The organism is Pseudomonas fluorescens group sp., from assembly GCF_020093335.1.
GTDB lineage: Bacteria > Pseudomonadota > Gammaproteobacteria > Pseudomonadales > Pseudomonadaceae > Aquipseudomonas > Aquipseudomonas petroselini.
On record NZ_JAIOKW010000003.1, the window covers coordinates 173,014 to 230,329 of the forward strand.

Here is a 57,316-nt window from a genome sequence, read left to right on the forward strand (position 1 = left end):
TCGCCTGGCCACTGTCGATCAGGTACGCCACATACAGGCGGCGGTAGAAGCTGCTCTTGGTCTTGCTCACATCCATGGTCGGTCGCCTTGTGCGGTCAGGGTTTACCCTGCAGGTCGCGGTACGTGAGGTAGACCCGCAGGTCGAATTCCACCTGATGGTAGCCCGGCATCATGTACTCACAGAGTTTGTAGAACGCCTTGTTGTGGTCCGACTCCTTGAAGTGCGCCAGTTCGTGGACCACGATCATGCGCAGGAACTCGGGCGCGGCCTCCTTGAACAGCGCCGCAATGCGGATCTCTTTCTTGGATTTAAGATTGCCGCCCTGCACCCGCGAAATCGTAGTGTGCAGGCCGAGGGCGCGGTGGGTCAGGTCCAGGCGGTTATCAAACAGCACTTTGTCGATGGCCGGCGCGTTGCGCAGGTGCTCCTGCTTCAAGGCCAGGGCGTAGGCGTACAGGGCCTTGTCGCTCTGCACCGCGTGGCGCTCGGGGTAACGCTGTTCCAGGTAAGCGCCCAACTGATCCTTGGCGATCATCTGGCGCACTTGTTCTTGGAGGGCTGCGGGATAAGCCTGGAGGTATTTCAGCGCGGTCATGGGGCTCGGCAACAGGGTTCGGAGGGTCGCCAGTGTAACGAATTCAACGCACGCGGGCGCGTGACCAGTCCACCACGTCCTCGGCCACCATCGGCTGCGCCGCCCACGGGCCCTGGATGTACGCGCAACCATTGGCCTTGAGCCATTGGGCTTGCTCCGAGGTTTCCACACCTTCGGCGACCACGAGCACATCAAAATGCCCGCACAGCTCGATGATGCTGCGCGCCATCACCGCATCCCGTGCCGAGCCCGGCAGGCGGGCGATCAACTGCGGGTCGAGCTTGAGGGTGTCGAAGGCCAGGTCGCGCAGATGTGCCAGGGAACAGTTGCCCGAACCGAAGTCATCCAGGGCAATCCGCACACCGATCTGGCGCAATAACTTCAGCTGCTTGCCGGACTCTTCCAGGTTACTCGTCAGGCTGTCTTCGCTGATTTCCACCTCCAACTGGCGCCCCTGCAACCCATGGCGCTCAAACACCTGCTGCAGTTGGGCCGCCAGGTTGGGCATATTGAACTGATGGCTGCTCAAGCTCACGCTCAGGACCAGTTCCTGATCGAAGGTGGCTTGCCACGCCAGGCGCTGGGCGGCGACCTGTTGGTAAATCCAGCTACTCAGCTGGCTGATCAAGCGCGCCTCCTCCAGCAATGGCAAGAACAGCCCGGGCGGCACATCGCCAACACTCGGATGCTGCCAGCGCAACAGCGCCTCCACACCGCGCAAACGCCCGTCCGCCAGGGAAACCTGGGGCTGGTAGACCAAGGTGAAATCCTTGTTTTGAATCGCCGTGCGCACGCTGTCTTCCAGCATCAGGCGCGAACGGGCGCGGCCGTTCATTTCCTGGTCGTAATAGCGATATTGCTGGCGGCCCGCACGCTTGGCTTCGTACATGGCGATGTCAGCCGCGCGCAGCAGGCCGTTCAAGTCCGAGCCGCAATCCGGGAACGTGGCGATGCCGATGCTGACGCCGAGCATCACATCCAGGCCCTCCACCTGCTGGCAGATCGACACGCGTTCGATCAGTTTTTCCGCGATCTTCGCCGCTTGCTCGGGGAACTCCAGCTCTAAAAGCGCGGTGAATTCATCCCCGCCCATGCGCCCCAGAATGTCATAGGAGCGCAGGCAACCCTGTAACTGCTCCGAGACCCAGCGCAATACCCGGTCGCCGGCGTCATGGCCCAGGGAATCATTGACCCGCTTGAAGCCGTCAAGGTCCAGGTAGAGCAATACCAGCGATTGCTCTACCCGCTCGCTGCGCAGCAGGGTGTTCTCCACCGCCTGATAGAAACCACGCCGATTGAGCAGCCCGGTCAGCGGGTCAGTGACGGCCTGGAACTCCAGTTGTTGGTGCAGGTGGCGCACCTCGGACATGTCCAGCACCGTCACCACCATGGCCTTCTGTTCGGCGGGCAACGGTGCACAGGACAAGGCCACCGGCACCTGCTGGCCCCGGCCGGTGCGCAAGATCGCATCATGCAGGCGCCAGGTTTCGCCGTCGCGGTAACCGGCATACATCTGCGACTCCAGCCACGCGGGCACATGGGGTTTCTGCAGGAAGCTCAAGAACTCTTGCCCCTGCAGCTCATCCATCGTGGCATTGAGCAGGCGTGAAATCGCCGGGTTGGCGTACTCGATCACGCCCTCCTCACTCACCACCAGAATGCCTTCGGCGGCGTTGTCCAACACCGACGCATTAAAGGCGCGGGCAGACTCCAAATCATGACTCAGGCGCTGCAAGGCACGGCGATTGCGCTGGTGCTCCAGCAACGCCTGGACCTTGGGCTTGAGGATATGCGGGTCGAAGGGTTTGAACAGGTAATCGATGGCACCGCTGGCGTAGCCCTCCAGCACAGCGGCCGGGGATTGCGCATTGGCACTGAGGAAGATGATCGGCGTCATGCGGGTGCGCTGGTTGCCACGCATCAGGCGGGCCACCTCGAAGCCGTCCATGCCGGGCATTTTCACGTCCAATAACACCAGGTCGACGTCATGCTTGAGCAGTAACTCCAGGGCTTCCACACCGGAACCGGCGGTGACCACTTGCCAGTCTTCGCGCTGTAAAAGTGCACGCATGCTGACCAGGTTTTCCGGATAGTCATCGACTACCAGCAAAACCGATCCGCCATCGCCTAGGTGTGGAGCGCAATCCATGCTACGTCTCTTCCTTGAAGGAGCTGCTCCGGTCACTTCTGGTATAAAACCCGGACAAATACTGAGGCCTCACTCTAGCCTCGGTTCCGGAAAATCAGAAGTGACCGCGGTGCCATCATCGCGCCAAAGTTCAGGAAGCCGACTAACGGTCAGGGTCTGGAGGCCACGGCGCATGGGAAACATGGCTTTTTGGCATTCCTTTGGCGCCAATAATTTGCCAGGGATTAATTAACAAGCGCAGGACTACCGCCTATAAAGAACCTGTCTGGCCCAAGGGCCATAGCCTATACCCCTCTGTAAAAAGGCCTACGCCATGATTGATCTTTCCACCTGGAACCTGAGCATTCCGGTCGGCTCCCCGCCCGCCACCATCGAGACCCCAAAGCTGATGAGCGGCTTCAAGGACCAGTATTTCCAGGCCGAAGGCAGCAACGTGCAATTCTGGACCCCCGTCACCGGCACCCGCACCGAAAATGCCGTGTACCCGCGCAGCGAATTGCGCGAGACCTACGCCGATGGGCGCCTGCGCAACTGGACCTACCCGGATGCGGACAACTTCCTGCGCGCCACCCTGACCGTCAATCAGGTGCCCTCTACCGGCAAAATCGTGATTGGGCAGATTCATGCGTACGACAGCCAGAAGCCGCTGATCAAGCTGGAATACCAATTCAAGGAAAAAACCCAGACCGGCAATATCGTCGCCAAGGTGCGCATGCGCCCGGATGACGGCGAAGGGCGGGTGATCACCGTGGCGTCCAATGTGCCGCTGGAGAAGAGCTTCACCTACGTGATCAACCTCAATAAGGCGGGGTTGCTGAGTGTGTACGCCGCGGACGGTGAGTGGAATGAGCGCATTGGTGCGGCGTGGGGCGCCAAGCCGCTGTACTTCAAGGCGGGGGCGTATGTGCAGGACAACAGTGGGGACAGCAAGGAGGGCGCGCGGGTGACGTTTGCCAAGTTGGATATAGATCACGATTGACCCCTCCAGACTTATGAAAGAAGCCCCCGCAACCCGCCGGGGCCTCTTGGTTACATCACTTTACTCAACACACATCAACATGAACCCCATCGAAGAATCACCCGCAGGCTTGTTATCACCCACTTTGAGCGTCAATACATTAACGTAGTTAATTTTCGGTAAGCCACCCAACTTGGCATGACCATAAAAAACATGCTCATTTGAACTGACATCTGTTACCGAGACCGTACAAAAACGGGGTGCCTGTTTAAAGACGCCGGGAACAAATCTGACTTTGTATTCTGAGAAGTAATCAGGCTGCGCGGTCAACGTCACCTCCTTCAACCACCTAGACGATTGAGCGGTGACAGTGCCTTTCTCATCAATAGACGCAGTAAATATACGGCCCTGCGCATAGGCCGAAACAACTGAAAATGCTGCTACCAACACCATGACAACACCGGTAGTTTTAATAAAGCTCACGTTCAACCTCACCCTTAAATAGATTGCAACGCGCAATCAAAGGCCAACCTTAAACCATCTATATCCGATAAAGTCGCCTCTTCAATGGCACACAAACAAAGCAGAAAGTGACAACGGTGCACGTCATTTAAACTTACAAGCATCGAAGACTTTTCAAAGGATTCTTAACTTTTTTATTTGGCTGTATAGCGGATGACTGTGCGGTGATAAACGTACTCATTGAACACCGCCCTCGAACACCGTGGTTTCGATACCCTCAACGCCGCCTGCCCCAATCGCAGCCATAAAAAAGCCCGCATCGCTGCGGGCTTCTTTTAAACGTCCTAGGCTCAGTTCACCTTGGCGTTCAACTCACCTTTCAGGTAACGCTGGTACATCGCTTCCAACGAGATCGGCTTGATCTTCGAAGCGTTACCTGCAGTGCCGAACGCTTCGTAGCGTGCGATACACACATCGCGCATCGCGGTCACGGTAGCACCGAAGAATTTACGCGGATCGAACTCGCTCGGGTTGGTCGCCATCAAACGGCGCATCGCACCCGTGGACGCCAAACGCAGGTCGGTGTCGATGTTGACCTTGCGCACGCCGTACTTGATGCCTTCGACGATTTCTTCAACCGGTACGCCGTAGGTTTCTTTGATGTCGCCGCCGTACTGGTTGATGATCGCCAGCCACTCTTGCGGCACCGAGGAAGAACCGTGCATCACCAGGTGGGTGTTAGGGATGCGCTTGTGGATTTCCTTGATGCGGTCGATGGCCAGCACGTCGCCGGTAGGCGGCTTGGTGAACTTGTAGGCGCCGTGGCTGGTGCCGATGGCGATGGCCAGGGCGTCAACTTGGGTCTTCTTCACGAAGTCAGCGGCTTCTTCCGGGTCGGTCAGCATCTGGCTGTGATCCAGCACGCCTTCGGCGCCGATGCCGTCTTCTTCGCCAGCCATGCCGGTTTCCAGGGAACCCAGGCAGCCCAGCTCACCTTCAACCGATACGCCGCAGGCGTGAGCCATGGCCACGGTTTGTTGGGTGACGCGGACGTTGTATTCGTAGTCGGTCGGGGTCTTGCCGTCTTCGCCGAGGGAGCCGTCCATCATGACCGAGCTGAAGCCCAGTTGGATGGAGCGCTGGCACACGTCAGGGCTGGTGCCGTGGTCCTGGTGCATGCACACCGGGATGTGTGGGAATTCTTCGATCGCAGCAAGGATCAGGTGACGCAGGAAGGGCGCGCCGGCGTATTTGCGCGCACCGGCCGAAGCCTGGACGATCACGGGGGAGTCGGTCTTGTCAGCGGCTTCCATGATGGCGCGCATCTGCTCAAGGTTGTTGACGTTAAAGGCTGGGACGCCGTAGCCGAACTCGGCTGCGTGGTCCAGCATTTGACGCATGCTGATAAGTGCCATTGTGTTGTCTCTCCCGGTCGAGGGTCGTTAATCGTGCAAGCCTGCCGTAGCGGCGGCTGCTATTCAAGTTATTGCGGGTCAGGGTTTGCATGCCTGGCCTGCTGAATCGTTATTGCTGATGAGGCTGCCCCAAATTCCAGTCTGGAATCGAATCAATGTGGGAGGGGGCTTGCCCCCGATGGCTGCGGTTCACCCAACGAAGTCGGTGCCTGACACACCGCTATCGGGGGCAAGCCCCCTCCCACATTTGGATCTCATTAATTTCAAGACCCTGGTGTCTCTATTGGGCTTTACAGCCCCGCCCGATCAAATCATCGGTGGCGACCCAGTAAACCAGGCCTTCCTCACCTTTTGTGTGAAACGCCAGTTGATCGTTGGCATACAGCACACCCGAGGCGGCAACCTCCTGCTTGAGGCGATAAACCTGGTCGGAACCGCCGAGGCGTACATCCACCTCGCTACGAGCCTGGTTGGCAAAGCGCCAGTTGACCTCGGCCTTGCTGTCGCAGGTCCAGGTGGTCCATTTATCGGCAGGCTCTGCCTTGTTGAACATGTTCATGCTGCTGCAGCCGGCCAACAGGGCCAGGGCTGCCAGGGCGAAAACGCCTTTCATTGCCAATCCTCACAGGGCGACCAGGGGGCCGCCGCTGCTGTCGGTTAGTTGATCAGACCCGTCAAGGGCAACCCTGTTCCTGACCGTTGGGCGCGGAGTCGTATTTCTCCAGCCGTTCGTTGCCGATGCGCTTGTTGATCACCGGCATGGTCTCGGCTTGCCAGTCCGCCTGGTAGCAGCTTTTTTTCTGCTGCGCCGCAGGCTTTCCAGCTTCCGGCTCTGCGTTTGGCGTGCTGCCGCAGCCGGCCAACAGGCCCGCTGCGATCAACAATGCCAACGACTTGATCATGGGAATACTCCTTTTCCGGATCACGCGCCTTAACCTTTGGCCCGGGTTTCCAGCACTTCAACGGCCGGCAGGACTTTGCCTTCGACGAATTCAAGGAATGCGCCGCCACCGGTAGAAATGTAGGAGATCTGGTCAGCAACGCCATATTTATCGATGGCCGCGAGGGTGTCGCCGCCGCCGGCGATGGAGAATGCCGAGCTTTCGGCGATGGCCTTGGCCAGCACTTTGGTGCCGTTGCCGAACTGGTCGAACTCAAACACGCCGACCGGACCGTTCCACAGGATGGTCTGGGAAGCTTTCAGCAGTTCGGCGAAGTTGGCCGCGGTTTGCGGGCCGATATCCAGGATCATGTCGTCGTCAGCCACATCAGCGATCAGCTTGACGGTGGCTTCGGCGCTTTCGGCAAATTCCTTGGCGACGACCACGTCCACCGGCAGCGGCACGCTGACTTTGGCGGCGATGGCACGAGCGGTGTCGAGCAGGTCCGGCTCGTACAGGGACTTGCCGACCGGGTGACCGGCAGCGGCCAGGAAGGTGTTGGCAATGCCGCCGCCGACGATCAGCTGATTGCAGATCTGGCTGAGGCTGTTGAGCACGTCCAGCTTGGTGGACACCTTGGAGCCAGCGACGATGGCGGCCATCGGTTGCGCCGGAGCGCCCAGGGCCTTGCCCAGTGCATCCAGTTCAGCCGCCAGCAGCGGGCCAGCAGCGGCAACCTTGGCGAACTTGGCCACGCCGTGGGTCGAACCCTCGGCGCGGTGAGCAGTGCCGAACGCGTCCATCACAAACACGTCGCACAGCGCAGCGTATTGCTGGGCCAGCTCGTCGCTGTTCTTTTTCTCGCCTTTGTTGAAGCGCACGTTTTCGAACAGCACGATGTCGCCGGCCTTCACGTCAACGCCACCCAGGTAGTCAGCCACCAGCGGCACGTCGCGGCCCAGGGCTTTGCTGAGGTACTCGGCTACCGGCTTGAGGCTGTTTTCGGCGGAGAACTCACCCTCGGTCGGACGACCCAGGTGGGAGCAGACCATCACGGCCGCGCCTTTTTCCAGGGCCAGCTTGATGGTCGGCAGCGAGGCCAGGATTCGCGCATCGCTGGTGACAACACCGTCCTTGACTGGGACGTTGAGGTCTTCGCGAATCAGTACGCGCTTACCTTGCAGATCGAGGTCGGTCATCTTCAACACGGTCATGGGTGGCAGTTCCTGAATTACTGTTGAGGTTGTTTAGAGGCGATATGCAGATAATGTTCCGCAACGTCGAGCATTCGGTTGGCAAAACCCCATTCGTTGTCGAACCAGGCCAGGATGTTCACCAGCCTCGGGCCGGAAACGCGGGTCTGGCTGGCATCGACAATGGCCGAATGCGGGTCATGGTTGAAATCACAACTGGCGTGGGGCAACTCGGTGTAGGCCAGCAAGCCTTTGAGCGGCCCGCTGCTGGCGGCGTCGCGCAGGATCCGGTTGACCTCCGTCGCATCGGTGTCGCTGACGGTTTGCATGGTGATGTCCAGGCAGGACACGTTCACCGTCGGCACCCGTACGGCTTTGGCCTGGATTCGCCCGGCAAGTTCCGGCAACAGTCGCTCGATACCGCGTGCCAGCCCGGTGGACACCGGAATCACTGACTGGAACGCCGAGCGCGTGCGGCGCAGGTCTTCGTGATGGTAGGCGTCGATCACCGGCTGGTCGTTCATCGCCGAGTGAATCGTGGTGATCGACACGTAGTCCAGCCCGATCGCCTGATCCAACAGGCGCAACAATGGCACGCTGCAGTTGGTGGTACAGGAGGCGTTGGACACCAGCAGCTCGTTGCCGGTCAGGCAATCCTGGTTGATGCCGTAGACGATGGTGGCGTCGACATCCGCCTCGCTTGCCATCGGCTGGGAAAACAGCACACGCGGTGCGCCAGCGTCGAGGAAACGCTGGCCATCGGCACGGGTGTGATAAGCACCGGAGCATTCCAACACCAGGTCGACGCCCAGCGCCGCCCAGTCGATGCCCTCGGGGGTGGCACTGCGCAGGACTTTCACGCAGTCGCCATTGATATGCAGACAATCGCCCTCGACCCGCACTTCGCCGGGGAACCGGCCGTGTGTGGAGTCAAAGCGTGTCAGGTATTCGATGCTGGCCATGTCGGCCAAATCGTTGATCGCGACAATTTCAAACCCGGCAGCCGCCCCTCGCTCGAACAGAGCACGCAAGACGCAACGACCAATGCGGCCGTAGCCGTTGAGTGCAACTTTGTAAGGACGCGGTTGGGGCATGGGGTTCTCGATCAATGTTAGTTCGGTGTTGAATGTTCTGACGCCATCGCGGGCAAGCCCGCTCCCACATTAGACCGCGATCCAAATGTGGGAGCGGGCTTGCCCGCGATGGCACCAGTACAGACAACGCAGACTGACTTAGTCTTCCAGCAGCTCTTCAGCCTGACCCAGGATATTTTCCAGGGTGAAGCCGAACTCTTCGAACAACGCTGGCGCCGGCGCCGACTCACCGTAGGTGGTCATGCCGATCACGCGGCCTTCCAGGCCCACGTACTTGTACCAGTAGTCGGCATGCGCCGCTTCGATGGCGATACGCGCGCTGACCTGCAACGGCAGCACCGATTGCTTGTAGCCGGCGTCCTGGGCTTCGAACACGCTGGTGCATGGCATGGACACAACACGCACGTTGCGGCCTTGGGCGGTCAGCTTGTCGTAGGCCTGGACGGTCAGGCCCACTTCGGAACCGGTGGAGATCAGGATCAGCTCCGGCTCGCCGATGCAGTCCTTGAGCACGTAGCCGCCACGGCTGATGTCGGCGATCTGTGCGTCGGTACGCGCTTGGTGCTGCAGGTTCTGGCGCGAGAAGATCAGCGCCGAAGGGCCGTCCTTGCGTTCGATGGCGTGCTTCCAGGCCACGGCGGATTCGACCGCGTCGGCTGGGCGCCAGCAATCCAGGTTCGGCGTGGTACGCAGGCTGGTCAGTTGCTCGACCGGCTGGTGCGTCGGACCGTCTTCGCCGAGGCCGATGGAGTCGTGGGTGTACACGTGGATGACGCGCTTCTTCATCAGCGCGGCCATGCGTACGGCGTTGCGGGCGTATTCCATGAACATCAGGAAGGTCGCGCCGTAAGGCACCAGGCCACCGTGCAGGGACACGCCGTTCATGATGGCGCTCATGCCGAACTCGCGTACGCCGTAGTACATGTAGTTGCCGCTGGCGTCTTCAGCCGAAACACCTTTGCAGCCTTTCCACAGGGTCAGGTTGGAACCGGCCAGGTCGGCGGATCCGCCGAGGAACTCAGGCAGCAGCGGGCCAAAGGCGTTCAGGGTGTTCTGGCTGGCTTTACGACTGGCGATGGTCTCGCCCTTGGCCGCGACTTCGGCGATGTAGGCCGAGGCTTTTTCCGAGAAGTCGGCAGGCAGGTCACCGGCCAGGCGGCGTACCAGTTCGTTGGCAAGCTCCGGGAATTCGGCGGAGTAGGCCGCAAAACGCTGGTCCCACTCGGCTTCGGCAGCCAGGCCTTTTTCCTTGGCATCCCACTCGGCATAAATGTCGGCCGGGATTTCGAACGGGCCATGGTTCCACTTCAGTGCTTCACGGGTCAGGGCGATTTCCGCGTCACCCAGCGGGGCGCCGTGGCAGTCTTCTTTGCCCTGCTTGTTCGGCGAACCGAAACCGATGGTGGTCTTGCAGCAGATCAGGGTCGGCTGAGCGCTCTTGCGGGCGGTGTCGATGGCGATCTTGATTTCTTCCGGATCGTGGCCGTCGACGTTGCGGATCACCTGCCAGTTGTAGGCTTCGAAACGCTTAGGGGTGTCATCGGTGAACCAGCCTTCGACTTCGCCGTCGATGGAGATGCCGTTGTCATCGTAGAACGCGATCAGCTTGCCCAGGCCCAGGGTACCGGCCAGGGAAGCGACTTCGTGGGAAATGCCTTCCATCATGCAGCCATCACCCAGGAACACGTAGGTGTGGTGGTCGACGATGTCGTGGCCGGGGCGGTTGAACTGCGCGCCCAGGACTTTTTCCGCCAGCGCGAAGCCCACGGCATTGGCCAGGCCTTGGCCCAGGGGACCGGTGGTGGTCTCGACGCCTGGGGTGTAGCCGAATTCAGGGTGGCCGGGGGTGCGGCTGTGCAGCTGGCGGAAGCTCTTGAGGTCATCGATGGTGACGTCGTAGCCGGTCAGGTGCAGCAGCGAATAAATCAGCATCGAGCCGTGGCCGTTGGACAGCACGAAGCGGTCACGGTCGGCGAACGATGGGTTGCTCGGGTTGTGTTTCAGGTAGTCACGCCAAAGTACCTCGGCGATATCCGCCATGCCCATCGGGGCACCGGGATGGCCGCTGTTGGCTTTTTGCACGGCATCCATGCTGAGGGCACGAATGGCGTTGGCACGCTCACGACGGCTGGGCATCGCTGATCTCCTGGGGTTTGCTGAAAAGAAACGGAAAAAAGGACCGGCATTTTCCCTCAGCCACCGCCTGCGGGCAATGACAGATAGTCACTTGTGGGTGTTTTTCCTGTGCTTTGGGCGGCATTCGCTTGCAGAAACCGTTAACCGGTTCGTCTAAAGGTTATAGCGGCTGCTTATAACCGCCACTTATCGATCAATATCAAAACTTTTTGATATTGGCCTTGCGAGGACTCCCACCCGTCTCTAGACTGCTGGCCTTATGAACCTACCCATGCCCTCCCTGCGTCCTGACGACGGCGATGAACTGGCAGCCTTATGCAAGGCCGCTGGCGACCCGTTGCGTTTGAACGTATTGCGCGCACTGGCCAACGATTCCTTCGGCGTATTGGAACTGGCGCAGATCTTCGCCATCGGCCAATCCGGCATGAGTCATCACTTGAAGGTGCTGGCCCAGGCCGACCTGGTGGCTACCCGCCGCGAAGGCAATGCGATTTTCTACCGTCGCGCCCTGCCCCACACCGAGTTGCTTGGCGGCAAGCTGCACGCCGCGCTGCTCGAAGAGGTGGACAACCTGGGTCTGCCGGGCGATGTGCAGTCGCGCATCGGCCAAGTCCATGGGCAACGCGCCGCCGCGAGCCAGGACTTTTTCGCACGGGTCGCCGAGAAATTTCGCGCCCAACAGGACTTGATCGCCGGTTTGCCGCAATACCGCGACAGCGTACTGGCGCTGCTCGACAAGCTGAGCTTCAGTGAGGAGGCCACCGCGCTGGAGGTCGGCCCAGGCGACGGCGGTTTCTTACCGGACCTGGCGCGGCGCTTCCAGCAGGTCACCGCGCTGGACAACAGCCCGGCGATGCTCGAACTGGCGCGCCAGCTGTGCGAACGCGAAGCGCTGGGCAATGTCAGCCTGCAGCTGGCGGACGCATTGAATAGCACGGCGTTAAAGGCCGACTGCGTGGTGTTGAATATGGTCTTGCACCATTTCGCCGCCCCCGCCGACGCCCTCAAGCAAATGGCCGGGCTGCTGCACCCCGGCGGTAGCCTGCTGGTGACAGATTTATGCAGCCACAACCAGAATTGGGCCAGGGAGGCCTGCGGTGATCTCTGGTTGGGTTTTGAACAGGACGATCTGGCCCGTTGGGCCACCGCTGCGGGACTCGTTCCCGGGGAAAGCCTCTATGTAGGTTTACGTAATGGTTTCCAGATCCAGGTCCGCCATTTTCAGCGGCCGGCTGGCGACACTCACCATCGGTAAATATCAGGAAAACATCGAGATGAGCGAATACTCCCTTTTCACCTCCGAGTCCGTGTCTGAAGGGCATCCGGACAAAATCGCCGACCAGATTTCTGACGCGGTGCTGGACGCCATCATTGCTGAAGACAAGTTCGCCCGTGTGGCGTGCGAGACTCTGGTGAAAACCGGTGTAGCGATCATCGCTGGCGAAGTGACCACCACCGCCTGGGTCGACCTGGAGCAGATCGTCCGTGACGTGATTACCGACATCGGCTACACCAGCTCCGACGTCGGTTTCGACGGCGCGACCTGCGGCGTGATGAACATCATCGGCAAGCAGTCCCCAGACATCAACCAAGGCGTCGACCGTGCCAAGCCGGAAGACCAGGGCGCTGGCGACCAGGGCCTGATGTTCGGCTACGCCAGCAACGAAACCGACGTGCTGATGCCTGCACCGATCACCTTCTCGCACCAACTGGTGCAACGTCAGGCCGAAGCGCGTAAGTCCGGCCTGCTGCCGTGGTTGCGCCCGGACGCCAAGTCCCAGGTCACTTGCCGTTACGAAGGCGGCAAAGTCGTGGGTATCGACGCCGTTGTATTGTCGACCCAGCACAACCCGGACGTGTCCTACGCCGACCTGCGTGAAGGCGTGATGGAACTGATCGTCAAGCACGTGCTGCCGGCCGAGCTGCTGAGCAAGGACACCCAGTTCCACATCAACCCGACTGGCCAGTTCATCATCGGTGGCCCGGTAGGCGATTGCGGCCTGACCGGTCGCAAGATCATCGTCGACAGCTACGGTGGCATGGCCCGTCACGGCGGTGGCGCGTTCTCGGGTAAAGATCCTTCAAAGGTTGACCGTTCCGCCGCTTACGCCGGTCGTTACGTGGCCAAGAACATCGTCGCCGCCGGCCTGGCCGAGCGTTGCGAGATCCAGGTGTCCTACGCTATCGGTGTGGCCCAGCCTACGTCGATCTCGCTGAATACCTTCGGCACCGGCAAGATCAGCGATGACAAGATCGTCAAGCTGGTGCGTGAGATCTTCGACCTGCGCCCTTACGCGATCACCACCATGCTCGACCTGCTGCACCCGATGTACCAGGAAACCGCAGCCTACGGCCACTTCGGTCGTACCCCTGCGCAGAAGACGGTCGGCGACGACACCTTCACCACCTTCACCTGGGAAAAAACCGACCGCGCCAACGACCTGCGGATTGCCGCCGGCCTGTAATCGCTCTCGGTACACAAAAGCCCCGCCGGGTTCGCCCGGCGGGGCTTTTTATTGCGCCGTCATTTGCGCGATGGCCTTCACGTTTTTTGGATCCAAACCTTGCAGGCTCAATGATGGCCCTCTAGAATCCGCGCCCTCTCGGGCCCGTCACCTTATTTGGATATTGCCCTGCGCCAGCCCGGGACTCATCAGCGCGCAGGCAATCGAACATTGAGGTTTTCCATGCGCATCTCCACGCTCGCCCCTGCCGCCCTCCTGCTCAGCCTGTTTGCCCTGCCGGCAAACGCCGCCGACCTGAGCGCACTGAGTGGCGCCCTGAGCTCCCAACTGGGCGGCGGCAACTCCGGCGACTGCCAGAAGCAAGCCAACGACCTGCAAGCCAAGATCGATGCAGCCGAGGCCCAGAAGGACAGCTTGAAAGTGAAAGCCTTCAAAGCGGCGCAGGACCAGATCAACAAAGGTTGTAACAAACTCACTGAGGCCCAGGCCAAAGCCGACGCCAAGCAGCAAACCCAAGAGGCCAAGGCCGATAAGCCCGACGCGGTGAAAGCCCTGGGCGGCCTGTTCAAGTAAATAGAAACACCCCGTAAAGAGCCCCGCACTGCCGGGGCTTTTTTGTGGCCGCGTGGATCATTTAGGCTGGGCCCCCTTTCCGAGCAAGGATGCTCATGATGCACTTACTGTTTGCCCTTTTACTCAGCGCCCTACCCTGCTGGGTGTGGGCCCAAGCGTGCTCCGATGAAGCCCGAGCACACGTCAGTACCCTGGCCGAACAGATACGCCAATGGGATGACAGTTACCACCGGCTTGGCCAATCCCCGGTGAGCGACGAACTCTACGACCAGGCGCGCCAGCGCCTGGCTCAGTGGCATCAGTGCTTCCCCGCCCCCACCGCGACACCCAACACCCCACTGGCGAGTTCACGTGGCGCCCAGCCTCACCCCGTTGCGCATACAGGCCTGGAGAAACTGCTGGACGAACACGCAGTCGACGCCTGGCTGGGCACACGAAAGGATGTCTGGATTCAACCCAAGGTGGACGGAGTGGCGGTAACCCTGGTGTATCAACAGGGTCGCCTGCGCCAAGTCATCAGCCGAGGCGATGGTGTCATGGGCCACGACTGGTCTGCCTCCGCGCGCAAAATCCCCGGCATTGTCCAGCAGTTGCCCGACCCCATCGACCTGGTGCTGCAAGGCGAACTCTATTGGCGCCTCGACGACCATGTGCAATCGGCCAGCGGCGGGCTCAATGCCCGCAGCAAGGTGGCCGGGTTGATGAACCGCAAACACTTGGGCGACACCGATGCCGCCGGCATTGGCCTGTTCGTCTGGGCTTGGCCACAAGGGCCGGCAGCCTTTACCGAGCGCCTTTCCACACTGAAACGTTGGGGGTTCACTGACACCCAGCGCTTCAGCCAGCCCATCCGGAACATCAGCGAAGCCGCGCACTGGCGCGCCTATTGGTATGGCCATCCACTGCCGTTCGCCAGCGATGGGGTGGTGTTGCACCAGGCGCAGCACGCCCCTGCCGAGCGTTGGCAGGTCAGTACCCCCTACTGGGCGGCCGCCTGGAAGTACCCGACGACCAAGGCCCTGGCGCTGGTGCGCGACGTGCAATTCAAGATCGGCCGTACCGGGCGCATCACACCCATGCTGGAATTGGAACCGGTGCGCTTGGATGACCGGCAGATCAGCCGGGTGAGCGCCGGCTCATTGAAGCGCTGGCAATCGCTGGATATCCGCCCTGGCGACCACGTCTCCATCAGCCTGGCGGGCCAGGTGATCCCTCGGCTGGATGAGGTCATCCTGCGCAGCAGCACAAGGGCGGACTTGCCCGTGCCCAATCCGGGGAAATTCCATGCCTTGAGTTGCTGGCAACTGGACCCCGGTTGCGAGGAGCAGTTGCTGGCGCGCCTTTCCTGGCTGAGCGGCAACCAGGGCCTCGCCTTGCCACACATAGGCCGCGAAACCTGGAGCGTATTGATCCAGGCCGGTCTAATCGCAGGCTTTCTCGATTGGTTAACCCTGGATACGGCAGAGCTTGCTAACATTGATGGCTTCGGTGATCGCACCCGTGCGCGCGTGGTCGACAGCTTCCACAGCGCGCGGCAACGGCCCTTCGCACAATGGCTCAAGGCCTTGGGTGTACCGCCTGCGGCACGTAATAACCTGGAAGGCGACTGGCAGACGCTGGTCGCCAGAGACACCCAGGCCTGGCTGGCCATCGATGGCATCGGCCCGGGCCGCGCAGCGCAACTGAGCGCTTTTTTTCGCGACCCGCACGTACAGGCCTTGGCTGAAACATTACGCGTGGCGGGGATAGACGGTTTTTGAACCCGCTGTCCGCGCCATCAGATTGCGACTTTGGAGCCCCACATGAAATTTCTAGCCCCCTTTGCCTTGCTGACCGTCGCAAGCTTCATGGCCACGCCGCTGCTGGCCGCCGAAGAAGCCCCTCAGCTCACCGGCTGCGCGGCCAAGCGCCAAGCCATCAGCACCCAGATCGAACAAGCCAAGGTCCACGGCAACAGCGAACAACAAGCCGGCCTGGAAAAAGCCCTGAGCGAAGTCACTGCCAACTGCACCGACGCCTCCCTGAGGAAAGAGCGGGAAAACAAGGTGCTCGACGCCAAGCATGAAGTCAGCCGCCGTCAGGCCGACCTCGACAAGGCCATGAAAAAAGGCGACGCGGACAAGATCAACAAGCGTAAGGACAAACTCGCCGAGTCCCGCAAGGAACTGCAGGACGCCGTGGAAGAACTCGACCAGTAAAACCAGTCAGTGGTCCCGGAACTGTTTATGGCAGGCGCTGCAGGCATCTTCAACTTTCTGCACCGCAGGCCCCAGGTTGCTGGCCTTGTAAGGCTGCACTTGGCTGGCGGTCACCAATTCACCGGTGGCCGCTTCAAGGTTGCGGGCCAGTTGCTGGAATTGAGCCTGTTTCTGCCAGACATCGTCCTTGGCGCTGGTGTGATCCTCTTCACGCACGCTCGGAAAATGTTTCCATGGTTCATGGGACAACGCGTCCAGCTTGACCGCGCCGTCGGCGAATTTCGCGCCGTCGAACGGGATGCGTCCGCGCAGCATGCCGCCCAGGTCTTCGCCGGTCTTAAGCATCTGCTTGAAGATCGCCTTGCGCTGGCCCAGCGGCGAATTCGGATCAACGCCGCCACAGGCGGACAACGTCAGGCAGGCCAGCAGTACAACGGTCAGTCGTTTAAAAGTCATGGTGGCTTCGAGGTCACGGAAAACGGCGGCCAGTATCCTCGCCCCGCCCGCAAAGACCAATAGCCCTATTATTAATAAGGGTTGCCCAACAGCGCTGCTACGCGGGCAATCGCTTCAGGAAGTGTTTGTATGAATGTCAGCTTGAAACCCTGGAGCCGCCGCCTGGCGTGGGCTCTGCCGATGATCGCACTGCTGGCCGGCTGCGACGCGGGCAAAGAAACAGCCAAAGATGAAACTTCCAAACCCCACGCCGTCGCCACCTATGTGAGCGCACCGTGGGAAGCCTTACCGACGGTGTCCGACAGCGATCTGCTGGCCGGTTTTGAATCCTGGCGCAGCGCCTGCCAACGGCTCAAGGCCGACCCGGTGTGGGGCGCGACCTGTGCGGCAGCCGCCACAGTGCCGAGCAATGCCGTGGCGGTGCGCGGATTCCTCAAGGAGCGCCTGGATGTGTTCGGCCTGCGCTCGGCCGACAACACCCCGAACGGCTTGATCACCGGCTACTACGAACCGGTCTACCCCGGCAGCCTGACCAAGACCGCCAAGGCCAACGTGCCGGTGTACGGCGTGCCGGACGACCTGATCATCGTCAACCTGGAAAGCATCTACCCCGAGCTCAAGGGCAAGCGCCTGCGCGGTCGCCTGGAAGGTCGCGTGCTCAAGCCCTACGACGACGCCAGCGCCATCAACGGCCAGGGCTCCACGGCCAAGCCGATCGCCTGGCTGACGAACCCGATGGACCTGCAATTCCTGCAAATCCAGGGCTCGGGCCGCATTCAACTGGCCGGTGGGCGCCAACTGCGCGTCGGTTATGGCGACCAGAACGGCTACCCCTACCGCCCGATCGGTCGCTGGCTGGTGGAACAAGGCGAGCTGAAGAAGGAAGACGTGACCATGGGCGCCATCAGCGCTTGGGCCAAGGCGCATCCGCAGCGTATTCCGGAGCTGCTGGCGAGCAACCCAAGCTATGTGTTTTTCAGCGCACGGCCCGACAGCAATGAAGGCCCGCGCGGTTCCTTGAACGTACCGTTGACCGCCGGCTACAGCGTCGCGGTGGATCGCAAGGTGATTCCGTTGGGCAGTCTGCTGTGGCTTTCGACCACCAAGCCGGATGGTTCGCCCATCGCCCGCCCGGTAGCAGCACAGGACACCGGCGGTGCAATCACGGGTGAAGTGCGCGCGGACTTGTTCTGGGGCACTGGCGATGCGGCGGGTGAACTGGCGGGGAACATGAAGCAGCAGGGGCAAATCTGGATGTTGTGGCCCAAGGGCGCAGCATTGCCGCAAGTGCCGGATGCACCTGTCGGTAGCTGAAAAACGCTCCGCCACACTCGGTTTACCGTAGTGAGCGGGCTTGCTGTGGTGAGCAGGCTTACTGTGGTGAGCGGGCTTGCCCCGCGCTGGGCTGCGCAGCAGCCCCCATCAGCCTCACCCCATTTATTCAGGCACACCGAGGCGTATGGTTCCGGGGCGGCTTCGCCACCCAGCGCGGGGCAAGCCCGCTCACTACAAACACCGCCCCCACAGTGGCTCTGCTTCAGCCTTCAGATCGAGACGAAGAAGAAACTCGCAATCAGCGCCATACCCACGAACCACACCAGTGAGCGAGCGATCGCCCAGTCGGCCAGGTAGCAGATGATGTACAGCAGGCGACTGGTGATAAACAGCACAGCCAGCACATTGATGGTGACCAACTCAGCCGTACCGGCCAAGTGCGCGATAATCACTGCCGCCGCAAATGCCGGCGTCACTTCAAAGCTGTTGAGTTGAGCACTGTGGGCACGCTTGGCAACCCCTTCGAGGGTGTCCAGGAACGCGCGAGGGTCGTGGTTCTGCCGCGGCCCGAACTTGCCACCGCTGAACTTGGCCACGCCTGTGCACAGATAAGGCAGAAAAATTGCGATCAACACACACCAGAAGGCCACCGTCATCACTGATTCCTTTTTTAGTTTGCTTTTTAGTTTGAAGCAAAATTTAGAGTTTTAGCACTCAACATGAAACGCCGCACCCATCGCTATGAGCCGCCAGCCCCGCAAAAGGTTCTATCGGTGATTTGCCCCCAGCCCTGCAACATCGTGCAGAGGTTGCGGTCCATCCCCCATTAACGCTCTTCCACCCAACTTCCAAGGACCCCGGATGCTTGAACTTGTCGCCGCCTTCATTTGCCTCACCACCCTGCTCACCTATGTGAACTTCCGCTTCATCGGCCTGCCGCCCACCATCGGCGTGATGGTCACGGCCCTGCTGTTTTCGCTGATCCTGCAAGGCTTGAGTTTTCTCGGCTATCCAGGCCTGGAAGAGCGCATCCAGCAACTGATTGGCCAAATCGACTTCGGCGATCTGCTGATGAACTGGATGCTCTCATTCTTGCTGTTCGCCGGTGCCTTGCACGTAAACCTCAACGACCTGCGCAGCTACCGCTGGCCCATCGGCCTACTGGCGACCTTCGGCGTATTGATCGCGACCGTGGTGATCGGCAGCCTGGCGTATTACATCTTTGCCCTGTTCGGCTGGCACGTCAGCTTCCTCTACTGCCTGCTGTTCGGTGCGCTGATTTCCCCCACCGACCCGATCGCGGTATTGGGCGTGCTGCGTACCGCCAACGCCTCCAAGCCATTGAAGACCACCATTGTCGGTGAGTCGCTGTTCAACGATGGCACGGCCGTCGTGGTATTTACCGTTTTACTGGGCATTGCACAGTTAGGCGAAACGCCGACCGTGGGCGCCACCGCTATGCTGTTTGCCCATGAGGCGATTGGCGGCGTGGTGTTCGGTGGCCTGATCGGCTACCTGGTGTACCTGATGATCAAGAGCATCGAGCAGCACCAGATCGAGGTGATGCTGACCCTCGCCCTGGTCATCGGCGGCTCGGCGATGGCCACCGAACTGCACGTTTCGGCACCGATTGCGATGGTGGTCGCCGGGCTGATCATCGGCAACCTGGGGCGCAAACTGGCAATGAACGACATGACCCGGCGCTACCTGGACGGCTTCTGGGAATTGCTCGATGACATGCTCAATGCGCTGCTGTTCGCACTGATCGGCATGGAGCTGCTGCTGTTGCCGTTTAACTGGCTGCACGTGTTCGCCGCCAGCTTGCTGGCCGTGGCGATCCTGCTGTCGCGTCTGTTGACGGTTGCACCGGCCATCCTGCTGCTGCGGCGCTGGCGCACAGTGCCACGCGGGACCATCCGCATCCTGACGTGGGGTGGCCTGCGTGGCGGGGTGTCCGTGGCACTGGCATTGGCCCTGCCGCTGGGTCCGGAGCGCGACTTGCTGCTGAGAATCACCTACATCGTGGTGCTGTCGTCGATCCTGCTGCAGGGGTTGAGCATCGGCAAGCTGGTCAAGCGCGTGACCCGGGACGAGCCCCAGGCCGCGCCGGACGCTCACTGAGCCTTGTCGATCTGCTGCGGATGCCTCGGGTCCGCAGCTTTCTTGCCCGGCAGACTGCTTTCACTGCGAATCTGCGCATGGCTGATCAGCGCAAAGATAAAGCTGCCGCCAATGATATTGCCCGCCAGGGTCGGCCCGGCGAACACCAGCCAGAAATCCTTCCACGGCAACTCGCCAGCGAATACCAGGTACGACACCTCGGCGGAGCCGACAACGATATGGGTGAAGTCGCCCAGAGCCATCAGGTAGGTGATCAGAATAATGATCCACATCTTGGCGCTTTCCATGGAGGGGATCATCCATACCATGGTGGCGATCATCCAGCCGGAGACGATGCCCTTGGCAAACATCTGGCCGGCGTCGTTTTCCATGATCTTGCGGCCGATTTCCAGGAAGGCCAGGTCGGTCTTGGTGTCGAAGATCGGCAGGTGCAACATCACATAAGCCACCAGCAAGGTGCCGCACAGGTTGCCCACCAGCACCACTGTCCATAGCCGTAACAATCGCCCGGCATTGCCTAGCGTGGGTTTGCTCATCACCGGCAAAACAGCGGTCAGGGTGTTCTCGGTGAACAGTTGCTGGCGCGCCAGGATCACTGCCAGGAACCCTGCGCAGTAGCCGAAGCTGGCGATAACCTTAAAACTTTCGCCATCCGGCAGCCGAGAGTTGAGCAGCCCCATGGCCATCAGCGAAAGGCCCATGGTCAACCCGGCCGCCAATGCCGACCACCACAAGGCAGCAACACTGCGCTCCAGTTCCTGGTCACCCTGTGTACGGATGATTTCATGCAACACCGCCGCACGGGGTGGTTGGTTCTTGTCCACGTCCTGTTGCTCTTCCTGCGACAGGTTTGGGGTCTTGCCGTCTGCTTGAGTGGCCATGATGTTCCAGAGTCCTAGGGGTGCCTGTAGCTACGACACGCCGCCACAGTAGCTGTTCAGTGGCCACACAACTAAACCTGCACCTTCCAGGCCTTTGCCATCTCCACGGTGGTTGAGCGGCGCGCCTTGTCCCAGGGTTTGTTACGCGCTTTGTAGTGACCACTGATGGTGTCGAGTACCTGGTTGAATTCGCTGGGGGTAGTAGCCCGAGCCAGGTCCTGAGCCGCACGGTGCAACAGTTCAACGTTAGACTTGGGCTGGCCTGGCCGAAACAACGAGGGGTAGATCACTTCCCGTGTGAAGTTTTCAGCTTTCATCGAAATATCGCGCACTTTCATTTCGGTCACTGCACCGCCGATGACTTTGGACAGAGGCATTGCATCATTTTCGATCTGTTTGGCCGCCACTTGCAGCAATTGCTGAAAGTTGCGCTGACTTGCAACATTGAGGCTGCGCCCCAACCAGTCGATGTGCTCTGGCCGTCGGGCAAGGGCATCCAAGTTACGCAGGGCCGATGAAATGTTCGGTGTGAACACCAGCGAGCCCTGTGACTGATTGGCCTGGGTGATCGCACCATCCAGGTTTCGCAACGCCTGTTGCGCGTTTTTTCGAAACATCAGCACATCCGCGACCGCCGGGTCGCTTTGCAGCGTGGGTTGCACGCTGGCGAGCATTTCATCATCCATGGCCAGCACGGCTTCATTCAGTGATTGGAACGAATGATGCTCAAGTGCTTTGGTCCGTCGCTCCAAATGCGTCTCCACCGCTTGTCGCGCTTTCGTCTGCAGGAGTTGCTTCTGCTCATCCTGCATAGTGAAGTTGACCGTGCCATTGAGCAGATCCGTAAAGTCACCTTTTTCGGTCTTCAGGGGCAGTGTCACAATCTGATCGGCGAACGCTTCGAGCCTTTTATCCTGAAACGCTCCAGCGGCCGAATGCTCAACGCCCACGAGATGGTCGGCCAGACTGCTGAAAAAACTGCCACTGCGAGCGGATGCAGCAGAAGAGCTGGACTCAAATTTAACGATCAGCGATTCACGCTTGTTCAGCGGACTATCGGGACATGGCCGCGCCACAACACCTGGCGCCGGAGTGTTGAGCAGCAACCCACCATCCTTGAATGCGGTTTTTTCAGCTGATGCCTGGAAGGCATGACCTTGCTCCACCGGATTTTTGAACACCACCGGTAACGAACCCGAAATATGCGCGGCCCGGGCAATATCCATCGCTGGAGTCAGGCTGGCATTGAACATCACTAATTGCGGGCGGCCATCAAACATGCCGCTACCGGTGATACTGAGTTGCTTGATCGCAGGAATATACCGGCTCAACACGTCGAGATCACCAAACGTGGGTGCGCCACCCGCAGTCAGCTTGTCAGCAATGCTCATGACTTCGGTCGGCCTGGTTTCTCGAGGGCTTTGCGCGATATGACCAAGAATCGACGCGCGCGACTCGTTGCGGATCAGTTCCTCAAGGGGAAGGGCTTCAGTCTGCAGGCGCGGCGCCAAGGTCATCAACAAACGGGAAATAGTGCCGACACCACCGGGCAAACGCCCCGCACATTTGCCAAGTGTCGTACAGGCATCCTGCATCCAGGCCGTCACGGCGTCCTGGCTGTTCAGTAGGCTTGGTAAATCGATGCTGTCCGACAACCGGTCAAATGCCGCAGCGCCCATTCCGCTGGCAATCAACGCCGCCGAAATCGCACCGGCGGATGAGCCGGATATCGACTGAATACCGTTCAGCTTCCGGGCGTCCTCAAGCGCCTGCACCACCCCCGAAAAAGCGACGCCCTTGGCCCCTCCACCGCTCAACACCAGGCTCGTGACGGGCGGCGCCGATAAAATCACCTCCACCCGCCCCTTACTATCGCGTAGAAGCGTCACATTGCGCTCGCCCACGCCCTCCACCAGCGCCGTCTTCACAGGGTGCTGGGTCGGGGAATGAGCCTTATCACTCCATGCGGGTTGATTCTGGGCGATCGAGTTAATCACTTTCATACGCAGGCTCTCTACAGGGTGTGGTCCTGAGTGATGAGAGAGCCTGGCAGAGATCCATGCGGAATGATTTGGTAAAGCAAATCACGCCGAGGGTTTGTTACTCAGGAAGACTGTCGTCCTTGAACTGGTCCTTCACGTACCGGATCTCGGTACGGCCATGAGGCGCTGGCAGGCCATCTTCACCGAGGTTGACGAAGACCATTTTCTCTACCGTGAGGATGCTCTTACGCGTGATCTTGTTGCGTACTTCACAGGTCAGGGTGATGGAGGTGCGGCCGAACTCGGTGGCGGTGATGCCCAGTTCGATGATGTCGCCCTGGCGCGAGGCGCTGACGAAGTTGATTTCGGAGATGTACTTGGTGACCACCCGCTGGTTGCCCAGCTGGACGATGGCATAGATCGCCGCTTCTTCATCGATCCAGCGCAACAGGCTGCCGCCGAACAGGGTGCCGTTGGGGTTGAGGTCTTCGGGTTTTACCCATTTGCGGGTGTGGAAGTTCATGGTCACTCCAAAGCGTGTTGCGAAATGATGGGCAACATCATGGCAGAGCCCGGCCCCAAGCTCTATGAGCCATTGCCTATCACGCCTATGTGCGATCTTCATGTTGCCGACAGAAAGGCTTGGGAAGTCTGGCGCACACGGCTATAATCGCCCCCGCTTCAAAACGGTCATCTTCAGTTGATACCGTTCTCCCGCCACCTGTCCGAGGGGCGCTGCAGCAGGTTCAACCTGTCAGGCTCGGATGGGGCGTTGTCCGGCCTGGTCCACCTGGCCTGATACTAAACGCACAACGGCGCCCATTCGCACACTACGAATGGAGGCTCTTCATGAGCGCAGTAAACACGCCTGCAGATTTCAACGACTACAAAGTCGCCGACATGTCCCTCGCCGCCTGGGGCCGTCGTGAAACCTTTATCGCCGAATCCGAAATGCCTGCCCTGATGGGCCTGCGCCGCAAGTATGCCGCTGAGCAACCGCTCAAGGGTGCGAAGATCCTCGGCTGCATCCACATGACCATCCAGACCGCCGTGCTGATCGAAACCCTGGTTGCCCTGGGTGCCGAAGTACGCTGGTCGTCCTGCAACATTTTCTCGACTCAAGACCAGGCCGCTGCCGCCATCGCTGCTGCCGGTATCCCGGTATTCGCCTGGAAAGGCGAGACCGAAGAAGAGTACGAGTGGTGCCTGGAGCAAACCATCCTGAAAGATGGCGCGCCTTGGGATGCCAACATGATCCTCGACGACGGCGGCGACCTGACCGAGCTGCTGCACAAGAAGTACCCAGCAATCCTGGACCGCGTCCACGGCGTGACCGAAGAAACCACCACGGGCGTACACCGCCTGTTGGACATGCTGGCCAAGGGCGAGCTGAAAATCCCGGCCATCAACGTCAACGACTCGGTGACCAAGAGCAAGAACGACAACAAGTACGGCTGCCGTCATAGCCTGAACGATGCCATCAAGCGCGGCACCGACCACCTGCTGTCGGGCAAGCAAGCCCTGGTGATCGGCTACGGTGACGTGGGCAAGGGCTCGTCCCAGTCCCTGCGTCAGGAAGGCATGATCGTCAAGGTCTCCGAAGTCGACCCGATCTGCGCCATGCAAGCCTGCATGGACGGCTTCGAAGTGGTTTCGCCGTTCATCGATGGCGTCAATGACGGCACCGAAGCGAGCATCGACAAGGCCCTGCTGGGCAAGATCGACCTGATCGTGACCACCACCGGTAACGTGAATGTTTGCGACGCGAACATGCTCAAAGCCTTGAAGAAGCGTGCTGTTGTCTGCAACATTGGTCACTTCGACAACGAAATCGACACCGCTTTCATGCGCAAGAACTGGGCATGGGAAGAGGTGAAGCCACAGGTACACAAGGTTCACCGTACCGGTGCTGGCGCGTTCGACGCCCAGAACGACGACTACCTGATCCTGCTGGCTGAAGGCCGCCTGGTTAACCTGGGCAACGCCACCGGCCACCCAAGCCGCATCATGGACGGTTCGTTCGCCAACCAGGTCCTGGCCCAGATTTTCCTGTTCGGCCAGAAGTACGCCGACCTGTCGCCCGCCCAGAAAGCCGAGCGCCTGACCGTGGAAGTATTGCCGAAGAAACTCGACGAAGAAGTGGCCCTGGAAATGGTCCGCGGCTTCGGCGGCGTGGTGACTCAACTGACCAAGACCCAGGCCGACTACATCGGCGTGACCGTTGAAGGTCCGTTCAAGCCGCACGCTTACCGTTACTGAGTAACAGCCCCCTGCTTTGCTGGGGCGGGCTTGTTGTGGCGAGGGAGCTTGCTCCCGCTGGGCTGCGAAGCGGCCCCAAGATTTTGGGAGCGCTTCGCACTCCAGCGGGAGCAAGCTCCCTCGCCACATCAAGCTCGCTCCTACAGGGGGGCACCGTCGGCATTCTGAGTTTCAAAGGGTATTACCATGTCCCAAGACCGTCGCTACAGCTTCGAATTCTTCCCGACCAAGACCGATGCTGGGCATGAAAAACTGATGGCGACTGCCAAGCAGTTGGCCAGCTACAACCCCGACTTCTTCTCCTGCACCTACGGCGCCGGCGGTTCGACCCGTGATCGCACGATCAACACCGTGCTGCAGCTGGAAAGTGAAGTCAAAGTTCCCGCCGCCCCGCACTTGTCGTGCGTGGGCGACAGCAAAGCCGACCTGCGCAGCCTGCTGACCCAATACAAGGCAGCCGGCATCAAGCGCATCGTCGCCCTGCGCGGCGACCTGCCGTCCGGCATGGGCATGGCCAGCGGTGAGTTGCGCTACGCCAATGACCTGGTGAGCTTTATCCGTGAAGAAAGCGGCGACCACTTCCACATCGAAGTGGCGGCGTACCCGGAGATGCACCCCCAGGCCCGCAACTTCGAAAACGACCTGCAGAACTTCGTGCGCAAGGCCAACGCCGGCGCCGACAGCGCGATCACCCAATACTTCTTCAACGCCGACAGCTACTTCTACTTCGTCGAGCGTGTACGGGCCATGGGGGTGAACATCCCGATCGTGCCGGGCATCATGCCGATCACCAACTACAGCAAGCTGGCGCGCTTTTCCGACGCCTGCGGGGCCGAAATCCCACGCTGGGTGCGCAAACAACTGGAAGCCTATGGCGACGACGTCAAGAGCATCCAGGCGTTCGGCGAACAGGTCATCAGCACAATGTGTGAAGAATTGTTGCAAGGTGGCGCGCCAGGCCTGCACTTCTATACCCTGAACCAGGCTGAACCCAGCCTTGCCATCTGGAACAACCTCAAGCTGCCACGCTGAAGCTTGTCCGGCTGTGCCAAGGCCCTCGTCTCGACGAGGGCCTTTGTCGTTTTACATGCCCACGGAACCCAGCAGTCCATGAATACAGTGTCCACGACTTCCCGCCCGCAACTGGTCTACCTGGTCTTCGGCTCCGAGACCTACCACCAGGAAGCGGTGTTCAGCATCGCCAGCGCGCTGGCCTTCCTGAACGACACCCCGGACGCCGCCGTGGATATCCAGGTATTCAGCGATAACCCCGAGCCCTATCGCCTTTTGCCGGTGCGCGTGCGCCCGCTGGACGAAGCCACTCGCAAACGCTGGAGCGAGCCACACGGCTATCACTTCCGCACCAAACATGTGGTGCTGCGCCAAGTGCTGGCAGAGTCGCCGGTGGCCATGCTGATCGACACCGACACGTTCTTCCATCATTCACCGTTGGAGCTGTTCGAGCGCGTGCAACCCGGCACCCTGCTGTGCAACGCCTTCTACACCCGGTACGGCGACAACCCCGAAAGTATCCTCTACACCGCGCTGCGCCAGCGCCTGCTGGACATGGGCGTCGCCGACGATGACATGATGACCCTCAATTCCGGGGTCATGGGCCTGACGCAACAGGACGCGCACATCCTCGACCGCTCCATCGCGTTGATGGACGAACTGTTTCCCTATGCCGAGGGCGCCTACACCCTCGAAGAGTTCTGCCTGTCGATTGCCGCTTATCGCAGCGTCAACGTGCGCGAGTGCCCCGACCTGATCCATCATTACTGGAGTCGCAAGCAACTGTTTCGCGCCAAGGTCAAGGCCTGGATCGCCAAGCATGCGGCCGCCCCTACCAGCGCATTGGCACTGGCCGACACCCGCCAGGTCTCCTCGCACCTGCCGCGCCCTCCCCGCCCGCAGCGCTTGCTCTACAAGCTGATCACACTGCTGTTACCCAAGCACCAGCAGCAGTTCATCCGCGAAATCCTCTACGGCTGCTACGAGCACGAGAACGAATTCGATCAGGCGTGTGGCCCGGTTTGGTGGGACAAAGCCCGACAGAACCAAGAGGAACGCCAAAAGCGCCCGCTTGACGCGCACCAGTTGGAACACTGGTTCGCCAACCCCGTGGTACGCCTGATTCTCGGCGAGCGGCGCACCGCGATCTACGAACACTTGATGACCTCACCCGCCAAATAGCCCCGCCCGCGGATGCGCGTGCCAGAGCTTCTCTTTAAGGCAGGAGCGTCGTAACCTCAGGGCATGCCTGTCATTCTGAAGTTGCTGACTGCTGCCCTCTTTACTTGCCTGAGCCTGGCGGCTTATGGCGAGAAATTGCGCATTGTCACCGAGCCATGGGCGCCTTATGTGTACGACGACAACGGCACGATGCGCGGGCTGGACTACGAAACCACGGTGATCGTGTTCCAGCGCCTGGGTATTGAGGTGCAATGGCAATTCCTGCCTTGGAAGCGCTGCCTGGCCATGCTCGACCAAGGCCATGCCGACGGGGCGCTGGACATTTTCCACAGCCACGAGCGCGACGCCGTGCTTCTATACCCCAGCGAACCGCTGTCGGAAGTGAGTTTCGTGCTCTTCTATGCCAATGATCGCCCCCACCCTGTCCAGGGCCTCGAAGACCTGCGCGACCTGACCGTTGGCACGTCGCCGGGTTACTTGTACGGCGCAGCATTCAGCGACTCCACCCTGTTCAACCGCGAAGCAGCCCCCAGCCATGAGGCGAACTTCGGCAAATTAATGTTGGGACGCATCGATTTGGTGATCACCGACCGCCGGGTAGGCCAACATGTGATCAAGGCACTGGGCCTGGAGGGCAAGGTCAGCCAGGCGCCGGCTGTGGTCAGCCACCAGCCGCAGTTCCTTGCGGTGCGCCGTGGCGCGGGCATGGATCTGCTGGTACAACGCTTTGCCGCCGAGCTCAAACGCTTCAAACAAGAACCTGCGTACACCGCTTTGAGCATCAAATATGGTGGAATCCAAGCAATTACGGGGGTTGGACACACCGTTGAGCAGCAGGAAAGCAGCGTACCGTGATTGCTCTGTTATACTCCGGCCTTTCCGCCAGGCTCACGCCCGGCCGCTGAGGTCTTGAAAAAGGCACCCAACCCCGCTACAGCGCAGCTTTCAGCCCGCGCGAGCCGGTGGAGTGCCCGCCAGACGCAGCAGGACCGGACGGGGTTGCGCTCCCCTAAGCGCCATTCACGCCCGGCAAGATTATCCCTTTGGGCCAAGCCCTAACTAAAACAGGATTACTCATGTCCTTTGCTTCCCTCGGTCTCTCCGAGGCTTTAGTCCGCGCCATCGAGGCAGCGGGCTATACCGAGCCTACTCCGGTGCAACAGCGGGCCATTCCCGCCGTGTTGCAAGGTCGCGACCTGATGGTTGCGGCTCAGACAGGTACTGGTAAAACCGGCGGTTTCGCCCTCCCGATTCTGGAGCGGTTGTTTCCCAACGGTCACCCGGACAAATCCCAGCGTCACGGCCCGCGCCAACCGCGCGTATTGGTCCTGACCCCAACCCGCGAACTCGCCGCCCAGGTGCACGACAGCTTCAAGCTGTATGCCCGCGACCTGAAGTTCGTCAGTGCCTGCATCTTCGGCGGCGTCGGCATGAACCCACAGGTTCAGGCCATGTCCCGTGGTGTGGACGTGCTGGTGGCGTGCCCCGGTCGTTTGCTCGACCTGTGCGGCCAAGGCAGCGTCGATTTGTCCCACGTGGAAATCCTCGTGCTGGACGAAGCCGACCGCATGCTCGACATGGGCTTTGTCCATGACGTGAAAAAGGTCCTCGCCCGCCTGCCGGCCAAACGTCAGAACCTGCTGTTCTCGGCAACGTTCTCCCAGGACATCACTGCCCTGGCCGGCAAGCTGCTGCACAACCCTGAGCGCATTGAAGTCACGCCACCGAACACCACGGTCGAGCGTATCGAGCAACGCGTCTTCCGCCTGGCCGCCAGCCACAAGCGTGCGCTGCTGGCCCACCTGATCACCGCCGGCGCGTGGGAACAGGTGTTGGTGTTCACCCGTACCAAGCACGGCGCCAACCGTCTGGCCGAGTACCTGGACAAGCACGGCCTCACCGCTGTCGCCATCCACGGCAACAAAAGCCAGAACGCGCGCACCAAAGCCCTGGCCGACTTCAAGGCCGGTTCCGTGCGCATCCTGGTGGCCACCGATATCGCCGCCCGCGGCTTGGATATCGACCAACTGCCACACGTGGTCAACTTCGAGCTGCCAAACGTCGATGAAGACTACGTGCACCGTATCGGCCGTACCGGCCGTGCCGGTCGTTCGGGTGAAGCCATTTCCCTGGTTGCACCGGACGAAGAAAAACTGCTGAAAAGCATCGAGCGCATGACCAAGCAGAAAATCGCCGACGGCGACCTGATGGGCTTCGATGCCAGCGCCGTAGAGGCTGAGAAGCCTGAAGTGCGCGAGCGTCCGGACGTGCGCAACCCACGCAACCCACGCGGTCCGAAGGGTGATGGCCCGAACGGCGGCGGTGGTGGCGGTGGTCGTCGCGACAAGGGCAAGGACAAGGGCGGCAAGGAAAAAGCGCCTACCAACGGCCGTGGCGAACGCCCAGCCCGCGAGCAGAAGCCCCGTGAAGGCACCCCGGCCCGCGAACAGCGCCAGCCGAGCCAGCCGCCACGCGCCGCCGCTGACCGTGCCCCGGACGAGTTCCTCGACGACGACGTGGATAACTTCGGCAACCGCGTTGACTACGTGCCTCAGGCCAAGCCGGCCCAAGGCCGTGGCCGTCGTCCCGGCGCGCCTGCACAAGGTGCGGGCGCAGGCGCTCCACGTGGCGGTCAGCCACAAGGCGCTCGCCAGAACGGCCCACGCAACAGCAGCGGCGGCACCACCGGCACTCCACCGGCCAAGCGCAGCGGCCCGCGTAATGGCGCACCGCGTGACGGCCAAGCCCGTCGCGAAGACTCGCGCAGCAACAACCGCCGCCCAGCCCGTGACGACCAGCCTCGCTTGTCCGAACCGGCCGTGCAGAATCCGCGCGGTGGCCCAGCGCCAAAGATCATCCACAAGGAGTCGAAAGCGGATCGCTTCCCGACACCCGAGCAACTGGATCAGTTGCCAGGCCGTCCTCGTGGTGAAAAGCCAGCATTGCTGACTCGCAACCGCTGAGTTTTTAGCCCCATAAAAAATGCCCCGTATCTTTCGATGCGGGGCATTTTTTTTGGACTCAATAACGATCCGATGTGGAAGGGGCGGTACGACGATTCGACTTGCCCCCGATAGCTGAGTGTCAGCTGACCTACTTTTAACTGACACACCGCTATCGAGGGCAAGCCCTCTCCCACAAGGACCGCATTGCCAAGCCAGACATTACTTCTGCTTGACGCCTTCCAGCGAGATGTCCAGGTCCACGGTCTGCGAGGACGGGCCTGGGCCTTTGATGCCGAAGTCGTTCAGGTTGACGGTGGTCTTGGCGTTGAAGCCAGCACGTTCGCCGCCCCATGGATCCTTGCCTTCACCATTGAAGGTCGCCTTGAAGGTCACAGGCTTGGTCACGCCGTGAAAGGTCAGGTCGCCCGTTACGTCAGCGGTTTTCTCGCCGGTAGATTTAACGGCGGTGGACACGAACTTGGCGTCGGCGAACTTGGCAACGTCCAGGAAGTCTTTGCTGGCGATGTGCTTGTCACGCTCTGCGTGGTTGGACCACAGGCTGGCGGTTTTCACGTCGACCGCGATTTTGCTGGTTTCCGGCTTGGCGGCATCCCAGCTGAAGGTACCATCCCAGTCCTTGAAGGTACCGTGGATGTAGCTGTAGCCCAGGTGGCTGATTTTCCAGTCGATGAAGGCGTGCTGGCCTTCTTTGTCGATCTTGTAGTCAGCCGCCATCACCTGACCTGCAGACAGCAGGGCAGTACCGATGGCCAGAGCAGCGAGAGTCTTTTTCAACATGCTTTCTATTCCTTGTGAGTCGAGGTTGAACATCAGGCTTTGCGCCCCAGCATTCGCGTAAGGGTCACATCACGATCAATAAAGTGGTGTTTCAACGCAGCCACGCCGTGCAAGCCGGCAAAGACCACCAACACCCAAGCGAGGTACAAGTGCACCACGCCCGCAGTGTCTGCCTGGTCCGGTAGACCGGAAACCACGGCAGGAATTTCAAACAGGCCAAACACCGGGATACCGACACCGTCTGCGGTGGAAATCAGGTAACCGGCGATCATCACGGCGAACAGCCCGAGATACAGGAACGCGTGGCCGAACGCCGCACCGATACGGGTCAGGCGGCTGTAGCTGGCCAGCGGTGGTGGTGGCGGGCTTACCAGGCGCCAGACGATACGCACCAGCATGATGGCGAACAGCGTGATGCCAATGCTCTTGTGCAGGTCCGGCGCGTCTTTGCGCCAGGCGCTGTAGTAGTCGAGGCCGACCATCCACAAGCCCAGGGCGAACAAGCTGAACACCACCAGGGCCACGCCCCAATGCAAAACAATGCTGACCCAACCATAGCGGGCCGAAGAATTACGTAGCTGCATGTCCCAAATCCCGTAAGAGCTGCGCCCAAGACTAGCGATTTACCTATCGAATTAAAGCGGAAAATTTCGCTTTGAAATATCGAGAAATACGATCAAGAGCCTATGCACAATAAGTTAACCAAGGATTAAGGACTATTCCTAAGAAACGTGACAGACCGTCCTGTGTTTACCGCGAATTCCCTCACAATAGGTTGTGACACGCGCCACCATTGCATAGGCTTGCGCGATTGTTTTACCTGCGCTCGCCGCAGGACCGCTTCGAGGAGAGAACCGATGGGCTTGAACAACCAGTGGATGCAACGCGACCTCGCGGTGCTGTGGCATCCCTGCACCCAGATGAAAGACCACCAGCAACTGCCGCTGATCCCGATCAAGCGCGGCGAAGGCGTGTGGCTGGAAGACTTCGAAGGCAAGCGCTACCTCGACGCCGTCAGTTCCTGGTGGGTCAACGTGTTTGGCCATGCCAACCCGCGCATCAACCAGCGCATCAAGGACCAGGTCGACCAACTGGAACATGTGATCCTCGCCGGTTTCAGCCATCAACCGGTGATCGAACTGTCCGAGCGCCTGGTGCAAATGACGCCCGAAGGCCTGACCCGCTGCTTCTACGCCGATAACGGCTCGTCGTGCATCGAAGTCGCGCTGAAAATGAGCTTCCACTATTGGCTCAACCGCGGCCTGCCGAACAAAAAGCGTTTCGTCACCCTGACCAACAGCTACCACGGCGAAACCATCGCCGCGATGTCGGTGGGCGACGTGCCGCTGTTTACCGAGACCTACAAGGCGCTGCTGCTGGACACCATCAAGGTGCCAAGCCCGGACTGCTACCTGCGCCCCGAGGGCATGAGCTGGGAAGACCACTCGCGCACGATGTTCCTGGCCATGGAACAGACCCTGGCCGAGAACCACGACACCGTCGCCGCCGTGATCGTCGAACCGCTGATCCAGGGCGCCGGCGGCATGCGCATGTACCACCCGGTTTACCTCAAGCTGCTGCGCGAGGCCTGCGACCGCTACGGCGTGCACCTGATCCACGACGAAATCGCCGTAGGCTTCGGCCGCACCGGCAGCATGTTCGCCTGTGAACAGGCGGGTATCCGCCCGGACTTCCTGTGCCTGTCCAAGGCCCTGACCGGCGGCTACCTGCCACTGGCGGCCGTGGTCACCACCGATGACGTCTACGACGCCTTCTACGACGACTACCCGACCCTGCGCGCCTTCCTGCACTCCCACAGCTACACCGGCAACCCGCTGGCGTGTGCGGCCGCGTTGGCGACCCTGGATATATTCGAAGAAGACAACGTCATCGAAAACAACAAGGCCCTGGCCCAGCGCATGGCCACGGCCACTGCGCACCTGGTGGACCACCCGCATGTGTCGGAAGTGCGCCAGACTGGCATGGTGCTGGCCATCGAGATGGTCCAGGATAAAGCCACCAAGACCGCCTACCCGTGGCAGGAACGTCGTGGCCTGAAGGTATTCGAGCACGCCCTGGAACGTGGTGCGCTGTTGCGGCCACTGGGCAGTGTGGTGTATTTCCTGCCGCCGTATGTGATCACGCCGGAGCAGATCGACTTCCTCGCCGAAGTCGCCAGCGAGGGCATTGATATCGCCACCAACAGCAAGGTCAGTGTGGCGGTGCCGAAGGACTTCCACCCAGGTTTCCGCGATCCGGGCTAATACCAGCCCCTGTAAGAGCTCGCGCTTGAAAAACCTTTTCAGAGAACAGAAATGAGACTGTCCCGCTTTTTTACCGACACCCCGCTGAGCCTCGGCGACCACGAGCTGCCTGAAGCCCAGGCGCATTACATCAGCCGCGTGCTGCGCATGGGCGAAGGCGATGCCGTGCAATTGTTTGACGGCTCCGGCCAGGAGTTCCTGGGCAGCTTGCTCGAAGTCGGTAAAAAGCGCGTCACTGTGCAACTCACCGAAAGCGTTGCGGGCCAGGCCGAATCGCCGCTGCATATCCATCTCGGCCAGGGCCTGTCCCGTGGCGAGCGCATGGATTGGGCGATTCAGAAAGCCACCGAACTGGGCGTCAACGCGATCACGCCGATTTTCAGCGACCGCTGCGAAGTGCGTCTCAAGGATGAACGCGCCGACAAACGCCTGCTGCACTGGCGCCAGGTGGCCATCAGCGCCTGCGAGCAATGCGGGCGTTCGACGGTGCCGCTGATTCACCCACCGCTGTTGCTGGCGGACTGGTTGAAGCAGACCGAGGCAGATTTGAAGCTGGTGCTGCACCCGGTGGCCGAGCCGATGGTCAGCCATGCCAAGCCCTCGAGCCTGGCCTTCTTGATCGGGCCTGAGGGTGGGTTGACCGACGCAGAAGTCCAAGCGGCCCAAGGTGCCGGCTACCACGCCGCCCGCCTCGGCCCGCGCGTCTTGCGTACCGAGACGGCGCCGGTGGTGGCGCTGGCCGTGGCCCAACAACTCTGGGGCGACTTCTAACCCTCTTGATTGGGTGACCAAGCCGTTACATCACTCCACCGGATCACTCACTGGCTTGGCAATAATCGCCTTCAACTCACGGGTCATCGGGAATTCCAGGTTCAAGCCCTTGGGCGGAATCGGTGATTCAAACCAGCGCTGGTAAATCCCGTTGATCTCCCCACTGCGATAAAGGTCGCCAAGAGTCTCGTTGACCACTGCGAGAAATTGCGAGTCGTCCTTGCGCACCATGCAGCTGTAGATTTCCCGCGACTGCTCCTCCCCCACCACCACCCAATTGTGCGGGTCCTTGGCCTTGGCGCGCTCGCCGTAAAGCAACGCGTCATCCATGTAGAATGCCGCCGCGCGGCCGGTCTCGAGCATCTTGAATGCTTCGCCATGGTCCTTGGCGCTGATCACGAACATATTGGCCTTGTGCTCGGCGTTGTAGCTTTTGAGGAAACGCTCATTGGTGGTACCGGCGGTGGTCACTACGTTCTTGCCCGCAAGATCGGCAAAGCCTTGGATGCCACTGTCCTTGGCCGTCAGCAATTGCCCCTTCACGTAGATAAACCCGTAGGAAAACGCCACCTGCTTCTGCCGCTCGGCCGTCACGCCTGTAGAACCGCATTCCAGGTCGACAGTGCCGTTCTGCACCAGCGGAATACGCGTTTGGGACGTCACCAGGGTGTACTTCACATTGAGCGTGGCCACCCCGGTTTTCTGCCGAATGCGCTCAACGATCTTATCGGCCAGCTCCACCGAATAGCCCATGGGTTTGCCGCTGTTATCCCCGACGTAGGAAAACGGCACCGACGCATCGCGATAGCCCAACGTGATGGACTGGGCGTTAGCGATCTTGCCCAGCGTGCCGTCCAACGGCGCTGGGTTCGCATGGGCTTGAGCGCCCAGCAAAAGCCCCAGGGTGCAGCCGGCCAACAGGATTTTTTTCATTGTTATTCTCCGTGGGTCTTTCGGTTATTTTCGTACCGCAATCACGCTGATTTCCACCAGCACACTCGGCCGCGCCAGTTCCGCTTGCAGGGCCGTGCGCGTCGGCGCCATGCCCGGTGACAGCCAGGCGGACCACACCTCGTTCATCGGTGCAAAACCGCTGCCGATATCTTTCAAATAGATCGTTGCGTTGAGCAGATGATCCTTATCGCTGCCCGCCTGGGCCAGCAGTGCATCGATCCTGGTCAGGACCTCCCGGGTTTGTGTCGCCACGTCCTGGCCATCACCGGGCACCTGGCCCGAGAGGAACACCAGGTCCTTGAAGGTCACTGCGCCCGAGAGGCGCTCATTGCTGCTGATTCGGGTGATGGTCATCAATACATCCTCATGCGGCGCGGGGCGCAAGGCCCTGCATATCAATGGAAGGCGCGTGTTGCCCGATCAACTCAGCGAGCAACTGGCCACTGCCGCACGCCAGGGTAAAGCCGAGTGCACCGTGGCCCAGGTTCAGCCATAGGTTGCGATAGACACTGGCACCAATCAGCGGCACGCCCGTCGGGGTGGCCGGGCGCATACCCGCCCACTCCACCGCATGGGCGTAATCGCCCGCCAAAGGAAATGTCTCCAGCGCCTGGCGCTTCATCAGCGCCAGGCGCTTGGGTTCAAGGCTGGCGTCGAAGCCGACGATATCCACCATGGCCGCCACCCGCAGTTGTTCGCCGATGCGCGCATAGACGATCTTGCGGTCGTAGTCGGTGATGCTCACGTTCGGCGCCTGGTGCTGGGTGCCAATCGGCACACTGAGGCTGTAACCCTTGAGCGGGTACAGCGGCAGCGGCACACCCAACTCCGCGCTGCGATACCCGGCCGCCAGTACCAGATGCTCGACCGGCATCACCTCTGCGCCCAGTTCGATAGCCTGCACCACACCGTCAGCGTGGCGAATGCCGGTGACCTTGCGCCCCAGCAAAAAGCGGCAGCGGCCGGACGCTTCAAGCCGCGCCGCCAAGCGCTGGCAGAAGGCATGACAATCCGCCACCTCCTCATTCGGCGTGTAGATCCCGCCGACAAAACCACCGCCCGCCAGCGCCGGCTCCAGGCGTGCGCAATCGGCGGCCGACAGCACCTGCTGCTGAAGAATATCGGTGACCTTGCTGCGGGCATGCGCAAAGGAACTGGCGTTGCGGAAGGTGACCAGTTTGCCGTTGCGCCGCCAGTCGAAGCCGTCCAGGTGATCATCCTCGCGCCATTGCTGCAAAGTGTCCTGGCTCAGGGAGGCAAGTCGCAGCAGGTGGGCGGTATTACGTGTGTTTACCGAGCTACGGCAGGCGCCGAGGAACGCGGTCATCCAGCGCCATTGCTGAGGGTCGAGGCGGGGGCGCAGCTTCAACGGCGAGTCACCGCGCAACAGCCAACCGATGGCCTGAAGCGGCACGCCGGCATCGGCCAGCGGCGCCACATAGCGATAGGACAATTGCCCGCCATTGGCAAAACTGGTTTCACTGCCCAGGGTCTCGCACGCATCGATCACCGTCACCTCGTGGCCCGCACGCACCAGCGCATACGCGCTGGCCAGACCAATCACCCCACCCCCAATGATGTGCACCATTCCCGCCGCCCGCCGTTGAATCAAGAGGCCTCAAGCCTAGGGGCAGGTGACAGGCCGCCGACAATGAATAAAGATGGGTCACCTATAAACAAAGGTTATGGACTTGCCATGCGCTTGCGTCATATCGAAATTTTCCAGGCCATTCGCCAGACCGGCTCCGTCAGCGCCGCCGCACAACTGCTGCATGTGTCGCAACCGGCGGTGACCAAGGTGTTGCAGCACGCCGAATTGCAGCTGGGCTTCCCTCTGTTTCTGCGCGTACGCGGCAAGTTGCAGCCCACGCCGGAAGCCCTGGCGCTGGAAAGCGAAGTGGAGAAAGTCACCGAAAGCCTGCAAGGCGTACGCCGCCTGGCCAAGAGCCTGCGCCGTGCACCGGGCCACAGTGTGCGCATCGGCGCGATCCCGGCGCTGGCCCTGTCGCTGCTGCCGCCAGCTATTCTTGAGTGGAAGCGCGATTACCCGGATATGGCCTGTGAGTTGTCCAGCGACCACAGCCGCGAGCTGGTACAGAAGCTGCTGATGCGTGAGATTGACCTGGCGCTGACGCTCAACTTCTCTGGTCATCCAGGGCTGACCACGCAAGTGCTGGCCAACGGCGTGTTGGTGGCATTGGCGTCCAAAGGCTATTGGTCTGATGCGGAGCTGAGCAGCCCACTGCCCCTGGCTGATCTGGCGGGTACGCCGCTGATAGGTCTTTCCAGCGCCGACCCGCTGGCGGCTAAACTCGACAGTTACCTGGAACACGTCGACCCGCCGCCAAGGGTGACGATCTCGGTGCAAACCTACTCGCTGGCCCGTGCGATGGTGGAATCCGGCGCCGGCCTGACGGTGATCGACCCCTTCACCGCCCTGGGTGCTTCGACCGCCACCACCTGCATCCGCACGCTCACCCCGCCGCTGCCGATCACGCTGTACGCCCTGACCCGCGCCGATGAACCGCCGCCGCATATGCTGGCTAATCTGCTGGAGATCTTCGGCCACCGTGCCCGGGCGTTATTGGAGCGGCTCTAACAGAATACCGATGATCTAATGTGGCCCGCTCCCACAGGGCTACAGCACGTAATGCATGATCGCCACAAAGTGCAGCAGGCTCCCGCCAATCACAAACAAATGCCAGATCCCATGGGAATGCCGCAGGCGGTCCTCCAGGGCAAAAAAGATGATGCCGACGGTGTACAACACCCCACCCGATGCGAGCCATACAAACCCCGCCATGCCCAGTGCGGCGATCAGCGGCTTGACCGCCACCAGCACGATCCAACCCATCACCGCGTAGATCACGATCGACAGGATGCGCGCCTCGGAGCGCGGCTTGATCTCCTGCAGGATGCCGATCACCGCCAGCCCCCACACAATCCCGAACAACGTCCAGCCCCATGGCCCGCGTAACGTCACCAGGCAAAACGGCGTGTAACTGCCGGCGATCAACAGGTAGATCGAAAAGTGATCGACCTTCTGCATGATCTCTTTTCGCCGCCCCTGTACGCTGTGGTAAACCGTCGACGCGCTGTACAGCACCATCAGCGTAAAGCCATAAATCGCCACGCTGACGATCTTCCAGGGGCTGCCATCCAGGCTCGCCACCACCAACATCCACACGGCGCCAATACACGCCGCGACTGCACCGAGCAAATGGCTCCAGGCGTTGAACCGTTCCCCGTGATACATCTGTCACTGACCTCCTGTAACCGTTAAACACTGGCTGGCAAGCGTCCAGCCTTGCGCATAAGAGTGCAAGCAGGATATGACGTTCCGAGGACGCCAGACGGTTTTGCGGGCACAATCGACCGCATTCGAACAAGAGCCCAGGCCATGCTGATCGACGAAGAATTCACCCTCAAGAAACTGGAAATCTTCCTGGCGTTCATGCGCACCGGCAACCTGGCCCGCGCCGCCGCCGAGCTGCAGACCAGCAACGTCAGTGTGCACCGCGCCATCCACTCCCTGGAAAACGCCCTGCGCTGCCCGCTGTTCAAGCACGAGGGGCGCAACCTCACGCCGCTGGAAAGCGCTTACGTATTGGAAGAGCGCGCGCAGAAACTGGTGGCCGACGTGGTCGACAGCGTACGCCTCACCCGTGAAGCCGCCGGGTTCTCCGCCGAGCGCTTCAAACTGGGCTCACTGTATTCGCTGACCGTGAAGACCGTGCCGCAACTGATCATGGGCCTTAAGATCCGCCGCAGCGAACTCAATATCGACCTGATCTTGGGCTCCAACTTCGACCTGCTCTACAAGCTCAAGAACATGGAAGTGGACGCGATCCTCATCTCCCTGGACGAACACGCCAACGACCCCGATTGCGAGCAGATCGCGCTGTTTTCCGACGACATCTTTCTCGCCACTCCGGCCGACTCGCCCTTCGACCGCGAACACGAAATCGACCTCGCCGACGTGCGCGACGCGACCTTCATCACCCTCACCCAAGGCTTCGCCACGCACCAGGATGGCAATCGCGTGTTCAAGCAAGCGGGGTTCGAGCCGAAGGTGGCGATGCAGGTGAATGACATCTTTACGCTGCTGAGCATGGTCAGCTCGGGGGTGGGTTATGCGCTGTTGCCGGGGAGGATTGCGGCGGTGTATGAGAACCGGGTGAAGTTGATACCGCTGCAACCCAGGTATCGGTTGCAGCAGCATATTGGGGTGGTGTTTTTGAAGGCCAAAGAAAGGGATCCAAACCTGCTGGCGTTGCTGGCAGAGTGTCGGATGTATGCCAACCGCCAGGTGCCGGCCTGACACACCGCTATCGGGGGCAAGCCCCCTCCCACACTGGGTACGATTCCAAGCCTACATTTGAAATGCCATCAAATGTGGGAGGGGGCTTGCCCCCGATGGCGCCACGCGAGGCACCGCGAAAGCTAACCGACCAGACCACGCACAATGAAATAGAGCAGCGAAGGCCCAAGCAGGCAGCCCAGCCCGGTGTGGAACGTCGCCGTCAGCGCACCATACGGCACCAACCGCCGATCCGTCGCCGCCAGCCCCGCCGTCACCCCACTCACCGTACCGGCCAAGCCACCAAACACCATCGCCGAACGCGGGTTATCCAACCCCATCCAACGCGCCGCGACCGGCGTGCCGACCATCACCAGAATCGCCTTGATCAACCCGGTGGCAATCGACAGCGCCATCACATCCGAGGTCGCGCCAATGGCCGCACCGGTCACCGGGCCGACGATGTAAGTCACGGCACCCGCGCCGATGGTGGTCATGCTGACGGCATCGCGATAACCGAACACCCAGGCCATGCTCGCGCCGACGATAAACGGCAAGATCGTGCCCAACAGCAGCGCGATCACGCCAATCATTCCGGCCTTGCGGGCTTCGGTGGCTTGCACTTCAAACGCCGTGGCGACGATGGCAAAGTCGCGCAGCATCGCGCCGCCCATCAGGCCGATGCCGGAGAACAGCGCCAGGTCAGCCAGGCCTTTCTGGCCGCCCGTAACGGTGCCGCCGACCCAGGCCAGGACCAGACCGATGACGATGGCAATCGCCGAGCCATGAATGCGCCCAAACGTCAGGCGCTTGGACAGCACCACGGAAATCCACATGACCACGCCAACGAAGGCAAACGCGGTGATCAGACCGTTATGTTCCAAGCCTTTTTCAATGAGATCCCACATATCAGCGACCTCCCACTGGCGCGATCAGCGGCTCTTCATCGGGTAACGGCTCACCCTTGTGAGTGCGGCTGATCAGGGCGATGGTGCAACCACAGACCACCACCGAACCAATCGCGGCGAGCACCGCCACCGGGCCGCCGTGCAGGGCCGTCACGACGTTTTGTTGCGCGGCCATTGCCACGACCACGGGGATGTACATGGCGCCCCAGAAGCCAACGCCCATTTCGCAATCCTTGGTCATGCCGCCGCGTTTTTGCATCCACAAGCGGGCGCAGATCAGCAGGATCATCGCGATCCCCACCCCGCCCACGTTGGATTTGACGCCCAGCAACACACCGAGCATGTCGCCCATGATCACACCCGCAAGCGTGCAGATCGCCAGCAGTGCCACACCGTAAATAATCATTGTTGTTGTCCTCAAAGTGCTCGATCGAAATTGTTGTTTTTGTGCTTCGAAAGCCTTGGGTGGTGCTTTATCGGTGGCGGCGTTCCTCCTCTTGCAGCAGGGCCTGCAAGGTATCCAGGCGTGCGCCTTCGCAGGCGATCACCGTGCCCTGTTCAAACACCCGGCGTGACAGGCCAGTGAGCACCGCGCCCGGAGGCAGTTCGATTTGCAGGCGTACACCGCGCTCATAGGCGCTTTGCACGGTGCCGCGCCAGTCGACGACGCGGCACATGTTGAAGGCCAGGTCGTCGCGCAATTGCTCGGGGTGATGGATCGGCCGCGCGCGGGTGCTGCTCAGGTAGGTGATGCGCGGCGCCTTGAGCGGCACGAAGGCGCGCGCCAGGGCCTGGGCAGGCGCTTCCAGCAACGCGCAATGCGACGGCACGCTGACGGCCAGGCGCTTGGCGATGCCGTTGCCTTTGATGCGGTCGGCGACACGCTGCATGGCCGCGTTGGTGCCGGCGATGACGGTCTGGTTGTCGGCATTGATATTGGCCAGGTACACCGGGGTTTCAGCACTGTGTATGTCGGCCAGCACGCTTTCGACGGTGGATAACTCAGGGCCAATCAGAGCGGTCATGCCGTAGCCCTGTGGATAAGCGTTTTGCATCAGCTCACCGCGCAGGCTGACGAGTTTGATGGCATCGTTGAAGTCCAAAGCGCCGGCGACCACCGCCGCCGGGTAGGCACCGATGGACAGGCCCGCGACGTAATCCGGGGCGTGTTGCAGCAGGCGGGCGTGGGCCACGCCGACGATCAACAGGCAGAGTTGTACCGCGCGGGTATTCGCCAGAGCCTCAGCCGAATCCAATGCACGAACATCTTCACCCAAAGCATCGCTGGCCTGCTCCAACACCTCGGCCGGCAGCGCCTGGAGCATGCCCGGCCGTTGGGCCCCCTGCCCCGGGAACACCAGAAGGCTGCTCATGCCACGGCCTGCCAAGGATCAAGCACCAAGTGCGCGCCGCTGGCGGTTTTAAGCAGCACGCGGCGTGATCCACTCGCCCATTCGCGCAAGGCAACGGCGCCAAATGGAGTCTGCAGTTGCAGGTCCACGGCGCATGCCGCCGTCTCCAGGATCGCCAGCAGGTCGTGTGCATCACCTCGAGCCAAAGGCTCGGGTGTGCGCAGAATCAAATCCAGGTCGCTCTGAGCATGCAGCGCTTCGATCCCGCTGGCCAATTCGAAACCCGCGCTGCCCGTGACGCCCCAGGTCTCCTGCGTCAGCACCCGCCGCAGGGCTGCGAGCGCTCGCAACGCCGGCAAATCCCGTGGCGAGATCACACCGCGCAACGCTTCGGGTATCACGCGCCGCTGCACCGCTGCCATGGGCATCTCGGCGGCGAAACGCTGCTCCCGCAGGCGCCCGCGCACGCCGACCGCCACGTAGCCCGGTGCGGCGATGGCGCGACGCACCACCACCGGGTGTCCGGCGCTGATCGCTTCCACCGCCCAGGCCGGAGCCTCGGCAGGCAGATGCGCCGGGGTCATGCCCCAGAGCAAATCGTGGGCGTTCACCATTGCTCCCGCAGCAACTGGCGTACGTGGCTGGAGGCTGCGCGATGGGTTGCACCGAGGCGCCCGCTCAAGTCGGTGCTGCCGATATCCTTGATTGCATGCACCAGGCAATCGCTGACCCGCGCCACGTCGTCCGCCGTGGGCTGTTCGATCTGGCTGACCGACAAGGTCTCCCAGAGCAAACCGAGGCTGGCATAACTGTCGATGTCATAGGCCATGGGCGGCACGCTGGCGGCCAGGGCTTCCAGTTCTTCAACACTGCGCAACGTTACACGCGCGGCCGAAGCCTTGCCCATGGCGTGCACCATCACGCCGGGGTCGCGCAGGGCGATCAGGCGGTTGGCCTGGTAGCCGTGGGCGAGGAAGGCGCCGGACATGGCCTTGCCCACCAACAGCGCAATCACCGGGTGCCCGGCGAGTCGAGCGCGGGCGTAGCTGTCGGCGGCGGCGGCCAGGGCCTGGTGGATGCCGAGGGCTTCTTCGCGACGGCCATAGGCTTGGCTGGGCACGTCGACGATGGCGATGATCGGGCGTTTGTCGCCTCGGGCGATGGCTTCATCCACCGCTTTGGCCAAGCCCCAGCCTTCGAGCAAGCCGACTTCGCCATTACGCGCACGCGGGAAGCGGTTTTGCACGTCAGTGACCACGGCAATAAAGCGCACGGCGTGCTCGCCCAACAGGCCGTCGGCCACTTTCAGGGAGTTCGGCAACCCCTCGACAGACGTCACACCCGCGCTCAGCGCGTCGAACCACTGCAAACCTCTCATGAGCGTTCTCCTTGATACAGCTCGCGCACCGTCGCCGGGTCGATCTGCGCCGTGGCATCCAGTTCGGCCAGGCGCGCCAGGTAGTACGCGGGCTGGCGGCTGCGTTGTTGGGTGGGCAGGCCTTGTTGCAGCAATGCGCTGACGGTCTGTTGAATTTCGGCCACATCGTCCGCCACATAACGGTCGGCCAGGCCACTGTTGAAACGTTGCTCACCGCCCGTAAGGCTCCAGATGAAAGGCCGGTCGCGGGAGTCGTACTCCTCCAGGCCGGCCTCCTGTTCGATGACTTGCGGGCCATTCAGGCCCAGGCGGGCTTCGCGCGTGACCACCAGGTAACTGCACAACCCGGCGGCGATGGACATGCCGCCAAAACAACCGACGCTGCCGGCCACCACGCCGATCACCGGCTGGTACTGGCGCAGGTCGACAATCGCCGCGTGGATATCCGCGATGGCGGCCAGGCCGAGGTTGGCTTCCTGCAGGCGCACGCCACCGGTTTCCAGCAGCAACACCGCGCGAGTCGGGATGCCTTTGCGGTTATCGTCGGCTGCCAGTTCCAAGGCGCCGGCGATTTTCGCGCCGCCCACTTCGCCAAGGCTGCCGCCCTGGAAGTTGCCTTCGATGGCGGCAATGACCACAGGTTTTCCGTCGATGCTGCCCTTGGCAATCACCACGCCGTCATCGGCCTGCGGCACCACGCCTTGGCGGCTGAGCCACGGTGACATGACGCGCTGGAACGGGTCGATCAATTCGCGGTAAGAGCCCGCGTCCAGCAAGGCCTTGGCGCGCTGCCGAGCGCCCAGTTCAACGAAGCTGTGTTTGGCGAGTAAGTCAGTCATGGCCGATCTCCTCGAAACCCTGCTCCAGGCGCAAGCGCACCACGCCGGGGGTGGCGCCGAAGTCGTGGATATCAATGTTCAAGGCCGGTGGGGTTTGCTCTTGGAAGATGCGTTCGAACAGGTGCTGCCAGCGCTGTTCGGCGCCATTCACCGAAGTCTGTACCTGAATGGTCAGGGTGCCAGGCGTGCCCGGTTCCAGCAGCACTTCCAGGTCGCCCGAGCCGACGCAACCCACCAACGCACGGCCTTTTGGCGGCTGCCCGGCGGGGAATTCAAAGGATAAGGTTTCCATCACAACGCTCCGTCGAGGCGGTCGATAAACAGGCAGGCGGCCAACAGGTCGGCGGCGCCGCCCGGGGAGGCATTCAGGGCCAGCAGTTGGAGGTCCAGCGCGTGCAACTGGCGGCGACCGGCCAGGGTTGCGCTGCCGCCGGCATCCAGCACGGCCTGGGCGCCGTGTTGCATGGCTTGAAGGCCTTCGGTGCCGGCGCGGTAGAGCACGCAGGTGTCTGCCAGGTCCGTCATGATCGCGAGCAAGGCGTCCAGGCGGGCGTTCTGTTCGCCAGCGTTTTGCTGGCGGCTTCTGTGCAGTTGCGGCAAGCCGCGTTGCACCACCGACGGGAAGCCCAGTTGCGCTTCTTCACGGGCGCCGCGTGCGCCATAACGTTGGGCGACCTGGGCACCGTGGCTCATGGGCTGCGGGGCGTAGCGGTCGTTGAGCAAGGCCAGTTTGGCTGCCGTCAGCGTGACGGCGCGTGGTTCCAACGCGGCAGCCGCCGTCAACAAGCCAAGGGCCCAGATCGCGCCGCGATGGGTGTTCACGCCGTGGGTGGTGATGAGCATCGCTTGCTCACCTTCTCGGCCAATACGCCCGAGCGCTTCACGCAGGGGCAAGCCGACTTCACCGTGTTCAATCGCGGCCTCGGCCATTTCCTTGAACATCGGCCACAGCGACAACGCCGAGGCGTGCATCAGGCCCAGGTGCAAATCGCTGTGGGCGCCGTTGCCACGCCGGTCCACTAGGGCGGGTTTGGGCGACAGGTCCGCTTCATCGATCAGCGCATCGACGGCCCTATCCGCCAGGCGATCCGCGAGGCTGAGTTCATGCAGTTTGAGGGCGCGCATTTACCAGCTCCTGAATTTGGCGGGCGGGTTGTACAGGCCACCGGACCATTCCACCAGGTCGGCCACGCTCTTGGCGGCCAACAGCTCGCGGGTGGCGTCGGTGCGGCGGATGCCCAAGTCTTCGGGCAAGGCGATCAGGCCTTCGCGGCGCATGCGCGCGGTGTCTTTAGGGTTGTGGCGCATGCCGATCGCCGTGACGCCTGCGACAGCGGCGATCATCGCCTGGCGCTCTTCGAGGGAGCGTGCCTTGTACAGGTAGGCGATGCCCTCTTCGGTGAGCAAGTGGGTGACGTCATCGCCGTAGATCATGATCGGTGCCAGCGGCATGCCGCTTTTGCGCGCGACTTCGACGGCGTCGAGGGTGTCGACAAAGGTGGGCTTGCCGCCTTCCTGGAAGGTCTCGACCATTTGCACCACGAGCTTTTTACCGCGTTCCAACAAGGCTTCAGGCGCATCGTCGTGGCGCATATCCAGCCAGGCCGGCGTGCCGTGACGACGACCGCGTGGGTCATGCCCCATGTTCGGTGCGCCGCCAAAACCGGCGAGTCGGCCACGGGTCACGGTGGAGGAATGGCCGTCGCCGTCGACCTGCAGGGTGGCACCGATAAACAGGTCCACCGCGTATTGACCGGCGAGCTGGCAGAACATCCGGTTGGAGCGCATCGAGCCGTCGCGACCGGTGAAGAACACATCCGGCCTCGCGGCGATGTAGTTCTCCATGCCCAGTTCGGTGCCGAAGCAGTGCACGCTTTGCACCCAGCCGCTTTCAATCGCGGGGATCAACGTGGGGTGCGGGTTGAGGGTCCAATTGCGGCAAATTTTGCCCTTGAGACCGAGGGATTCGCCGTAGGTGGGCAGGATCAGCTCGATGGCGGCGGTGTTGAAGCCGATGCCGTGGTTGAGCGACTGCACATTGTGTTTTTCGTAGATGCCACGGATCGCCATCATCGCCATCAACACATGCACCGGCTTGATGTGGCGTGGGTCGCGGGTGAACAACGGCTCAATGTAGAAAGGCTTGTCAGCCACCACCACGAAATCCACCCAACTGGCGGGGATGTCGACACGGGGCAAATCGGTGACGTCGTCCACCAACTGGTTGACCTGCACGATCACGATGCCATCGCTGAAAGCGGCAGGCTCGATCAGCGCCGGCGTGTCTTCGGTGCTGGCGCCGGTGTAGATATTGCCGGCGCGGTCGGCCATGAAACCGGCGGAGAGCACCACGTTGGGGATCAGGTCCACCACCAGCCGCGCATAGAGTTCGATGTAGGTGTGGATCGCGCCGATTTCCAGCAGGCCGTCTTCGAGCAACTGGCTGATGCGCAGGGATTGGGTGCCGGCGAAGGAGAAGTCCAGCTTGCGCGCGATGCCTTTTTCAAACAGGTCCAGGTGCTCGGAACGGCCAACACTGGGCATGATCATGTGCAAATCGTGGAGCTTGGCCGGGTCGGCTTTGGCCAAGGAGCGCGAGAGGAAGTCGGCTTGCTTCTGGTTGTTGCCTTCCAGCACGACGCGGTCGCCGGGGAGGATCAGGGCTTCGAGCGCCTCGACAATCCTGTCACTGGGCAACACCGCCCCGTCTGCGTATTTCTTGACCAGCCCGAGCCGCCGCTGCTTCTCGTCGCGCCGCCGCGTCCAGCGCGAGTCGGGGGTAATTGTTGTTGTCATGGTCGCTCCACGAGGTTTGCTGTCGTGGGACTACCTTAGGGATGACCAACCGGGCGATCAATCACGCTGGTTGAGCAACAGTTACGGTGAGAGTAACGATGCTTACTTTCTTAAACTTCAACGGGAACCCGGCAGCCTCAAATATTCACCCATCTAACGACATGCGAAGAAAGTAGTTATTACTGCACAATCACCTTGCGAGATGTCTTTATGACCCAAACTGCTCGATTGATGGAAACCCGCCCCCCCGAATCGCCTCCGCCTCCCTCACAGCCCGTTACCCCTTCTGCGGCACAGACTATTACCCAACAGCAGCCTGCCCTCGCTTCACCCACGTCAACCTATTTACCCAACGGCTATCACTTGCCCACATCACCGGGCATAACGCCGGTCACGGTGGATCGTCCCAATCTAGCAATACGCCACAATATCAGCGACGAGGAACTTCTCATCCGTCAACATGAAAGTCTGAGTGCCCAGATTCAACGCCTACACAGCCAGCAACCCAGCCTCAAAGCCTTTGTGCAGACGCAACTTGAGCAAGCCTTTCCAGACGTCAGGCCGCTCAATGCCGAAACGACGCAGCACGCCATCACCAAGGACATCGCCACCCAATACCCCAAGAGCCTGCAGGCGTTCTGGACCACGCCCCGTCCGAAGGAGAGAGAACCGCGCACTCTGGAGGCGCCGCAAAACCAGCTACTGACCCTGCACAAGCAACAACTGTCGGTCCTGGCGGCGCTGCGCGTGAGCGACGGCACATTGACCCCGGCCAGCAAACAGCTGATTGATGCCGCGCTGCAACACCCCACGCTGGCCGAACGCGAGCGCGCCTTCGCCAACGGTGCCCGACCTGGGGTTTACCCGATCACCGTCGATGACGGCACCGAACGGGGTGCGCTGCTGGCCGGCGCTTTTCTCATCACCAAGACCGATAATTCCTGGGCCACAGAACCCACATGGCCGAACGGCCGCGCGCTCCCGCTCAACGATGCCAATGGCCCCGTGGTGTTGTATACACCCGGTGAAGGTTTCGAGGAGTTCACCACTCCCGCCCAGGCACGCCAGGCATTGGCCGATCACCTTGAACAAGGGGGTGCCACTGCCGACCGGCTGTTGCAACAGATGCCACTGGCCATGCAAAACCGTGACGCTCCCCCCACCGGGGATGACCTGATGCTCAGCGCTGAACCGCTGACCGGGGATGTCCTGGCCGAAGGGATACCCTGGATGCTCAAGCGTCAGCAAGAGGAAATCCAGGCAAAAGCTGCCCAGGCATTCACGCAATCCGGTGGCAACCCGCTGACAGAGCCGACTGCGTTGGAGGCTCTCGAGGAATCCGCCGACTGGTCGTACTTGCTCGACGGTAGCAATGCGCTGTCAGCACGCGACGCCAAGCTGGCCGATAAGCTGCAACCCCAGTGGCTGAAAAAACTGAGCCCGAAACAAATAGCACTGTTCGACCACCTGGAGCATGCCGAAAAACAAAGCACGCGCACGCTGGCATCCCTGCTGGAAAAGATCCCTGACCTGGCATCCTTCGCCCGGGACAGGATCACGGCGGCCATCCAAAGGCTATCTCCGCCTGGGCGGTTGGATGCAGACCAGTTAAAGGTAACGGTTACAACGAAGACCCGGATTCATCTCAGTCGACCCAGCAGCAATGAAACGCCGTTTATCAAAACCCACAACGTGTCGCTGACAGATCTGGCGCTGAAAAACCCCACCGAGTTCCCAACCGCTGAAAGCAGTCACTTCACCGAAACTACCTTTACGTTGCCGCTCACCGATTCCCAAGGCAAACCTATCCTGGACGTTAGCGGCAAGCAGGTCATCTGGACCACCGAGCAGCTTAAGACGCTGGTCAATACCGCAGATGTCGGTGGCGAATACACCAAGCTGCTCCAGGAAACGCTGGCCACGGATACCGAGTCAGGGCCCGCGAGCGAGATTCGCAAAGCATGGAAAGCCAACCTGAGCGATAGCCTGGAAAAGGATGCGCTTCTGGCAGAACTCAACCCGGATGTTTACAAGGCAAAAGCAACGCTCGACACCACCACCCAGCGAGGCGCGCAATGGGTTGCCGCCGTGCTGGGCAATCCCGACCCGGCCGACCGGCCTCAGGTCGATGGAAAAACCATCACCGCCAATGCCCTTATCCAGCGCGGGATACCGGTACAGGGGGTGATGGTGATTGGCAATCAGACGGATGACGCGCTGGTCCTGTACACACCGGGTGCGCCCGACGGCATGTCGTTTCGTGAAGTAGCAGACCAGGATTCGCTGAATACCTTGCTGGAGAAAAACGAATGGCGGGTCTACACCGCAAGCAGGAAATCACCCGTCAATAAAGATGACGTGGCCAAAGCCTATGATGCGCTCAAGCAGCAAGCAACCGGCCAGCTGACGAACCCCTTCAAGGCCATTGATTTGCTCGTCAAGGTGCTCAAGCTGACGGGCGCCGGCACGACACTCCAGCCCATAGAAGGTAACGTTCAGGATGAGCTGTACAAACAGCACGCGCAGTTGCTCATCGACAAAGCGGACCACCAATCTGTGAGCAGCGCGGAAGTCGCGGCTCAATCGACAATCAACAAAGTCCTGTTCGGCGTTGAAGTGGGCTTTGCACTGCTTGATCTGTTGCCCGTGGTTGGCAAAGGCCTTTCGGCGGGAGCCCGATTGGCAAAGACTGGCCTGAGGGCCCTGCGTGCCAACGGAAAAACGCTGCCGCGGCTGATCAAGGGTCCCGGCCTGGGGCCTGCGGTGTATGCCGATGGTACCGGGGCGCCGACACGTCTCTCGAGTGTTCGCACAGCGCCTTTACGCCCAGCATCCAGCCACACGCCGCCACCCAGACCGCTACGCCCTTCCGTGATTGACACGCCAGCCCCAAAGCGGGACCTGAGCGCTTTCAGCGTTCCGGACGACGTCATCAAAGGCGTCCCGATGAAGGCGAATGGCACCTATCAGGTTGGCGAAAATTGCTACGTGCGTTATACCGACGCGACTGAGGTCAGCAAGGTGTACCTGATCGATTCAAGCTTTCATGCACGGTCCGGAAGGGTTTCCATCCTGGACCCCAATGAGCCTGCGACGAGATCAACGTTCTTTCGACGAAGGGAGAACCTGGTGCGTGCCACCAACGGTGAATGGCGAGCGAGCAGATTGCCAGCAGGCACCCCAATAAAACGCCCGCTGGAGCCCGCTGTTTCGACTTCAGGACACACGCCAAACGGTCAACCACTCACTAAACGCCCCCGAGTGCCAGAGGCCTTCCCCGGTGAAAAAGCGCAGCTGGAACCGCCTGTCAAAGGCAAAACCGTTTTCTACAAATATGTAGCGAAAGATCGCCATGCCACGTTCAACGCCGACCGCGCTTTCAGCCCTTCAGATACCAATTTGAAGGGTGACCCCCTTCCCCGAGGAAAAGGCCGGCACTACTTTACGGACCTGGCGCCAGGCGATATGCCCAGCAAACAGCTGTCCGAGACCATCTTCGGGCGGCGTAAATTCGGCAATTGGCAGGATAAAATGACGTATCACTACGAAGTGAATACATCGGGACTGAACCTCATCCAAAGCCCTGACAACCCTCATATCTTTTACCTGGAAACACCGTTTTCCATACCAACGACCTATCGAAGCGGACCGAACGCTGATTTGACCCAGCGCATTATTTCGCATGGGAGAACACCTTTGACAACCTGACCCCGCTTTGCAGGCAGACGCATGGCGGCGGCCAATGAGTCCCAAAAAGGGAACGATAGGTTAATGCCAGTCAGTTAAGACGTAGAAAGGGTAAAAAATAACCTGTGGCGAGGGAGCTTGCTCCCTCGCCACAGGTACAGTGTTTGCCCTTAACTGACTGGCATTAATCGATAGGTCCCTTTTTTTGGAACGATAAAGTTTTATGCCGCCATGGACGGGGAAATTTGTTCCAGTGCTTGATCCACCAACAGTTGCCCCAACGCTGCCATTTGCTGAATCCCAAGCATGATGGCGCGCTGGGTAGTGTCCAGGTCGAAGGCTAGATTGCAGGTGAGTGCGTTGAGGGAGGACAGGGTTTCGCTGGCGTTGACCAGCAAGGTTTCGGTGTCTTGGTGAGGGTTTACGGTGAAGAGGGGCGGATTGGGGGTAGGTTTGATCATGATTTACAGCTCCGATATGGGATGGAGACTGCCATCTGCCGCTTGCACGCGAACTAAGGTGGCAGCTGTGCGCAGGTGTGCAAGACCGGGCATATCGGACCCCGGCAGACCCCGAGGGATCTCCCACGCACAGCCGCCATAACAAATACAGCAGGCATAAAAACGCCCGTTGAATGGCTATGGGCGCCGGTGCGCCGACATGTAACCGGACTTGCACGTCCGTGTCACCGTTTTTTGCGATGACGGGACGAAGACTAGGCGCGCTGGCTGCACGCGACAAGTTCATGCACGGCCCAAAATCTTGCAGGAAAAATCCGAAGGCCCAGCAACACCCCCCCTGGGGCGAGGGAGCTTGCTCCCGCTGGGCTGCGCAGCAGCCCCAGTACAAACACCGCGTTTCTACAGGCAGAAAGCGGCGGTAGGTTTTGGGGCCGCTTCGCGCCCCAGCGGGAGCAAGCTCCCTCGCCACAAACGAGGTCTGCAGGCAGCGGTTTATGCGGGTTGAGTGAGTATCTGAGATGAGCGCGATCCCGTGTGGGAGCGGGGGATTCAAGCTAATCCGGATTCGACCAGCAACGCTTCCAACCCCATCAAGTCCGGCACCTTCGCCACATGCTCCCCTACCTGCACCGCCGCCAACTCCAACGGGCACAGCGGCACGTCCACATAACTCAACTCGCTGTCGAGCTTGTAAGACCGTGGAATCCCCTGAATCACCAGCGCAATAAACTTCAACGTCGGTCGCCCGCCCAACGCGTTCAACACTACGATTCGCGAGCGTTCGCCGGTCATGCTGGCTTCACCGCACACCGCTTCAAAGCTGATCAGCGGTATCTGCCGATCGCGCCAGGTTACTTGCCGCAAATACCACGGCGGCGCATCACTGGCGGGTTCACCGCGCTGGAAGTCGATCAGCTCAGCAATGGCGACGTTGGGCAGCACCAGGTGGCGGTCGGCCAGCGGCAGCAGCAGGCCGGTGAGTTGGCTGGTGCGGTGGTCAAGCATGGGACTTGCTCCAGTAGGCGATGCTTTCGAGCAGCACCGATTCCTGGTACGGCTTGCCGAGGTAGTCGTTGACGCCGATGGCCATGGCGCGATCGCGGTGTTTCTGGCCGGTGCGCGAGGTGATCATGATAATCGGCAGGCGCATCAGCCGGGGGTCGTTGCGCACCTGGGTGGCGACTTCGAAGCCGTCCATGCGCGGCATTTCGATGTCGAGCAGCATCAGGTCCGGGGTGTGTTCTTCGAGCACAGCGAGGGCGTCGATGCCGTCTTTGGCGGTGAGCACGTTCATGCCGTTGCGCTCCAGCAGGCGGCTGGTGACTTTGCGCACGGTGACGGAGTCGTCCACCACCAGCACCAGCAACGGGCGTTTTTTCAAGGGGTCGTTGAGGATCAGCGGCGCATCGACCGACTGGGCCGGCAAGGCCGGCTGGCGGGCGCGGATATGCGCGAGCAAATCGATGATCAACACTACGCGCCCGTCGCCCAGAATCGTCGCGCCCGACAGGCCCTGCACCCCGGCAAACTGCGGGCCCAGGCCCTTGACCACAATCTCCCGCGTACCGGCCATGGCGTCCACATGGATGGCCACGCGCCGCTCGTTGCACTGCACCAATAGCACCGGCACCGGCTGGTACTGGCCCAGCAGTTTCGGGCGGCTGACGGTGTGCAGCAGGTCGCCCAGGTAGAACAGCTCATAGCGCTGACCGGCGTATTCATAACACGGCGGGTCTTGCTGGTAATGGCCCGCCAGCTCATGGGGCAGCACCCGCACCAGACCTTCGATGGTGTTGAGCGGAATCGCGTACTGGTCGTCCGCACATTGCACCATCAGCGCACGGTTGACCGACACGGTAAACGGCAAGCGAATACGGAAATGCACACCCTCGCCCGGCGTCGAATCAATGACCATCGAGCCGCCAAGCTGACGCACTTCCTCATGCACCACGTCCATGCCCACGCCGCGTCCGGAAATCTGCGTGATCTTTTCGGCGGTGGAGAAGCCCGGCTGCAGGATGAACTGCAACACGTCGCGGTCGCTGATCTCTTGATGCGGGCCCAGCAAACCACGCTTGATCGCCTTGCGCCGCACGGCCTCCAGCGGTACACCTGCGCCGTCATCGCGCATGTCGAAAACGATGTCGCCGCCTTCGTGGGTCAGGTCCAGGGTGATGCGGCCTTTCTCGGGCTTACCGGCCAACAGCCGCACATCGCGGGACTCCAGGCCATGGTCGACGGCGTTGCGCAGCATGTGCTCCAGCGGTGCCGCCATGCGTTCCAGCACATTGCGGTCCATCTCGCCCTCGGCGTTGCCGACGATGAATTCCACGTCCTTGCCCAGCTCACCCGCCACCTGGCGCACGATACGCTTGAGGCGCGGCAGCATGCGTTCGAACGGCACCATGCGCGTGCGCATCAGGCCTTCCTGCAACTCGGTGTTGATGCGCGCCTGTTGCTGCAACAGGTCGTGCGCGTCCTCGTTGCGGCGCTCGAGGGTGTCCTTGAGGTCGAGCAGGTCGGAAGCGGACTCGGACAGCGCGCGGGACAATTGCTGCAGCTGCGAGTGGCGGTCCATTTCCAGCGGGTCGAATTCTTCATAACCCAGGCGCTCGGCCTCGGCCTGCTGGCGACTGAGGATGCGGCCCTGGGTCTCGGTGTCGAGACGCCGCAGTTGGTCGCGCATGCGCTCGATCGTGGTTTCCACTTCGGTCAGGGCAATGCGGGCGTCGTTGACTTGCTGCTCGATACGGCCACGGAAGATCGAGGTTTCACCGGCCAGGTTGACCAAGTCGTCGAGCAGCTCGGCAGAGATCTTCACCATGTCGGCGGCCGGGTCTACCACGGCCTCAGCCTTGCCCGTCGGCAACGCCACCGGTGTCACCGGTTCGTCGCTGGGGTGCACCAGGCTTTTGATGCGCTCGATGAGCTTGTCCACCGAGCCGACCGGCAAACCGTCGGCCACCGCGTCGATCATCTGCGCCAGGCGGTCGTGGCAGCCTTGCAGCAACGCAAACAGCTCGGCGGACGGCGCCAGTAGGCCTGCGGACAGCCCTTCGTAGAGAAACTCCAGTTCATGGGCCAGATCGCCGATCGGCCCGATCTCGACCATGCGCGCGCCGCCCTTGAGGGTGTGCAGGTCGCGCAGCAGGGTTTCGACTTCCTGGCGGCTGCCGGGCTCGGCCTGCCAACGCAGCAAAGCACTGCCTGAGCTGTCGAGAATGTCGGCGGCTTCTTCGAGGAAGATATCCAGCAATTCAGGATCAGCACCCGAGGCTTGCGCAGCCTCAGTCGGTGCCGTCGGTGTGCTGCCCTGGCGGAATCCACGCAATTGGGCGATCAACTCGCCGGCATCGCTCAGGGGCCGTTGCTGTTGCAATTCATCAAGCTGCAAGGCCAGCCGCTCATGGCTGGCCATCAGTAACAGCGACAGCTCGGGAGAGTAGCTGTAGCGACGATCCACCAGCCCTTCATACAAACATTCCAGCTCGTGGGCCAGGTCACCCACCGGCCCGATTTCGGCCATGCGCGCGCCGCCCTTGAGGGTGTGCAGGTCACGTTGCAACGAGGACAGCGGTCCCGCGTTATCCGGCTCCAGCAACCAGCGTTTGAGCGACTGCCCGGCGCTGTCGAGGATGTCCACGGCCTCTTCCAGGAAGATCTCGACGATCTCATCGTCCATCGCCGTTGGCTGATCCAATTGCGCCGTGGCCGCCCCCAGCTCGGAGATGCTCAAGGCGCGGCTGCCGTCGCTTTTGATCAGGCCGGTGGCCGACGGGTCGAGGGCCTCATCCAGCAACTCGCGCAACGCCTGTACCCGTGCCGGCGCCGGGCTGATTTCCTGCCCGGCGGCCAATTGGTCGAGCATGTTGATCAAGGCTTCATGGGCCTGCTCGGCCTCGTGGAAAAACCGCTCGCTCACCGCCAGGCTGCTCTCCTCCACCGCGCCATAGAGGTCGAGCAGCGCTTCGCAGAGTGCGTCGATGGCGTGCAGGTCGGCGACGTGCGCGCCCTCCCCCAGGGTGGTCAGTTCGTCCAGCAGCGCGGTGAGTTCCTGGCGTTCGCCGGGATGCTGTTGCCAGCGGCGCAGCAGGCTTTCGGCGTCGAGCAGAATGTCCATGCCCTGGGCCAGGAAGTTGGCGATCAGTTGCGGGTCGCGCTTGATACGCAGGCCGGTATTCGGGGCGTCGAGCAATGCTTCAAGCTGCTGATCCAGCAGGCGTTGGGTGCGGTTGATCAGGTCCTCTGCGCCTTTGATCGGCGCCAACGGGTCGCTGTCCAGATCACGCAGCCCGCGCTGGAACAGGCTCTCGGCTTCGAGCAGCAACTCCACTTCGTCCAAGTCCAGCGGCAGGCGGTGTGCCTTGTATTCGCGGGTGAGGTGGTCCAGCGGGCGCGCCAGTTCGGCGATGGGCAGCACGCCGGCCATGTAGGCGCTGCCTTTGAGCGTGTGCAGGGCGCGTTGCAGTTCATCGCTGACGTGCAGCGGTACATGCTCGGCGGCCTGTTGCAGGAAGTGATTGAGGCTGTCCAGATGGCTTTGGACTTCGTTGCGGAAGATCTCCAGCAGCATCGGGTCATGGGGTTCGGCAGACGGCTGCGGCGTACCGCTGGCCAAGGCGTGGGCGCGGGCGGCCAGGGCGTCGACTTCATCGCGCTGGCGCTGGTCGTCGGTGGCGAAGTCCGCGATCAACTCCGGCAGCAAGGCCACCGCTTCATCCAGCACCTGTTGTACCTCGGGGCTCAGGGCTACGCTGCGTTCCAGTACGCGATTGAGCAGGTTTTCCACAGCCCAGGCCAGCTCGGCCAGGACCAGTGCGCGGACCATGCGGCCGCTGCCCTTGAGGGTGTGGAAAGCACGGCGCATTTCGCCCTGGGCGGTTTTGTCCGCGCTGTTGGGCAGGTAACGGTGCAGCACGTCGAGGACTTCGTCGGTTTCCTCGAGGAAGACCTCGCGCAGTTCATCGTCGATGGGCTCTTCGTCGGCCGGTGGCGGCAGCAGGCTACCGGGGCGTTGCAGGGCCGGCGGGTTCAGGCGCGACGTGGGGCTGGCCAGCGCGTCGAACTGCGACTGGCTCGGCGCGACCTCCACCGCCAGCGCTCCATCCGGTGCAACCAGGGCTTGGCGCCAGGGTTTCTCGGCAGGCAGGTAACCCAGCGCCGCCAGGCCTTGGGTGGCCAGCTCCAGCACCCGTTCACCTGCGGCATCGGGGTCTTGGAGCATCCGTTCGAGGTAGTACTCCAGGCTGCTGATCACGTCGGCAAAATGCGCCAGTTGCCGCTCGGTCGGCGGCGCGTCGTTGCCCATCAACTGTTCATCGACGTAGTCCGTGCAACCGCGCATCAGGCTCGCCGCGCGGGGTAAAGGGATCATGGCCAGGGCACCGCGCACCTGGCTCAGCAGTTCCGGCAGGGACTCAAGGCGCTGGCGGTCCCAGTCGGCTTCGATGCAATCGATCACCAGTTCCTTGGCTTGCTTGAGGCACTGGCAGGATTCACGGATCACCAATTGGTGGATCTGGGTCTGGTCGGTGGTGGGCAGGCGGCTTTCTTCGCGGCTTTCCGGCTCCACGGTGCCGGCCATGCCGGCCAGTGTGGCTTCGACATAGAGCAAGGCGCCGGCAACGTCCATCAGCACGGCATCGTTGGGCTCGCGTTGGCCCTGGGCCAGGCTCAGCACCACGGCAAGCTGGTCGATGATGACTTTACGCGGCTGGCCGAAGCCCAGCACCGCCAAGGTGTCGGCGATCTGCCGCAGTGGCGCGAGCAGCGCGTCGAGGTCGCTGGTGTGCTGACGGTCGCTGCGTACGAACAGGTCGAGGCGTTCTTTTACCCGCACCAACTCTTCACACAATGCACCCAGCACCGAGCCCATGGCGTTGCGGTCCGGCCCGGCCAGGCGTGCGCGTTCGGCATCGACCACCGTGCTGTCCGGCAACGCTTCATCCAGGCCGTAGCGTTCCTTGAGGCTTTGCATGCGCGGTGTCGGCCGGGTGACCTTGGCCACATAAAACAGCAAGCTCTTGAGCAACTCATCTGGCGCCGGCTGGTTGATGCCGCCGATGCCTTGGGCGAGCAGGCGCTTGAGCTGTTTGTCACTGGCCTTGAGCAAACTGCGCAGCGCTGGGCTGTTGGCGATCACGCCGATGAGCATGCCTTCGACCAGCGCCGAAGTGACTTGCCACAGCGGCAACAACGGCGCGCCCTGGCACAAGGTTTCGAGACGCGCGAACACCCGCGCCATGTCCTCCAGGTTGCTGGGGCCGTGGTCTTCGCGCAGCAGCCCGGCCAGGGCCTGTTGCAGCAGCTGATGCCACTGGCGCAGTTGCTCTTTCAGGTCGGGCACCGCGCGTTGCGCCAGGGCTTCATCGGGCAGCGGCGCGATGGTGAGCAGTTGCGGGCTGAACAGGCTGGTCTCCGACAGCAGGCTTTCGCCGCGGGCGCTGCGCAAGTCGTTGAGCAGCGGCAATACCACCAGCGGCAGGTCGCGGCGGGCGCTGTGCACGCGGTCCAGGTAGAGCGGCAATTGGTTGAGGGCCTGTTGCAGCAGGCGGATGCTTTCGTCGCGCTGGCTCA

51 protein-coding genes and 1 riboswitch (2 of these 52 running past the window's edge) are annotated in these 57,316 nt (G+C 61.4%); of the genes, 18 read left to right on the top strand and 33 right to left on the bottom strand.

Annotated elements, in window-relative coordinates; genetic code table 11:
- The 3 genes in view from K7431_RS05375 to K7431_RS05385 are tightly spaced (at most 43 nt apart) and all read right to left on the bottom strand, a layout consistent with a single transcriptional unit that may run on beyond the window.
- Positions 1-76: the start of a winged helix-turn-helix domain-containing protein gene (locus tag K7431_RS05375; protein WP_015886286.1), read on the bottom strand. 221 nt of this gene lie to the left of the window's left edge; the window shows 76 of its 297 coding nt (coding positions 1-76); it begins with the start codon at positions 74-76; its stop codon lies beyond the left edge, outside the window.
- Positions 77-95: 19 nt separating this feature from the next.
- Positions 96-596, bottom strand: a complete 501-nt coding sequence (locus tag K7431_RS05380) for a M48 metallopeptidase family protein (RefSeq protein WP_015886287.1) — start codon at positions 594-596, stop codon at positions 96-98.
- Positions 597-639: 43 nt separating this feature from the next.
- Complete coding sequence (locus tag K7431_RS05385; RefSeq protein ID WP_015886288.1) at positions 640-2,745, bottom strand: putative bifunctional diguanylate cyclase/phosphodiesterase; 2,106 nt, start codon at positions 2,743-2,745, stop codon at positions 640-642.
- A 313-nt stretch (positions 2,746-3,058) separates the two neighbouring features.
- On the opposite strand from K7431_RS05385, the gene K7431_RS05390 reads away from it, so the two are divergent.
- Positions 3,059-3,724 (top strand): polysaccharide lyase family 7 protein, encoded by a 666-nt coding sequence (locus K7431_RS05390; RefSeq protein WP_043206023.1) that lies wholly within the window; start codon positions 3,059-3,061, stop codon positions 3,722-3,724.
- A 60-nt stretch (positions 3,725-3,784) separates the two neighbouring features.
- Here the strand turns inward: K7431_RS05390 and K7431_RS05395 are convergent, their stop codons facing one another.
- The 7 genes from K7431_RS05395 to tkt form a co-directional block, all read right to left on the bottom strand.
- Positions 3,785-4,156: a hypothetical protein gene (locus tag K7431_RS05395; RefSeq protein ID WP_255611184.1), complete on the bottom strand. Its 372-nt coding sequence runs from the start codon at positions 4,154-4,156 to the stop codon at positions 3,785-3,787.
- A 359-nt stretch (positions 4,157-4,515) separates the two neighbouring features.
- Positions 4,516-5,580, bottom strand: coding sequence for a class II fructose-bisphosphate aldolase (gene fba, locus K7431_RS05400; protein WP_003177554.1), 1,065 nt, complete (start codon positions 5,578-5,580; stop codon positions 4,516-4,518).
- A 280-nt stretch (positions 5,581-5,860) separates the two neighbouring features.
- The gene (locus K7431_RS05405) at positions 5,861-6,193 is read right to left on the bottom strand and encodes an MliC family protein (protein WP_015886291.1); all 333 of its coding nucleotides are present in this window, start codon (positions 6,191-6,193) and stop codon (positions 5,861-5,863) included.
- Positions 6,194-6,254: 61 nt separating this feature from the next.
- The gene (locus K7431_RS05410; protein WP_043206025.1) at positions 6,255-6,482 is read right to left on the bottom strand and encodes a hypothetical protein; all 228 of its coding nucleotides are present in this window, start codon (positions 6,480-6,482) and stop codon (positions 6,255-6,257) included.
- 29 nt (positions 6,483-6,511) lie between these two features.
- Positions 6,512-7,675, bottom strand: a complete 1,164-nt coding sequence (locus tag K7431_RS05415) for a phosphoglycerate kinase (RefSeq protein ID WP_015886293.1) — start codon at positions 7,673-7,675, stop codon at positions 6,512-6,514.
- Between the two features lie 17 nt (positions 7,676-7,692).
- A complete protein-coding gene (epd, locus tag K7431_RS05420; RefSeq protein WP_015886294.1) occupies positions 7,693-8,748 on the bottom strand; it encodes an erythrose-4-phosphate dehydrogenase in 1,056 nt (351 codons plus the stop codon).
- A gap of 138 nt (positions 8,749-8,886) precedes the next feature.
- Entirely contained in the window at positions 8,887-10,884 is a 1,998-nt protein-coding gene (tkt, locus tag K7431_RS05425; protein ID WP_015886295.1) for a transketolase, read from the bottom strand.
- Between the two features lie 259 nt (positions 10,885-11,143).
- On the opposite strand from tkt, the gene K7431_RS05430 reads away from it, so the two are divergent.
- The 5 genes from K7431_RS05430 to K7431_RS05450 all read left to right on the top strand — a co-directional run bounded on the left by K7431_RS05430 (position 11,144) and on the right by K7431_RS05450 (position 16,120).
- Positions 11,144-12,139 (top strand): ArsR/SmtB family transcription factor, encoded by a 996-nt coding sequence (locus tag K7431_RS05430; RefSeq protein WP_015886296.1) that lies wholly within the window; start codon positions 11,144-11,146, stop codon positions 12,137-12,139.
- 19 nt (positions 12,140-12,158) lie between these two features.
- On the top strand, positions 12,159-13,349 hold the full coding sequence (gene metK, locus K7431_RS05435) for a methionine adenosyltransferase (RefSeq protein ID WP_015886297.1): 1,191 nt from the start codon (positions 12,159-12,161) through the stop codon (positions 13,347-13,349).
- Positions 13,350-13,571: 222 nt separating this feature from the next.
- On the top strand, positions 13,572-13,922 hold the full coding sequence (locus tag K7431_RS05440; protein WP_043206029.1) for a hypothetical protein: 351 nt from the start codon (positions 13,572-13,574) through the stop codon (positions 13,920-13,922).
- A 95-nt stretch (positions 13,923-14,017) separates the two neighbouring features.
- A complete protein-coding gene (ligB, locus tag K7431_RS05445; RefSeq protein WP_015886299.1) occupies positions 14,018-15,682 on the top strand; it encodes an NAD-dependent DNA ligase LigB in 1,665 nt (554 codons plus the stop codon).
- A gap of 42 nt (positions 15,683-15,724) precedes the next feature.
- Positions 15,725-16,120, top strand: coding sequence for a DUF1090 domain-containing protein (locus K7431_RS05450; RefSeq protein WP_015886300.1), 396 nt, complete (start codon positions 15,725-15,727; stop codon positions 16,118-16,120).
- 6 nt (positions 16,121-16,126) lie between these two features.
- Here K7431_RS05450 and K7431_RS05455 read toward each other — a convergent pair whose 3' ends face one another.
- The gene (locus tag K7431_RS05455) at positions 16,127-16,576 is read right to left on the bottom strand and encodes a c-type cytochrome (RefSeq protein ID WP_015886301.1); all 450 of its coding nucleotides are present in this window, start codon (positions 16,574-16,576) and stop codon (positions 16,127-16,129) included.
- A gap of 129 nt (positions 16,577-16,705) precedes the next feature.
- Here K7431_RS05455 and mltA point away from each other — a divergent pair, with 129 nt between their 5' ends.
- Positions 16,706-17,890, top strand: coding sequence for a murein transglycosylase A (mltA, locus tag K7431_RS05460; RefSeq protein ID WP_015886302.1), 1,185 nt, complete (start codon positions 16,706-16,708; stop codon positions 17,888-17,890).
- 230 nt (positions 17,891-18,120) lie between these two features.
- On the opposite strand, the gene K7431_RS05465 is transcribed toward mltA, so the two are convergent.
- The gene (locus tag K7431_RS05465) at positions 18,121-18,507 is read right to left on the bottom strand and encodes an MAPEG family protein (protein ID WP_043206031.1); all 387 of its coding nucleotides are present in this window, start codon (positions 18,505-18,507) and stop codon (positions 18,121-18,123) included.
- A 205-nt stretch (positions 18,508-18,712) separates the two neighbouring features.
- On the opposite strand from K7431_RS05465, the gene K7431_RS05470 reads away from it, so the two are divergent.
- The gene (locus K7431_RS05470) at positions 18,713-19,972 is read left to right on the top strand and encodes a cation:proton antiporter (RefSeq protein WP_015886304.1); all 1,260 of its coding nucleotides are present in this window, start codon (positions 18,713-18,715) and stop codon (positions 19,970-19,972) included.
- Here the strand turns inward: K7431_RS05470 and K7431_RS05475 are convergent.
- The 3 genes from K7431_RS05475 to K7431_RS05485 all read right to left on the bottom strand — a co-directional run bounded on the left by K7431_RS05475 (position 19,966) and on the right by K7431_RS05485 (position 23,358).
- Entirely contained in the window at positions 19,966-20,853 is an 888-nt protein-coding gene (locus tag K7431_RS05475; RefSeq protein ID WP_015886305.1) for a formate/nitrite transporter family protein, read from the bottom strand. The genes K7431_RS05470 and K7431_RS05475 overlap by 7 nt on opposite strands.
- A 71-nt stretch (positions 20,854-20,924) precedes the next feature.
- Positions 20,925-22,856, bottom strand: coding sequence for a patatin-like phospholipase family protein (locus K7431_RS05480; RefSeq protein ID WP_015886306.1), 1,932 nt, complete (start codon positions 22,854-22,856; stop codon positions 20,925-20,927).
- Between the two features lie 97 nt (positions 22,857-22,953).
- On the bottom strand, positions 22,954-23,358 hold the full coding sequence (locus tag K7431_RS05485; protein WP_010207175.1) for an acyl-CoA thioesterase: 405 nt from the start codon (positions 23,356-23,358) through the stop codon (positions 22,954-22,956).
- A 198-nt stretch (positions 23,359-23,556) separates the two neighbouring features.
- Positions 23,557-23,663, top strand: a riboswitch (S-adenosyl-L-homocysteine riboswitch).
- Between the two features lie 21 nt (positions 23,664-23,684).
- Between K7431_RS05485 and ahcY the strand changes: the two genes are divergently transcribed.
- The 5 genes from ahcY to K7431_RS05510 all read left to right on the top strand — a co-directional run bounded on the left by ahcY (position 23,685) and on the right by K7431_RS05510 (position 30,250).
- On the top strand, positions 23,685-25,094 hold the full coding sequence (gene ahcY / locus K7431_RS05490; protein WP_015886307.1) for an adenosylhomocysteinase: 1,410 nt from the start codon (positions 23,685-23,687) through the stop codon (positions 25,092-25,094).
- Between the two features lie 186 nt (positions 25,095-25,280).
- Entirely contained in the window at positions 25,281-26,126 is an 846-nt protein-coding gene (gene metF / locus K7431_RS05495) for a methylenetetrahydrofolate reductase [NAD(P)H] (protein WP_015886308.1), read from the top strand.
- Positions 26,127-26,204: 78 nt separating this feature from the next.
- Positions 26,205-27,287, top strand: a complete 1,083-nt coding sequence (locus K7431_RS05500; protein WP_015886309.1) for a hypothetical protein — start codon at positions 26,205-26,207, stop codon at positions 27,285-27,287.
- A gap of 63 nt (positions 27,288-27,350) precedes the next feature.
- A complete protein-coding gene (locus K7431_RS05505; RefSeq protein ID WP_015886310.1) occupies positions 27,351-28,142 on the top strand; it encodes a substrate-binding periplasmic protein in 792 nt (263 codons plus the stop codon).
- Between the two features lie 221 nt (positions 28,143-28,363).
- The gene (locus tag K7431_RS05510; protein WP_015886311.1) at positions 28,364-30,250 is read left to right on the top strand and encodes a DEAD/DEAH box helicase; all 1,887 of its coding nucleotides are present in this window, start codon (positions 28,364-28,366) and stop codon (positions 30,248-30,250) included.
- 201 nt (positions 30,251-30,451) lie between these two features.
- Here K7431_RS05510 and K7431_RS05515 read toward each other — a convergent pair whose 3' ends face one another.
- Together K7431_RS05515 and K7431_RS05520 are read right to left on the bottom strand one after the other, a co-directional pair.
- Positions 30,452-31,030, bottom strand: coding sequence for a YceI family protein (locus K7431_RS05515; RefSeq protein ID WP_015886312.1), 579 nt, complete (start codon positions 31,028-31,030; stop codon positions 30,452-30,454).
- Positions 31,031-31,062: 32 nt separating this feature from the next.
- On the bottom strand, positions 31,063-31,614 hold the full coding sequence (locus K7431_RS05520; RefSeq protein WP_015886313.1) for a cytochrome b: 552 nt from the start codon (positions 31,612-31,614) through the stop codon (positions 31,063-31,065).
- Positions 31,615-31,887: 273 nt separating this feature from the next.
- On the opposite strand from K7431_RS05520, the gene K7431_RS05525 reads away from it, so the two are divergent.
- Complete coding sequence (locus K7431_RS05525) at positions 31,888-33,294, top strand: adenosylmethionine--8-amino-7-oxononanoate transaminase (protein WP_015886314.1); 1,407 nt, start codon at positions 31,888-31,890, stop codon at positions 33,292-33,294.
- A 51-nt stretch (positions 33,295-33,345) separates the two neighbouring features.
- Complete coding sequence (locus K7431_RS05530; protein WP_015886315.1) at positions 33,346-34,065, top strand: 16S rRNA (uracil(1498)-N(3))-methyltransferase; 720 nt, start codon at positions 33,346-33,348, stop codon at positions 34,063-34,065.
- A 30-nt stretch (positions 34,066-34,095) separates the two neighbouring features.
- Here the strand turns inward: K7431_RS05530 and K7431_RS05535 are convergent, their stop codons facing one another.
- From K7431_RS05535 to K7431_RS05545, 3 genes are read right to left on the bottom strand one after another with little or no spacing between them, the layout of a single operon-like run.
- Positions 34,096-34,998 (bottom strand): transporter substrate-binding domain-containing protein, encoded by a 903-nt coding sequence (locus tag K7431_RS05535; RefSeq protein WP_015886316.1) that lies wholly within the window; start codon positions 34,996-34,998, stop codon positions 34,096-34,098.
- A gap of 24 nt (positions 34,999-35,022) precedes the next feature.
- Positions 35,023-35,373 (bottom strand): RidA family protein, encoded by a 351-nt coding sequence (locus tag K7431_RS05540; protein WP_015886317.1) that lies wholly within the window; start codon positions 35,371-35,373, stop codon positions 35,023-35,025.
- A 10-nt stretch (positions 35,374-35,383) separates the two neighbouring features.
- A complete protein-coding gene (locus tag K7431_RS05545) occupies positions 35,384-36,607 on the bottom strand; it encodes a D-amino acid dehydrogenase (protein WP_015886318.1) in 1,224 nt (407 codons plus the stop codon).
- A 108-nt stretch (positions 36,608-36,715) separates the two neighbouring features.
- Here K7431_RS05545 and K7431_RS05550 point away from each other — a divergent pair, with 108 nt between their 5' ends.
- Positions 36,716-37,618: a LysR family transcriptional regulator gene (locus K7431_RS05550; protein WP_015886319.1), complete on the top strand. Its 903-nt coding sequence runs from the start codon at positions 36,716-36,718 to the stop codon at positions 37,616-37,618.
- Positions 37,619-37,657: 39 nt separating this feature from the next.
- Here K7431_RS05550 and trhA read toward each other — a convergent pair whose 3' ends face one another.
- Positions 37,658-38,275: a PAQR family membrane homeostasis protein TrhA gene (trhA, locus tag K7431_RS05555; protein WP_015886320.1), complete on the bottom strand. Its 618-nt coding sequence runs from the start codon at positions 38,273-38,275 to the stop codon at positions 37,658-37,660.
- Between the two features lie 144 nt (positions 38,276-38,419).
- Here trhA and K7431_RS05560 point away from each other — a divergent pair, with 144 nt between their 5' ends.
- A complete protein-coding gene (locus tag K7431_RS05560) occupies positions 38,420-39,340 on the top strand; it encodes a LysR family transcriptional regulator (RefSeq protein ID WP_015886321.1) in 921 nt (306 codons plus the stop codon).
- Between the two features lie 122 nt (positions 39,341-39,462).
- Here K7431_RS05560 and madM read toward each other — a convergent pair whose 3' ends face one another.
- The 9 genes from madM to mdcA all read right to left on the bottom strand — a co-directional run bounded on the left by madM (position 39,463) and on the right by mdcA (position 46,592).
- Positions 39,463-40,227, bottom strand: coding sequence for a malonate transporter subunit MadM (madM, locus tag K7431_RS05565; RefSeq protein ID WP_015886322.1), 765 nt, complete (start codon positions 40,225-40,227; stop codon positions 39,463-39,465).
- 1 nt (position 40,228) lies between these two features.
- The gene (gene madL / locus K7431_RS05570; RefSeq protein WP_015886323.1) at positions 40,229-40,633 is read right to left on the bottom strand and encodes a malonate transporter subunit MadL; all 405 of its coding nucleotides are present in this window, start codon (positions 40,631-40,633) and stop codon (positions 40,229-40,231) included.
- 67 nt (positions 40,634-40,700) lie between these two features.
- Entirely contained in the window at positions 40,701-41,600 is a 900-nt protein-coding gene (gene mdcH / locus K7431_RS05575) for a malonate decarboxylase subunit epsilon (RefSeq protein WP_015886324.1), read from the bottom strand.
- Positions 41,597-42,193, bottom strand: a complete 597-nt coding sequence (locus tag K7431_RS05580; RefSeq protein WP_043206034.1) for a malonate decarboxylase holo-ACP synthase — start codon at positions 42,191-42,193, stop codon at positions 41,597-41,599. The genes mdcH and K7431_RS05580 overlap by 4 nt, the downstream gene beginning before the upstream one ends.
- Positions 42,187-42,957, bottom strand: coding sequence for a biotin-independent malonate decarboxylase subunit gamma (gene mdcE, locus K7431_RS05585; RefSeq protein WP_015886326.1), 771 nt, complete (start codon positions 42,955-42,957; stop codon positions 42,187-42,189). Before mdcE ends, K7431_RS05580 begins: the two co-directional genes overlap by 7 nt.
- Positions 42,954-43,796, bottom strand: coding sequence for a biotin-independent malonate decarboxylase subunit beta (locus tag K7431_RS05590; RefSeq protein WP_015886327.1), 843 nt, complete (start codon positions 43,794-43,796; stop codon positions 42,954-42,956). The genes mdcE and K7431_RS05590 overlap by 4 nt, the downstream gene beginning before the upstream one ends.
- Positions 43,789-44,088, bottom strand: a complete 300-nt coding sequence (locus K7431_RS05595) for a malonate decarboxylase subunit delta (RefSeq protein ID WP_015886328.1) — start codon at positions 44,086-44,088, stop codon at positions 43,789-43,791. Before K7431_RS05595 ends, K7431_RS05590 begins: the two co-directional genes overlap by 8 nt.
- Complete coding sequence (locus K7431_RS05600) at positions 44,088-44,921, bottom strand: triphosphoribosyl-dephospho-CoA synthase (protein ID WP_015886329.1); 834 nt, start codon at positions 44,919-44,921, stop codon at positions 44,088-44,090. Before K7431_RS05600 ends, K7431_RS05595 begins: the two co-directional genes overlap by 1 nt.
- Positions 44,922-46,592 carry a malonate decarboxylase subunit alpha gene (gene mdcA / locus K7431_RS05605; protein ID WP_015886330.1) on the bottom strand — a complete coding sequence of 557 codons (1,671 nt, stop codon included), beginning with the start codon at positions 46,590-46,592 and terminating at the stop codon, positions 44,922-44,924. It lies immediately after the preceding gene.
- Between the two features lie 210 nt (positions 46,593-46,802).
- On the opposite strand from mdcA, the gene K7431_RS05610 reads away from it, so the two are divergent.
- On the top strand, positions 46,803-50,300 hold the full coding sequence (locus tag K7431_RS05610; protein ID WP_043206035.1) for a dermonecrotic toxin domain-containing protein: 3,498 nt from the start codon (positions 46,803-46,805) through the stop codon (positions 50,298-50,300).
- 200 nt (positions 50,301-50,500) lie between these two features.
- On the opposite strand, the gene K7431_RS05615 is transcribed toward K7431_RS05610, so the two are convergent.
- From K7431_RS05615 to K7431_RS05625, 3 genes are all read right to left on the bottom strand, one after another.
- Entirely contained in the window at positions 50,501-50,740 is a 240-nt protein-coding gene (locus K7431_RS05615; RefSeq protein ID WP_043206036.1) for a DUF6124 family protein, read from the bottom strand.
- A 549-nt stretch (positions 50,741-51,289) separates the two neighbouring features.
- Positions 51,290-51,745, bottom strand: coding sequence for a chemotaxis protein CheW (locus tag K7431_RS05620; RefSeq protein ID WP_015886332.1), 456 nt, complete (start codon positions 51,743-51,745; stop codon positions 51,290-51,292).
- Positions 51,738-57,316, bottom strand: the 3' portion of a protein-coding gene (locus K7431_RS05625) for an Hpt domain-containing protein (RefSeq protein ID WP_015886333.1). Its footprint extends 241 nt past the window's final position; the window shows 5,579 of its 5,820 coding nt (coding positions 242-5,820); its start codon lies beyond the right edge, outside the window; it ends in the stop codon at positions 51,738-51,740. Before K7431_RS05625 ends, K7431_RS05620 begins: the two co-directional genes overlap by 8 nt.

Coding starts and splice junctions, on each gene's coding strand:
- K7431_RS05380 (WP_015886287.1), bottom strand. CDS start 596: ATGACCGCGCTGAAATACCTCCAGGCTTATCCCGCAGCCCTCCAAGAA.
- K7431_RS05385 (WP_015886288.1), bottom strand. CDS start 2,745: ATGGATTGCGCTCCACACCTAGGCGATGGCGGATCGGTTTTGCTGGTA.
- K7431_RS05390 (WP_043206023.1), top strand. CDS start 3,059: ATGATTGATCTTTCCACCTGGAACCTGAGCATTCCGGTCGGCTCCCCG.
- K7431_RS05395 (WP_255611184.1), bottom strand. CDS start 4,156: ATGGTGTTGGTAGCAGCATTTTCAGTTGTTTCGGCCTATGCGCAGGGC.
- fba (WP_003177554.1), bottom strand. CDS start 5,580: ATGGCACTTATCAGCATGCGTCAAATGCTGGACCACGCAGCCGAGTTC.
- K7431_RS05405 (WP_015886291.1), bottom strand. CDS start 6,193: ATGAAAGGCGTTTTCGCCCTGGCAGCCCTGGCCCTGTTGGCCGGCTGC.
- K7431_RS05410 (WP_043206025.1), bottom strand. CDS start 6,482: ATGATCAAGTCGTTGGCATTGTTGATCGCAGCGGGCCTGTTGGCCGGC.
- K7431_RS05415 (WP_015886293.1), bottom strand. CDS start 7,675: ATGACCGTGTTGAAGATGACCGACCTCGATCTGCAAGGTAAGCGCGTA.
- epd (WP_015886294.1), bottom strand. CDS start 8,748: ATGCCCCAACCGCGTCCTTACAAAGTTGCACTCAACGGCTACGGCCGC.
- tkt (WP_015886295.1), bottom strand. CDS start 10,884: ATGCCCAGCCGTCGTGAGCGTGCCAACGCCATTCGTGCCCTCAGCATG.
- K7431_RS05430 (WP_015886296.1), top strand. CDS start 11,144: ATGAACCTACCCATGCCCTCCCTGCGTCCTGACGACGGCGATGAACTG.
- metK (WP_015886297.1), top strand. CDS start 12,159: ATGAGCGAATACTCCCTTTTCACCTCCGAGTCCGTGTCTGAAGGGCAT.
- K7431_RS05440 (WP_043206029.1), top strand. CDS start 13,572: ATGCGCATCTCCACGCTCGCCCCTGCCGCCCTCCTGCTCAGCCTGTTT.
- ligB (WP_015886299.1), top strand. CDS start 14,018: ATGATGCACTTACTGTTTGCCCTTTTACTCAGCGCCCTACCCTGCTGG.
- K7431_RS05450 (WP_015886300.1), top strand. CDS start 15,725: ATGAAATTTCTAGCCCCCTTTGCCTTGCTGACCGTCGCAAGCTTCATG.
- K7431_RS05455 (WP_015886301.1), bottom strand. CDS start 16,576: ATGACTTTTAAACGACTGACCGTTGTACTGCTGGCCTGCCTGACGTTG.
- mltA (WP_015886302.1), top strand. CDS start 16,706: ATGAATGTCAGCTTGAAACCCTGGAGCCGCCGCCTGGCGTGGGCTCTG.
- K7431_RS05465 (WP_043206031.1), bottom strand. CDS start 18,507: ATGACGGTGGCCTTCTGGTGTGTGTTGATCGCAATTTTTCTGCCTTAT.
- K7431_RS05470 (WP_015886304.1), top strand. CDS start 18,713: ATGCTTGAACTTGTCGCCGCCTTCATTTGCCTCACCACCCTGCTCACC.
- K7431_RS05475 (WP_015886305.1), bottom strand. CDS start 20,853: ATGGCCACTCAAGCAGACGGCAAGACCCCAAACCTGTCGCAGGAAGAG.
- K7431_RS05480 (WP_015886306.1), bottom strand. CDS start 22,856: ATGAAAGTGATTAACTCGATCGCCCAGAATCAACCCGCATGGAGTGAT.
- K7431_RS05485 (WP_010207175.1), bottom strand. CDS start 23,358: ATGAACTTCCACACCCGCAAATGGGTAAAACCCGAAGACCTCAACCCC.
- ahcY (WP_015886307.1), top strand. CDS start 23,685: ATGAGCGCAGTAAACACGCCTGCAGATTTCAACGACTACAAAGTCGCC.
- metF (WP_015886308.1), top strand. CDS start 25,281: ATGTCCCAAGACCGTCGCTACAGCTTCGAATTCTTCCCGACCAAGACC.
- K7431_RS05500 (WP_015886309.1), top strand. CDS start 26,205: ATGAATACAGTGTCCACGACTTCCCGCCCGCAACTGGTCTACCTGGTC.
- K7431_RS05505 (WP_015886310.1), top strand. CDS start 27,351: ATGCCTGTCATTCTGAAGTTGCTGACTGCTGCCCTCTTTACTTGCCTG.
- K7431_RS05510 (WP_015886311.1), top strand. CDS start 28,364: ATGTCCTTTGCTTCCCTCGGTCTCTCCGAGGCTTTAGTCCGCGCCATC.
- K7431_RS05515 (WP_015886312.1), bottom strand. CDS start 31,030: ATGTTGAAAAAGACTCTCGCTGCTCTGGCCATCGGTACTGCCCTGCTG.
- K7431_RS05520 (WP_015886313.1), bottom strand. CDS start 31,614: ATGCAGCTACGTAATTCTTCGGCCCGCTATGGTTGGGTCAGCATTGTT.
- K7431_RS05525 (WP_015886314.1), top strand. CDS start 31,888: ATGGGCTTGAACAACCAGTGGATGCAACGCGACCTCGCGGTGCTGTGG.
- K7431_RS05530 (WP_015886315.1), top strand. CDS start 33,346: ATGAGACTGTCCCGCTTTTTTACCGACACCCCGCTGAGCCTCGGCGAC.
- K7431_RS05535 (WP_015886316.1), bottom strand. CDS start 34,998: ATGAAAAAAATCCTGTTGGCCGGCTGCACCCTGGGGCTTTTGCTGGGC.
- K7431_RS05540 (WP_015886317.1), bottom strand. CDS start 35,373: ATGACCATCACCCGAATCAGCAGCAATGAGCGCCTCTCGGGCGCAGTG.
- K7431_RS05545 (WP_015886318.1), bottom strand. CDS start 36,607: ATGGTGCACATCATTGGGGGTGGGGTGATTGGTCTGGCCAGCGCGTAT.
- K7431_RS05550 (WP_015886319.1), top strand. CDS start 36,716: ATGCGCTTGCGTCATATCGAAATTTTCCAGGCCATTCGCCAGACCGGC.
- trhA (WP_015886320.1), bottom strand. CDS start 38,275: ATGTATCACGGGGAACGGTTCAACGCCTGGAGCCATTTGCTCGGTGCA.
- K7431_RS05560 (WP_015886321.1), top strand. CDS start 38,420: ATGCTGATCGACGAAGAATTCACCCTCAAGAAACTGGAAATCTTCCTG.
- madM (WP_015886322.1), bottom strand. CDS start 40,227: ATGTGGGATCTCATTGAAAAAGGCTTGGAACATAACGGTCTGATCACC.
- madL (WP_015886323.1), bottom strand. CDS start 40,633: ATGATTATTTACGGTGTGGCACTGCTGGCGATCTGCACGCTTGCGGGT.
- mdcH (WP_015886324.1), bottom strand. CDS start 41,600: ATGAGCAGCCTTCTGGTGTTCCCGGGGCAGGGGGCCCAACGGCCGGGC.
- K7431_RS05580 (WP_043206034.1), bottom strand. CDS start 42,193: ATGGTGAACGCCCACGATTTGCTCTGGGGCATGACCCCGGCGCATCTG.
- mdcE (WP_015886326.1), bottom strand. CDS start 42,957: ATGAGAGGTTTGCAGTGGTTCGACGCGCTGAGCGCGGGTGTGACGTCT.
- K7431_RS05590 (WP_015886327.1), bottom strand. CDS start 43,796: ATGACTGACTTACTCGCCAAACACAGCTTCGTTGAACTGGGCGCTCGG.
- K7431_RS05595 (WP_015886328.1), bottom strand. CDS start 44,088: ATGGAAACCTTATCCTTTGAATTCCCCGCCGGGCAGCCGCCAAAAGGC.
- K7431_RS05600 (WP_015886329.1), bottom strand. CDS start 44,921: ATGCGCGCCCTCAAACTGCATGAACTCAGCCTCGCGGATCGCCTGGCG.
- mdcA (WP_015886330.1), bottom strand. CDS start 46,592: ATGACAACAACAATTACCCCCGACTCGCGCTGGACGCGGCGGCGCGAC.
- K7431_RS05610 (WP_043206035.1), top strand. CDS start 46,803: ATGACCCAAACTGCTCGATTGATGGAAACCCGCCCCCCCGAATCGCCT.
- K7431_RS05615 (WP_043206036.1), bottom strand. CDS start 50,740: ATGATCAAACCTACCCCCAATCCGCCCCTCTTCACCGTAAACCCTCAC.
- K7431_RS05620 (WP_015886332.1), bottom strand. CDS start 51,745: ATGCTTGACCACCGCACCAGCCAACTCACCGGCCTGCTGCTGCCGCTG.